The 55,639-nt window shown below is 66.9% G+C and carries 53 protein-coding genes (1 of these 53 cut by a window edge); 25 read left to right on the top strand and 28 right to left on the bottom strand.

What is annotated here, in order from left to right; all coding sequences use genetic code 11:
* The 6 genes from VK98_RS13795 to VK98_RS13770 all read right to left on the bottom strand — a co-directional run.
* Positions 1-801, bottom strand: the 5' portion of a protein-coding gene (locus VK98_RS13795; RefSeq protein ID WP_048414584.1) for a hydroxymethylglutaryl-CoA lyase. It extends 111 nt beyond the left edge of the window; the window shows 801 of its 912 coding nt (coding positions 1-801); its start codon is at positions 799-801; its stop codon lies off the left edge, out of view.
* Between the two features lie 12 nt (positions 802-813).
* Positions 814-1,326, bottom strand: a complete 513-nt coding sequence (locus VK98_RS13790) for a GyrI-like domain-containing protein (RefSeq protein ID WP_048414583.1) — start codon at positions 1,324-1,326, stop codon at positions 814-816.
* Between the two features lie 5 nt (positions 1,327-1,331).
* Positions 1,332-3,299: an acetyl/propionyl/methylcrotonyl-CoA carboxylase subunit alpha gene (locus VK98_RS13785; RefSeq protein ID WP_048414582.1), complete on the bottom strand. Its 1,968-nt coding sequence runs from the start codon at positions 3,297-3,299 to the stop codon at positions 1,332-1,334.
* 26 nt (positions 3,300-3,325) lie between these two features.
* Complete coding sequence (locus VK98_RS13780) at positions 3,326-4,111, bottom strand: enoyl-CoA hydratase/isomerase family protein (protein ID WP_048414581.1); 786 nt, start codon at positions 4,109-4,111, stop codon at positions 3,326-3,328.
* Positions 4,112-4,129: 18 nt separating this feature from the next.
* Positions 4,130-5,728: a carboxyl transferase domain-containing protein gene (locus VK98_RS13775; protein ID WP_043593844.1), complete on the bottom strand. Its 1,599-nt coding sequence runs from the start codon at positions 5,726-5,728 to the stop codon at positions 4,130-4,132.
* 132 nt (positions 5,729-5,860) lie between these two features.
* Positions 5,861-7,030 carry an isovaleryl-CoA dehydrogenase gene (locus VK98_RS13770; protein ID WP_048414580.1) on the bottom strand — a complete coding sequence of 390 codons (1,170 nt, stop codon included), beginning with the start codon at positions 7,028-7,030 and terminating at the stop codon, positions 5,861-5,863.
* Between the two features lie 141 nt (positions 7,031-7,171).
* Here VK98_RS13770 and VK98_RS13765 point away from each other — a divergent pair, with 141 nt between their 5' ends.
* Positions 7,172-7,621 carry a YaiI/YqxD family protein gene (locus VK98_RS13765; RefSeq protein WP_043593836.1) on the top strand — a complete coding sequence of 150 codons (450 nt, stop codon included), beginning with the start codon at positions 7,172-7,174 and terminating at the stop codon, positions 7,619-7,621.
* Positions 7,622-7,766: 145 nt separating this feature from the next.
* Here VK98_RS13765 and VK98_RS13760 read toward each other — a convergent pair whose 3' ends face one another.
* From VK98_RS13760 to VK98_RS13740, 5 genes are all read right to left on the bottom strand, one after another.
* Complete coding sequence (locus VK98_RS13760) at positions 7,767-8,291, bottom strand: hypothetical protein (protein ID WP_156187873.1); 525 nt, start codon at positions 8,289-8,291, stop codon at positions 7,767-7,769.
* Between the two features lie 580 nt (positions 8,292-8,871).
* Complete coding sequence (locus VK98_RS13755; protein ID WP_048414578.1) at positions 8,872-10,089, bottom strand: MFS transporter; 1,218 nt, start codon at positions 10,087-10,089, stop codon at positions 8,872-8,874.
* Positions 10,090-10,485: 396 nt separating this feature from the next.
* Positions 10,486-11,217: a LytTR family DNA-binding domain-containing protein gene (locus VK98_RS13750; protein WP_043634264.1), complete on the bottom strand. Its 732-nt coding sequence runs from the start codon at positions 11,215-11,217 to the stop codon at positions 10,486-10,488.
* Positions 11,211-12,881, bottom strand: coding sequence for a sensor histidine kinase (locus VK98_RS13745; RefSeq protein WP_048414577.1), 1,671 nt, complete (start codon positions 12,879-12,881; stop codon positions 11,211-11,213). Before VK98_RS13745 ends, VK98_RS13750 begins: the two co-directional genes overlap by 7 nt.
* Positions 12,882-12,985: 104 nt before the next feature.
* Entirely contained in the window at positions 12,986-13,498 is a 513-nt protein-coding gene (locus tag VK98_RS13740) for a MarR family winged helix-turn-helix transcriptional regulator (RefSeq protein ID WP_048414576.1), read from the bottom strand.
* A 129-nt stretch (positions 13,499-13,627) separates the two neighbouring features.
* Here VK98_RS13740 and VK98_RS13735 point away from each other — a divergent pair, with 129 nt between their 5' ends.
* Both VK98_RS13735 and VK98_RS13730 read left to right on the top strand, forming a co-directional pair.
* The gene (locus tag VK98_RS13735; protein ID WP_197083051.1) at positions 13,628-14,530 is read left to right on the top strand and encodes an EamA family transporter; all 903 of its coding nucleotides are present in this window, start codon (positions 13,628-13,630) and stop codon (positions 14,528-14,530) included.
* A gap of 46 nt (positions 14,531-14,576) precedes the next feature.
* The gene (locus VK98_RS13730; protein ID WP_048414574.1) at positions 14,577-15,194 is read left to right on the top strand and encodes a nitroreductase family protein; all 618 of its coding nucleotides are present in this window, start codon (positions 14,577-14,579) and stop codon (positions 15,192-15,194) included.
* 218 nt (positions 15,195-15,412) lie between these two features.
* Here the strand turns inward: VK98_RS13730 and VK98_RS13725 are convergent, their stop codons facing one another.
* The gene (locus tag VK98_RS13725; RefSeq protein WP_048414573.1) at positions 15,413-15,811 is read right to left on the bottom strand and encodes a MerR family DNA-binding transcriptional regulator; all 399 of its coding nucleotides are present in this window, start codon (positions 15,809-15,811) and stop codon (positions 15,413-15,415) included.
* A gap of 145 nt (positions 15,812-15,956) precedes the next feature.
* On the opposite strand from VK98_RS13725, the gene VK98_RS13720 reads away from it, so the two are divergent.
* Together VK98_RS13720 and VK98_RS24215 are read left to right on the top strand one after the other, a co-directional pair.
* Positions 15,957-17,645, top strand: coding sequence for an AMP-binding protein (locus tag VK98_RS13720; RefSeq protein ID WP_048414572.1), 1,689 nt, complete (start codon positions 15,957-15,959; stop codon positions 17,643-17,645).
* Positions 17,646-17,738: 93 nt separating this feature from the next.
* Entirely contained in the window at positions 17,739-18,410 is a 672-nt protein-coding gene (locus VK98_RS24215; RefSeq protein ID WP_048414571.1) for a UPF0149 family protein, read from the top strand.
* 88 nt (positions 18,411-18,498) lie between these two features.
* On the opposite strand, the gene VK98_RS13710 is transcribed toward VK98_RS24215, so the two are convergent.
* The 4 genes from VK98_RS13710 to VK98_RS13695 form a co-directional block, all read right to left on the bottom strand.
* Positions 18,499-18,921 (bottom strand): hypothetical protein, encoded by a 423-nt coding sequence (locus VK98_RS13710; RefSeq protein ID WP_156187871.1) that lies wholly within the window; start codon positions 18,919-18,921, stop codon positions 18,499-18,501.
* Positions 18,922-19,508: 587 nt separating this feature from the next.
* Positions 19,509-20,609: an N-ethylmaleimide reductase gene (gene nemA, locus VK98_RS13705; protein WP_048414569.1), complete on the bottom strand. Its 1,101-nt coding sequence runs from the start codon at positions 20,607-20,609 to the stop codon at positions 19,509-19,511.
* 43 nt (positions 20,610-20,652) lie between these two features.
* Positions 20,653-21,393, bottom strand: a complete 741-nt coding sequence (locus VK98_RS13700; protein WP_048414568.1) for an NADPH-dependent oxidoreductase — start codon at positions 21,391-21,393, stop codon at positions 20,653-20,655.
* Between the two features lie 90 nt (positions 21,394-21,483).
* Entirely contained in the window at positions 21,484-22,080 is a 597-nt protein-coding gene (locus VK98_RS13695; protein ID WP_048414567.1) for a TetR/AcrR family transcriptional regulator, read from the bottom strand.
* Between the two features lie 210 nt (positions 22,081-22,290).
* Here VK98_RS13695 and VK98_RS13690 point away from each other — a divergent pair, with 210 nt between their 5' ends.
* The 4 genes from VK98_RS13690 to VK98_RS13675 all read left to right on the top strand — a co-directional run bounded on the left by VK98_RS13690 (position 22,291) and on the right by VK98_RS13675 (position 25,174).
* On the top strand, positions 22,291-23,133 hold the full coding sequence (locus VK98_RS13690; protein WP_048414566.1) for a ChaN family lipoprotein: 843 nt from the start codon (positions 22,291-22,293) through the stop codon (positions 23,131-23,133).
* Positions 23,134-23,229: 96 nt separating this feature from the next.
* Complete coding sequence (gene exbB / locus VK98_RS13685; RefSeq protein ID WP_082159020.1) at positions 23,230-23,988, top strand: tonB-system energizer ExbB; 759 nt, start codon at positions 23,230-23,232, stop codon at positions 23,986-23,988.
* Positions 23,989-24,408, top strand: coding sequence for a TonB system transport protein ExbD (exbD, locus tag VK98_RS13680; protein WP_048414565.1), 420 nt, complete (start codon positions 23,989-23,991; stop codon positions 24,406-24,408). It begins immediately after the preceding gene.
* A 1-nt stretch (position 24,409) separates the two neighbouring features.
* A complete protein-coding gene (locus VK98_RS13675) occupies positions 24,410-25,174 on the top strand; it encodes an energy transducer TonB (protein WP_053077389.1) in 765 nt (254 codons plus the stop codon).
* Here VK98_RS13675 and VK98_RS24360 read toward each other — a convergent pair.
* On the bottom strand, positions 25,171-25,293 hold the full coding sequence (locus tag VK98_RS24360; protein ID WP_255360656.1) for a hypothetical protein: 123 nt from the start codon (positions 25,291-25,293) through the stop codon (positions 25,171-25,173). The genes VK98_RS13675 and VK98_RS24360 overlap by 4 nt on opposite strands.
* 17 nt (positions 25,294-25,310) lie before the next feature.
* On the opposite strand from VK98_RS24360, the gene VK98_RS13670 reads away from it, so the two are divergent.
* The 4 genes from VK98_RS13670 to VK98_RS13655 all read left to right on the top strand — a co-directional run bounded on the left by VK98_RS13670 (position 25,311) and on the right by VK98_RS13655 (position 31,654).
* Positions 25,311-27,440 (top strand): oligopeptidase B, encoded by a 2,130-nt coding sequence (locus tag VK98_RS13670; RefSeq protein ID WP_048414564.1) that lies wholly within the window; start codon positions 25,311-25,313, stop codon positions 27,438-27,440.
* Positions 27,441-27,605: 165 nt separating this feature from the next.
* Positions 27,606-29,861: a TonB-dependent receptor domain-containing protein gene (locus tag VK98_RS13665; protein ID WP_197083045.1), complete on the top strand. Its 2,256-nt coding sequence runs from the start codon at positions 27,606-27,608 to the stop codon at positions 29,859-29,861.
* A gap of 222 nt (positions 29,862-30,083) precedes the next feature.
* Entirely contained in the window at positions 30,084-30,932 is an 849-nt protein-coding gene (locus VK98_RS13660; RefSeq protein ID WP_082159012.1) for a 5'-nucleotidase, lipoprotein e(P4) family, read from the top strand.
* A 155-nt stretch (positions 30,933-31,087) separates the two neighbouring features.
* Positions 31,088-31,654 carry a MarR family winged helix-turn-helix transcriptional regulator gene (locus VK98_RS13655; protein WP_048414563.1) on the top strand — a complete coding sequence of 189 codons (567 nt, stop codon included), beginning with the start codon at positions 31,088-31,090 and terminating at the stop codon, positions 31,652-31,654.
* 10 nt (positions 31,655-31,664) lie between these two features.
* Here VK98_RS13655 and VK98_RS13650 read toward each other — a convergent pair whose 3' ends face one another.
* Entirely contained in the window at positions 31,665-32,144 is a 480-nt protein-coding gene (locus VK98_RS13650) for a VOC family protein (protein WP_048414562.1), read from the bottom strand.
* A 299-nt stretch (positions 32,145-32,443) separates the two neighbouring features.
* Between VK98_RS13650 and pgaA the strand changes: the two genes are divergently transcribed.
* The 4 genes from pgaA to pgaD all read left to right on the top strand — a co-directional run bounded on the left by pgaA (position 32,444) and on the right by pgaD (position 38,676).
* Complete coding sequence (gene pgaA / locus VK98_RS13645) at positions 32,444-34,876, top strand: poly-beta-1,6 N-acetyl-D-glucosamine export porin PgaA (protein WP_048414561.1); 2,433 nt, start codon at positions 32,444-32,446, stop codon at positions 34,874-34,876.
* On the top strand, positions 34,876-36,834 hold the full coding sequence (gene pgaB, locus VK98_RS13640; RefSeq protein WP_156187870.1) for a poly-beta-1,6-N-acetyl-D-glucosamine N-deacetylase PgaB: 1,959 nt from the start codon (positions 34,876-34,878) through the stop codon (positions 36,832-36,834). Before pgaA ends, pgaB begins: the two co-directional genes overlap by 1 nt.
* A 127-nt stretch (positions 36,835-36,961) precedes the next feature.
* A complete protein-coding gene (pgaC, locus tag VK98_RS13635) occupies positions 36,962-38,209 on the top strand; it encodes a poly-beta-1,6-N-acetyl-D-glucosamine synthase (protein ID WP_231589282.1) in 1,248 nt (415 codons plus the stop codon).
* The gene (gene pgaD / locus VK98_RS22850; protein WP_082159011.1) at positions 38,206-38,676 is read left to right on the top strand and encodes a poly-beta-1,6-N-acetyl-D-glucosamine biosynthesis protein PgaD; all 471 of its coding nucleotides are present in this window, start codon (positions 38,206-38,208) and stop codon (positions 38,674-38,676) included. Before pgaC ends, pgaD begins: the two co-directional genes overlap by 4 nt.
* Before the next feature lies 1 nt (position 38,677).
* Here the strand turns inward: pgaD and VK98_RS13625 are convergent, their stop codons facing one another.
* Positions 38,678-39,253, bottom strand: coding sequence for a YIP1 family protein (locus VK98_RS13625; RefSeq protein WP_048414560.1), 576 nt, complete (start codon positions 39,251-39,253; stop codon positions 38,678-38,680).
* 72 nt (positions 39,254-39,325) lie between these two features.
* On the opposite strand from VK98_RS13625, the gene VK98_RS13620 reads away from it, so the two are divergent.
* Positions 39,326-39,748, top strand: coding sequence for a MarR family winged helix-turn-helix transcriptional regulator (locus VK98_RS13620; protein ID WP_048414559.1), 423 nt, complete (start codon positions 39,326-39,328; stop codon positions 39,746-39,748).
* Between the two features lie 266 nt (positions 39,749-40,014).
* Here the strand turns inward: VK98_RS13620 and VK98_RS13615 are convergent, their stop codons facing one another.
* Together VK98_RS13615 and VK98_RS13610 are read right to left on the bottom strand one after the other, a co-directional pair.
* Positions 40,015-40,767, bottom strand: a complete 753-nt coding sequence (locus VK98_RS13615; RefSeq protein WP_082159009.1) for an ABC transporter substrate-binding protein — start codon at positions 40,765-40,767, stop codon at positions 40,015-40,017.
* A 79-nt stretch (positions 40,768-40,846) separates the two neighbouring features.
* Positions 40,847-41,452: a LysE family translocator gene (locus VK98_RS13610; RefSeq protein ID WP_048414558.1), complete on the bottom strand. Its 606-nt coding sequence runs from the start codon at positions 41,450-41,452 to the stop codon at positions 40,847-40,849.
* A 102-nt stretch (positions 41,453-41,554) separates the two neighbouring features.
* Here VK98_RS13610 and VK98_RS13605 point away from each other — a divergent pair, with 102 nt between their 5' ends.
* The gene (locus VK98_RS13605; RefSeq protein ID WP_048414557.1) at positions 41,555-42,505 is read left to right on the top strand and encodes a LysR family transcriptional regulator; all 951 of its coding nucleotides are present in this window, start codon (positions 41,555-41,557) and stop codon (positions 42,503-42,505) included.
* On the opposite strand, the gene VK98_RS13600 is transcribed toward VK98_RS13605, so the two are convergent.
* From VK98_RS13600 to rtcR, 4 genes are all read right to left on the bottom strand, one after another.
* Positions 42,427-42,831, bottom strand: coding sequence for a hemerythrin domain-containing protein (locus VK98_RS13600; protein ID WP_048414556.1), 405 nt, complete (start codon positions 42,829-42,831; stop codon positions 42,427-42,429). The genes VK98_RS13605 and VK98_RS13600 overlap by 79 nt on opposite strands.
* On the bottom strand, positions 42,828-43,925 hold the full coding sequence (locus VK98_RS13595) for a hypothetical protein (RefSeq protein ID WP_048414555.1): 1,098 nt from the start codon (positions 43,923-43,925) through the stop codon (positions 42,828-42,830). Before VK98_RS13595 ends, VK98_RS13600 begins: the two co-directional genes overlap by 4 nt.
* Positions 43,922-44,254, bottom strand: a complete 333-nt coding sequence (locus tag VK98_RS13590) for a metal-sulfur cluster assembly factor (RefSeq protein ID WP_048414554.1) — start codon at positions 44,252-44,254, stop codon at positions 43,922-43,924. The genes VK98_RS13595 and VK98_RS13590 overlap by 4 nt, the downstream gene beginning before the upstream one ends.
* Positions 44,255-44,405: 151 nt before the next feature.
* Positions 44,406-45,992, bottom strand: coding sequence for an RNA repair transcriptional activator RtcR (rtcR, locus tag VK98_RS13585; protein ID WP_048414553.1), 1,587 nt, complete (start codon positions 45,990-45,992; stop codon positions 44,406-44,408).
* Between the two features lie 86 nt (positions 45,993-46,078).
* Between rtcR and VK98_RS13580 the strand changes: the two genes are divergently transcribed.
* The 5 genes from VK98_RS13580 (at position 46,079) to VK98_RS24435 (ending at position 50,944) form a co-directional block, all read left to right on the top strand.
* Positions 46,079-46,408 carry a hypothetical protein gene (locus VK98_RS13580; protein WP_156187869.1) on the top strand — a complete coding sequence of 110 codons (330 nt, stop codon included), beginning with the start codon at positions 46,079-46,081 and terminating at the stop codon, positions 46,406-46,408.
* Positions 46,409-46,520: 112 nt separating this feature from the next.
* Positions 46,521-47,747, top strand: a complete 1,227-nt coding sequence (locus VK98_RS13575) for an RtcB family protein (protein WP_048414551.1) — start codon at positions 46,521-46,523, stop codon at positions 47,745-47,747.
* A gap of 141 nt (positions 47,748-47,888) precedes the next feature.
* Positions 47,889-48,710, top strand: a complete 822-nt coding sequence (locus VK98_RS13570; protein WP_048414550.1) for a nucleotidyltransferase domain-containing protein — start codon at positions 47,889-47,891, stop codon at positions 48,708-48,710.
* A 103-nt stretch (positions 48,711-48,813) separates the two neighbouring features.
* Positions 48,814-49,446 (top strand): lytic polysaccharide monooxygenase auxiliary activity family 9 protein, encoded by a 633-nt coding sequence (locus VK98_RS13565; protein ID WP_048414549.1) that lies wholly within the window; start codon positions 48,814-48,816, stop codon positions 49,444-49,446.
* A 67-nt stretch (positions 49,447-49,513) separates the two neighbouring features.
* On the top strand, positions 49,514-50,944 hold the full coding sequence (locus VK98_RS24435) for a glycosyl hydrolase family 18 protein (protein ID WP_048414548.1): 1,431 nt from the start codon (positions 49,514-49,516) through the stop codon (positions 50,942-50,944).
* A gap of 43 nt (positions 50,945-50,987) precedes the next feature.
* On the opposite strand, the gene VK98_RS13555 is transcribed toward VK98_RS24435, so the two are convergent.
* Both VK98_RS13555 and VK98_RS13550 read right to left on the bottom strand, forming a co-directional pair.
* Positions 50,988-52,022: a polyamine ABC transporter substrate-binding protein gene (locus tag VK98_RS13555; protein ID WP_048414547.1), complete on the bottom strand. Its 1,035-nt coding sequence runs from the start codon at positions 52,020-52,022 to the stop codon at positions 50,988-50,990.
* A 319-nt stretch (positions 52,023-52,341) separates the two neighbouring features.
* A complete protein-coding gene (locus tag VK98_RS13550) occupies positions 52,342-52,926 on the bottom strand; it encodes a cupin domain-containing protein (RefSeq protein ID WP_231589281.1) in 585 nt (194 codons plus the stop codon).
* A gap of 138 nt (positions 52,927-53,064) precedes the next feature.
* On the opposite strand from VK98_RS13550, the gene VK98_RS13545 reads away from it, so the two are divergent.
* Positions 53,065-55,020 carry an FAD-dependent oxidoreductase gene (locus tag VK98_RS13545; protein ID WP_048414546.1) on the top strand — a complete coding sequence of 652 codons (1,956 nt, stop codon included), beginning with the start codon at positions 53,065-53,067 and terminating at the stop codon, positions 55,018-55,020.
* A 38-nt stretch (positions 55,021-55,058) separates the two neighbouring features.
* Here the strand turns inward: VK98_RS13545 and VK98_RS22845 are convergent, their stop codons facing one another.
* Positions 55,059-55,442, bottom strand: coding sequence for a hypothetical protein (locus tag VK98_RS22845; RefSeq protein WP_053077387.1), 384 nt, complete (start codon positions 55,440-55,442; stop codon positions 55,059-55,061).
* Positions 55,443-55,639 lie beyond the last annotated feature (197 nt).

Below are 55,639 nucleotides of genomic sequence, written 5' to 3'. Positions count from 1 at the left end.
CAGGTCGACTCCAGTGCTATGGCCTTCGCCGTGCAGTAGGTAGACGACGTCCTCGGTGGCGACGTTGCCGGAAGCTCCCTGAGCATAAGGGCAGCCGCCCAGGCCGGCAACAGAAGAATCGAATGTCATCATTCCGGCGCGCAAACACGCATGAATATTGCTGATGGCCATGCCGTAAGTGTCATGGAAGTGGCCGGCAAGCTGCGTCATTGGCACAGTCTTGCTCACCGCCTCCAGCATCGCCAGCACGCTGGCCGGCGTGCCCACGCCTATGGTGTCGCCCAGCGAGATTTCGTAGCAGCCCAGGTCCAGCAGCCGCGCGGCTACCTCCGCCACCTTGGCCGGCGCGATGCGGCCCTCGTAGGGACAGCCCACCACGCAGGACACATAGCCGCGCACCGGCACGCCGGCCGCCTGCGCGCGCGCCGCCACCGGCGCGAAGCGTTGCAGGCTTTCGGCGATGCTGGCGTTGATGTTGCGCCGGCTGAAGCTTTCGCTGGCGGCGCCGAACACGGCGATTTCGCGCGCGCCGGCCGCCAGCGCCGCGTCCAGCCCCTGCTCATTGGGCACCAGCACCGGGTAGGCGACCGGCCCGGTCAGATCCAGCCCGGCCAGCATCTCGGCGCTGCCGGCCATCTGCGGCACCCATTTGGGCGAGACGAAGGCGCCGGCTTCTATGCTGCGCAGGCCGCTGGCGGCCAGGCGACGGATCAGCTCCAGCTTGACGGCGGTGGACAGCGCTTGTTTTTCGTTTTGCAGCCCGTCGCGCGGGCCCACTTCCACAATCTTCACATGCGGCACTTCGGCTCTCCGTTAGCGGCGGCGCGGTTGCACCGGGATGTAGATGTCCATCTGGCGCTGCGGCTGGTCCGGCGCGCAGCGGCCGTCGTAGCGCTCGAAGGTGCCCAGCGGCGCCTGCTCCCATTGCTTGGACGCCGGCAGCCAGTCTTGCATGATGTAGCGCCAGGCGGCCTGGATCGCCAGGCCGAACTCGGCGTCGCTGCCGGCCGGCTCGGTGGTGAACACCGCGCACTTGGCCGGCGGCGTGCGCCGCTGCGCGCAGCCGGGCGGCAGCGGCAAGGGCTGCGGGCATTCCATCCCTATCATATAGCCGAAGCGGCCGGTGTCCGGGTCGAAGTCGTGGATCAGCCCGTATTCGGCGGCGTCGGCGCGGCCCAGCGCCGCCAGCAGCGGCTGGCGTAGGGTGGCCGCGTATTCGCCCCAGAATTCGGGAATCTGGCGCAGATTGTCGCCGTTCTCCATCCGGGTGGCGATGCTGTAGCCGGCCAGGTTCAGGCCGGGGTGATTGATGATGATGGGGTCCATGGGTGTCACTCCGCTTCGAAGTCGACCAGTTCGTCGCCGTCGTTGACCTGCTCGCCGGTGCCGAAATAGAAAGCCTTGACCACGCCGTCCGCCGGCGCGGGGATGGTGTGCTCCATTTTCATCGCCTCCAGGATCAGCAGCGGCTCGCCCTTGCTGAGCTTGACGCCGGTGGCGGCCAGCAGGGCGACGATGCGGCCCGGCATCGGCGCTTTCAAATGGGTTTCGCCGTGCACTTCCTCCGCGGCCACCGCCAGCGGGTCCAGCCACTGAGCCTCCAGCCGCTGGCCGGCGGCGAACAGCACCCGTTGCTGGCCGCTGCGGGCGACCACGGCTTCCAGTTGTTTGTCGTCCAGCCGCGCGCGCAAGCTTGCGCCGTCCAGGCTGCCGGCGGCGGAGAATTGGCGGCCGGCGGCGGCGATCTCGAAGCCGTCGCCCAGATGGCGCAGCGTCACCGGGTAATCGTGGCCGGCGATGTGGAAGGCGAGGCTGCGGCTGAGCGCGCCGTTGAGCCGCCAGCCGGCGCTGGCCGGGTAGGCGCCGGGCGCGGCCAGCGCTTCGGCCAGGGCCAGCAGCGCCAGTTGTTCGGCTTCGGGCGCGGCCGGCGGCGGCAGCAGCGCGTCGTGGTGACGGGCGATCAGGCCGGTGTCCACCTGGCCGCCGGCGAAACTGGCGTGCTGCACGATGCGGCGCAGGAAGGGAATATTGGTGGTGACGCCGGCCACCTGATAGTCGGCCAGCGCCGCGTCCAGCCGTTGCAGCGCCTGGCGGCGGTCCTCGCCCCAGACAATCAGCTTGGCGATCATCGGGTCGTAGAAGGGCGAGATGCTGTCGCCGGCGACGACGCCGGTGTCGATGCGCACAAGGGCGGATTCCGCCGGCGCGCGCAGGTGGTAGAGGGTGCCGGTGGCGGGCAGAAAGCCCTTGTCCGGGTCTTCGGCGTAGATGCGCGCCTCGATGGCGTGGCCGCTGATGCTGAGCTGTTCCTGGGCCAGGGGCAGCGGCTGGCCGCTGGCGACGGCCAATTGCCAGGCCACCAGGTCCTGGCCGGTGATCATCTCGGTGACCGGGTGCTCCACTTGCAGCCGGGTATTCATTTCCATGAAGAAGAAGCGGCCGGGGCTGCCGTCGGCCAGCACTTCCATGATGAATTCCACCGTGCCGGCGCCGACATAGCCCACCGCGCGGGCGGCGGCGCAGGCGGCCGCGCCCATCGCTTCGCGGGTGGCCGGCGGCAAGTCCGGCGCCGGGGCTTCCTCCAGCACTTTCTGGTGGCGGCGCTGCACCGAGCAATCGCGCTCGAACAGGTACACGCATTGGCCGTGGCTGTCGGCGAACACCTGGATTTCCACATGGCGCGAGCGCGGCAGGTATTTCTCCACCAGCACCTTGTCGTCGCCAAAGCTGGCGCGCGCCTCGCGCTGGCAGGAGGCCAGCGCCGCCTCGAAGTCCGCGGAAGCTTCCACGATGCGCATGCCCTTGCCGCCGCCGCCGGCGCTGGCCTTGATCAGCACCGGGTAGCCGATGGCGTCGGCCTGGCCGCGCAGGAAATCCGGCTCCTGGCGCTCGCCGTGATAGCCGGGCACCAGCGGCACCTGGGCCCGCTCCATCAGCGCCTTGGCCGCGGATTTGCTGCCCATCGCGGCGATGGCGGAGGCGGGTGGGCCGATGAAGGCGATGCCGGCGGCCTCGCAGGCGGCGGCGAAGTCCTCGTTTTCGGACAGGAAGCCGTAGCCGGGGTGGATGGCTTGCGCGCCGCTGCGGCGGGCGATGTCCAGGATCAAGTCGCCGCGCAGATAGGAATCCGCCGCCGGGGCCGGCCCCAGTCGGTAGGCCTCGTCGGCCATTTTGACGAAGCGGGCGTTGGCGTCGGCGTCGGAGTGGACGGCGACGGTGGCGATGCCGAGCGCGCGCGCGGTCTTGATCACGCGGCAGGCGATTTCACCGCGGTTGGCGATCAGTATTTTATTGAACATGGTCCGTCCCTTGTTTCTTGTTCACGTCATGACCAGTTGGGCGGCCGTTTTTCGAAGAAGGCGGCCAGGCCCTCGCGCGCCTCGGCGCCGGCGCGCACGCTGGCGATCTGGCCGGCGGTGTCCTCCAGCAATTGATCGTCCCAGGGCGAGCCTTCGCGCAGCATGGCCAGCAAATCCTTGGCCGAGGACAGCGCCTGCGGCGCGCCCTGGGCCAGCGCCTCGGCGACCTCGGCCACGCGCGCGTCCAGCGCCTCGGCCGGCACCACCTCGTGCACCAGGCCGATGCGCAGCGCGGTGGCGGCGTCGATGCGCTCGGCGGACAGGAAATAGCGCCGCGCCTGACGCCAGCCTATCGCGTCGGCTACGTAAGGGCCGATGGTGGCCGGCACCAGGCCCAGCCTCACCTCGGTCAGGCCGAACTTGGCGGCCTCGGTGGCGATGGCCACGTCGCAGACCGCGGCCAGGCCGGTGCCGCCGGCCAGCGCCGCGCCGTGGATGCGGGCGATCACCGGCTTCTTGCTGCGGTAGACGCTCTTGAGCATGGCCGCCAGCCGTTGCGCGTCGGCCAGATTCTGCTCCTCGCTGTAACCGGCGGCGCGGCGCATCCAGTCCAGGTCCGCGCCGGCGGAAAAGCTTTTGCCGCGGCCGGCCAGCACGATGACGCGGCAGTCCGCCTGCAGCTGCAGATGGGTGAAGGCGGCGGTCAGCTCGGCGATCAGGGTTTCGTTCATCGCATTGTGGATGTCCGGCCGGTTCATCCAGATCGTCGCGGTCTTGCCGCTGTGTGCGATTTCAAGCGTGGTGTAGCTCATCGGTTTCGCCTTTATCCGTCACATCCGGAACACGCCGAAGCGCGTGCTTTCCACCGGGGCGGACAGGGCCGCCTCCAGCGCCAGGCTCAGCACCTCGCGGGTTTGCGCCGGGTCTATCACCCCGTCGTCCCACAGCCGCGCGCTGGCGTAATAGGGGTGGCCCTGGCGCTCGTACTGCTCGCGCACCGGCGCTTTCAGCGCCTCTTCCTGCTCGGCGCCGAAGGCGTCGCCCAGCTGTTCCTTCTTCACCTGGGCCAGCACGCCGGCCGCCTGTTCGCCGCCCATCACCGAGATGCGGCTATTCGGCCACATCCACAGGAAGCGCGGCGAATAGGCGCGGCCGCACATGCCGTAGTTGCCGGCGCCGAAGCTGCCGCCTATCAGCACGGTGAACTTGGGCACGCGGGCGCAAGCCACGGCGGTGACCAGCTTGGCGCCGTCCTTGGCGATGCCGCCGTTCTCGTACTTCTTGCCCACCATGAAGCCGGTGATGTTTTGCAGGAACAACAGCGGAATGCCGCGCTGGCAGCACAGTTCGACAAAGTGCGCGCCCTTGAGCGCGGACTCGGAAAACAGGATGCCGTTGTTGGCGATGACGCCGACGCGGTAGCCGTTGAGGCGGGCAAAGCCGGTAACCAGGGTGGCGCCGTAGTTTTGCTTGAATTCGTCGAACTCGGAATCGTCCACCAGCCGGGCGATGATCTCGCGCACGTCGAAGGGCTTTTTCGGGTCCGCCGGGATCACGCCGTAGATTTCCTCGGCGGCGTAGCGCGGCGGGCGCGGTTCGGCGCGGTCCAGCTCGCCCTGTTTGCGCCAGTTGAGGCTGGACACGATGCGGCGGGCGATGGACAGCGCGTGGGCGTCGTTTTGCGCCAGGTGGTCGGCCACGCCGGACACGCGGGCGTGTACGTCGCCGCCGCCCAGCTCCTCCGCGGTCACCACCTCGCCGGTGGCCGCCTTCACCAGCGGCGGGCCGCCCAGGAAGATGGTGCCTTGTTCCTTGACGATGACGGTTTCGTCGGACATCGCCGGCACATAAGCGCCGCCAGCGGTGCAGCTGCCCATCACCACCGCGATCTGCGGGATGCCGGCGGCGGACAGATTGGCCTGGTTGTAGAAGATGCGGCCGAAGTGCTCGCGGTCCGGGAACACCTCGTCCTGCAAGGGCAGGAAGGCGCCGCCGGAATCGACTAGATACACACAAGGAAGACGGTTGTCGCGCGCGATCTCTTGAGCGCGCAAATGCTTCTTCACCGTCATCGGGTAATAAGTGCCGCCCTTGACCGTGGCGTCGTTGGCGATGATCAGGCAATCCACGCCGGCGATGCGGCCGATGCCGCTGATCAGGCCGGCGCCGGGCGCGTCGTCGTCGTACATGCCGAAGGCCGCCAGCTGCGACAGCTCCAGGAAGGGCGCGCCGGGGTCCAGCAGCAGATCGATGCGCTCGCGCGGCAGCAGCTTGCCGCGGGCGGCGTGCTTGGCGCGCGCCTTGTCGCCGCCGCCCAGCGCCGCCTTGGCCACCTTGTCGCGCAGATCGGCCACCAGCGCGCGCATCTTGTCAGCGTTGGCCTGGAAGTCCGCCGCGCGCGGCGAGAGTTTGGATTCGAGGATGGGCATATCGTTTTACCTTGTCATTCGCCGTCGACGAAGCGTGCGGTCAAGTCTTGTTGGAGTGCGGCCGAGTGCGGCAGGAGAAAATGCCCGAGGCAAGGCTGCGCCACGCGGCATCAGGCATTTTCTCCGCCGGGACTACCGGGTTTCCGCCATCAGCTCGCGGCCTATCAACCAACGACGAATCTCGCTGGTGCCGGCGCCGATCTCGTACAGCTTGGCGTCGCGCAGCAGCCGGCCAGTCGCGTATTCATTGATGTAGCCGTTGCCGCCCAGGCACTGGATGGCGTCCAGCGCCATCTGGGTGGCGCCTTCCGCCGCGTACAGAATCGCGCCGGCGGCGTCCTTGCGGGTCTGGCGGCCGGTTTCGCCGCGGTCCAGCGCCTGGCCCACCGCGTAGACATAGGCGCGGCTGGCGGACAGCTTGACGTACATGTCCGCCAGCTTGCCCTGCATCAGCTGGAAATCGCCGATGGCCTGGCCAAACTGCTTGCGGTCGTTCAGATAGGGCACCGTGATGTCCATGCAGGCCTGCATGATGCCCAGCGGGCCGGCGGCCAGCACCGCGCGTTCGTAGTCCAGGCCGCTCATCAACACCTTGACGCCGTTGCCTTCGCCGCCCAGCACATTGGCGTCCGGCACGAAACAGTTGTCGAAGAACATGGGGTAGGTGTTGGAGCCGCGCATGCCCAGCTTGTCCAGCTTGCTGCCGTGGCTGAGGCCGGCGAAGCCGCGCTCCACGATGAAGGCGGTGATGCCCTTGGCGCCGGCGCTGACGTCGGTCTTGGCGTAAACCACCATCACGTCCGCGTCGCCGCCGTTGGTGATCCACATCTTGCTGCCGTTGAGCAGGTAGCCGCCGTCGGCCTTGTCGGCCTTCAGCTTCATGCTGACCACGTCGGAGCCGGCGTTGGGCTCGGACATCGCCAGCGCACCGACATGCTCGCCGGACACCAGCTTGGGCAGCAGCCGGCGTTTTTGCTCGTCGTTGCCGTTCTTGTGGATCTGGTTGACGCAGAGATTGGAGTGCGCGCCGTAGGACAGGCCCACCGAGGCGGAGGCGCGGCTGATTTCTTCCATCGCGATCATATGCGCCAGATAGCCCATCTGGGTGCCGCCGTACTGCTCGTCCACCGTCATGCCCAGCAGGCCCAGGTCGCCGAACTTGCGCCACAGATCGGCCGGGAACAGGTTGTCGCGGTCGATGTCGGCGGCGCGCGGGGCGATTTCGCCTTGGGCGAAGTCGCGCGCGGTTTCGCGCAACATGTCGTAGGTGTCGCCAAAGGCGAAGCGCAGGCTGCTGTACATGGTTTCTCTCCTCTGATGGGCGCGCGTGATTCGCGTGATATGCTCTATCATTACTTACGTTTACGTAAGCGTCAACATGGCAACGACGGAAACCGGCGTGAAACCGTTATCATGGCCGGGTTTGCATGCAGAGAACAGACAATGACGATATGGGTGGACGCGGACGCCTGTCCCAAGGTGATCCGCGAAACATTGTGCCGGGCGGCGCAGCGCACCGGCGTGGAGCTGGTGTTTGTCGCCAATCAGCTATTGACGGTGCCGAAAGCGCCCAATATCCGCGCCTTGCAAGTCCCCAAGGGTTTTGACGTGGCGGACAACGAGATTGTCCGCCGCATCGCGGCGAACGATCTCTTGATCACCGGCGACATTCCCTTGGCGTCCGAGGCCTTGGGTAAGGGCGCGCAGGCGCTGAACTGGCGCGGCGATGTGTATTCGCCGGACACCATCGCCGCGCAGTTGACGATGCGGGATTTCATGGACACGCTGCGCGCCAGCGGCGTGCAGACCGAAGGCCCGCCGCCCTTGAGCCAGGCGGACCGCCAGGCTTTTGCCCGCCAGCTGGATATCTGGCTGGCCAAGCGGCGGGGCTGAGGCGGCAGCGGTTATGGAGGAGAGGGGAGCCGCGTGGGTATCGCTGCGCTCCTCCCACCCTACCCATGACGAGCCACTGCGCGTAGGGTGGGAGGAGCCGTAGGCGATACCCACCAGCCGCTCCCGTTTCCAGCGCCAATAGGTTTTAGCCTTTCTTCTTTCTACGCGGCTTCCTCTGCAAGGTTTCCAACTCGTCCAGGCTGAGATGGAAGCGTTGCAGCGCCTCCACATGCTGCGCCAGGTCCACCTGTTGCGCCCCCAAGTTCAGCAGTATCTCCAGATAGTTGAAGAAGCTTTTGCACATGCTGCGGCGGTGGCTACGGTCGCGGAAATCCATATCGCTGGCGATGCGGAACAGCAGTCCGCGCGCCGAGTGCTGGCGGTTGAGCTTCAGCAACTGCGCCAGATGGGCGGCGTATTGGCGGCCCAAGGCGCAGGCTTCAAACTCATTCTTAGGCTCGGCCGGCTGCCAGTAATGCGGATAAGTGCGGCCAGCAATGCGGCGGATGAAGGGCAGGCTGAGGTCTTTGGCGTGGGGGCCGGCGAAGCGGTAGCGCGAGCGTGGACCTAGCGGCGGGAGTTGGGATACGGAGTCCAGACGGATGTCTTGGGTTTCAGTAGTGGACGAAGTGAGTTCGATGCCTTGCATCGGACGGACGAGCTTTATCATTTGCAGCCTCCTGATTGGTCTACCGGTGAATTACTGCTAAAGCTGACGCGCCCGTGAGGCGTCACTTGCCACGGGCTGCCAGAATAGGCAAAGCAATAACGACGGTTGCACTGTGGAAACAGCACATCCGCGGTAGGAGTCCAAGTCGGGAGACTAAGCCCGAGCGCCGCGATTGCTGCGGCGCGGGGGCTATTGTTGGGGAGGAGGGAAAGGGCGTCAAGCCGGAGAAGTCCGGCAAAGAAAATCATCGCCGGAATCCAGTTCAGTGCAGCGGGGTTCCGCGTGGGCATCGCTGCGCTCCACCCACCCTACCAAAGTCGAGCGGCAGCCCGTAGGGTGGGTGGAGCCGCAGGCGATACCCACCAGCAATCCCCTCCAGCGAGCATGTCAGGCATCCAACGCCCCCTCTCTGCGCGGCGGGGTTCGCGTGGGCATCGCTGCGCTCCACCCACCCTACCAAAAGGCGAGCGGTCGCGCGTAGGGGGGGGGAGCCGCAGGCGATACCCACCAGCGGCAGCCACTAAGCTCCCCAAACAACAACGCCCCCAAAGCGGGGGCGTTGCAGAGTGCGGCGAGGGAGTCAGGCCTTGCCCAGATGCGGCTCGGCTTCGAACTCCGCTTCCTTGCTGCTGCCCGGCTGACGTATGGTCAGCGAGAACAGCAGCGCGACGATCAACAGCGCCAGGATCAGGTGGAAGGTGGCCAGGAAGCCGCCGAACAGCGAAGCGACGATGGAGCCGACGATGCTGCCGATGCCGAAGCCCAGGTAGATCACGCCGTAGTTCTTGGTCAGATTGTTGAGGCCGAAGAAATCGCTGACCAGCGACGGGTAGACGGTGATGGTGCCGCCGAAGCTGAAGGCGACGCAGGCGATGGCCAGGAAGAACAGGGTGGCGTTCAGGGGCACGAACAACAAGGTCAGCATGCCGGCCAGCGCGGAGACTTGGGCGATGGTGATGACCCGGATGCGCGGCATCTTGTCGGAGAGGATGCCCAGCACCAGGCGGCCGGACAGATTGGCCACGGCGATCACCGCCACGGCGTTGGCGGCGGTCAGCGCCGGCAGGTGCACATAGCTTTCGCCGATGTCCTTGGCCACGCCGATCACGTACAGGCCGCTCATGCACACGGTCAGGAACATCAGCGCCAGCATCCAGTACTGCGGCTGGCGCATCGCCTCGGCCAGGGTGTAGTCATGGCTGGCGTTCTGTTGCGCGGCGGCTTGTTGCTGCGGCGCGTCGCGCATCAGCAGGCTGCCGGCCACCACCATGGCCATGGCGATCAGGCCCCACAGTTCAAAGGTGGTTTCCAGGCTGAAGCGGGCCAGCAGCGCCAGATTGATGTATTTGAAGCCCAGGCTGCCCAGGCCGTAAGCGCCGATGGCGCAGGCGGACACCAGGCCCTTGCGCTCCGGGAACCATTTGACGCAGTTGGACAGCGTCAGCAGGTAGCCGGCTCCGTCGGCCAGGCCCACCAGCACGCCGGCGCACAGATAGAGCATGATCAGGTTATTGGCTTGGGCGGTGAGGAAGAAGCCCAGGCCCAGCATCAGGCCGGCGCCCAGGGTGACGCGTTGCACGCCGAAGCGTTCCTGCAATTTGCCGGCCAGCGAGGAGGCCACCGCCAGCGCCAGGCTGAGCAGGCCAAAGGCGAAAGCCACTTGGCTGACCGGTTCCGACAGCTTGGCGGAGAGTTGGGCGTTGAACAGGCTCCAGGTGTAGACGGAGCCTAGGGCGAACTGGGTGAGGACGGTGCCGGCCAGGGTACGGTAGCGGATGGTGTTGCTTGAGGCGTTCATGGCGCTGCTCGCTTAAAGTCATTACTGTTGGTGCGACTATAAGCCTGTGCTTATGTAGGGGGCGCGGCGGCGGCATGAGATGCAGGCGCCGCGGAATGAAGTGCAGACGGCGGCGAACCAGTTGCAGGCCCTGAAAATGGCGCGCGTGAGTGGATGGCATTTCCATTGTCAAGCCGGCTTGCCAATGGAATGTCTGGCCTTAGAGCCTGTTCAAAATCTCGCGAGCCAGAGCGAGACAAGGCGAAAACGGCTGAGAAAGCGGAGTGGACATAGGGTACATGAGCATTTCGAAGCCGGTTTCAACGCCGTATCGCCGCAGCGCAGCAGATTATGAACAGGTTCTTATTCAGGAGCCGGCTGGCAGCCGGTTTGATGCGCCGCGCGGGCGACCAACGCTCAAAGATGCATCAACTGCCGGAAGGCCTTGATATTGCTGCGGCTGACCGGGATTTCCGCCTTCAGGTCATACAGCTTGATGATGTAGGTGCTGTTGAGCCAGGGCGCGATTTCGCGGATTTTGTGGATGTTGACGCAGTAGGAGCGGTGGCAGCGGAAGAAGCTGTCGGCCGGCAGGCGGGCGACGAATTCGCTGATGCTCATCGACATCACGTAGCGGTCGTGCGCGGTGTAGACCAGGGTGACTTTCTCGTCGGCCTCGGCGTAGTAGATCTGTTCGCAGGGGGTGACGATGATGCTGTCGCCCTTGACCAGATTGACGGTGCGGCTGGCGGCCGGGGCCTCGGCCGGCGCGGCGGCGGCCGCCGGCGGCGTCTGCGCTTCCAGCTTGGCCAGCAGATTGATGATGCGGGCTTCGTTGTAGGGCTTCAGGATGTAGTCGAAGGCCTCGACTTCAAACGCTTCCACCGCGAACTCCTTGTAAGCGGTGACGAAGACGATGCGCGGCGGCCGCGACGATTTGTGCAGGTTCTTGGCCAGCAGCAGGCCGTCTATCGACGGGATGTTGATGTCCAGAAACACCACGTCCACTTCGTGTTCCTGCAGGAATTTGAACGCTTCCAGCCCGTCTTCCACACTGGCGACGATGTCGATGCGGCTGTGCTCGCGGATCAGGTAGGCCAGTTCCTCGCGCGCCAGGTATTCGTCTTCCACGATCAGGGCTTTCAGCATGCCGGCTCCTCGGTGGCGGGCAGATCGAAACAAACGGCGGTGCCGGGCTCCAGCCGGGTTAGCCGCAAGCCCTCGCCGTACAGCAGCTTGAGCCGCTGGTTGACGTTGCTCAGGCCTATGCTGCGGCTGGACAGCGTGCCGGCGGCCACGCCGTCCAGCACTTCCTGGCTGACGCCGTAGCCGGTGTCGCGCACGCAGACATGCACCTTGCCGCCGTCGCGCTTGACCGCGATGCTGACCCGGCCCGGCTCCTTGCGCGGCTGGATGCCGTGCAGGATGGCGTTTTCCACCAGCGGCTGCAACAGCAGGCTGGGGATGCGCACGTGGACGTCGTCGATGTCGAACTCCACCGTCAGCTTGGCGCCGAAGCGCGCCTGTTCTATCGCCACGTAGTCGCGCACTTGCTGCAGTTCTTCCTGGATGTCGATCAGCCGGTCGCCCAGCGACAGGTTGTAGCGCAGGTAGTCCGCCAGGTTGGAGATCAGCTGGCGCGCCTGTTGCGGCTGGATGCGGATCAGCGAGGAGATGGCGTTCAGGGCGTTGAACAGGAAGTGCGGGTTGATCTTGCTTTGCAGCGCGCTGAATTCCGCCTTGCGCGCCATCTCTTCCAGCTGTTTGACCCGCGACACTTCCATCTGGGTGGAGATCAGCTGGGACAGGCCCACCGCCACTTCGCACAGCGGCGTGCTGATGCCGTGGCTCTTGCGGTAGAAGATTTTCAGGGTGCCGCTGACGCCGGCTTTTTCGCGCAGCGGGATGATGATCACCGAGTGGAAGTCCGCCAGGTGGTATTGCTGCAGATTGTTCTCGATGATGATCTGGTCGCCGGCGATGGCCTGGCGGGTGATGGCGCCGATGGCGGAGTGCTCGTCCATCTCGTAGTAGTCCTTGCCCAGGCCCACGTAAGCCAACACGTCCGAGGTGTTGGTGATGGCCACCGCGTCGGCGTCCAGCTGGTCCCGGATCACGGTGCAGACCTGGACCATGGCGTCGCGGTCCAGGTTCTGGAAATAGGGCAGGGTGCGGTTGGCGATGGTCAGCGCCAGCTTGGCCTGGCGCGCGGCCAGCAGTTCTTTTTCGTCGTTCAGGTCTTGCACCAGCTTGATGATCAGGCCGACGCAGACGGTGCCGACAATCATAGGGAAGGCGATGTGGCGGACGATGGGCACGCCCACCGCCGGCTCGGTCAAGAGCAGGATCAGGCCCATGGTCAGCCCTTCGCATAGCATGCCGGCCAGGATGCCGTACAGCCACAGCCGTCCTCTGCCGGCGCGGCAGTGGATCCAGGTGGCCAGCAGGCCGGCGCAGACGCTGGAAATCAGGCAGGGCAGCGAGGTGTAGCCGTTGATGTCGATCAGGTAGCGGTGCAGGCCGGAGACGATGCCGGCCGGTATGCCCACCCAGGGGCCGAACAGGATGCCGCCGGACAGGATGGCGATGATGCGCACATTGACCAGCGAGCCGTCCACCGGAATGCCGGTATAGGTGCTGAACACGGCGAACAGGCAGAACAGCAGCGACACCGCCGCCAGTTCGGCCGGGCTGTGGTCCTGTTTGCGCAGCAGGTGTTGAAACGGGCGGGTGCGGGTGAGGAAGAACAGCGCCATCAACATCAGCGCCGCCCGCTCGAACACCGCCAGCAGCATGGCTTGGTTTTCTATCATGGCGTCGGGAATGGGGCGGCCGCGCCCGGTCGGGCCGGCCTCAAGCCCTGATTTTAAGTCATGCGGCGGGCTTTGGCCGCAGGCGGGCGCAGATTAGGCGGGCGTCATGTCCTGGGCGGCTCCAACTCCGCCAGCAACTCCGCCAGCTTGCGGTCCAGCGTGTCCTGGCTGCGCTGGTTGAGGCCGGACAGGATGGCGTGCTCGTTGGCCACGTGGGCGGTGACGGCGCGGTCTATCAGCTCCAGCCCGCTTTCAGTCAAGCGCACCAGAGTGCTGCGCGCGTCCTCGGCGCAGGCGGGGCGATCTATCCAGCCCTTGCTTTCCAGTACTTTCAAGCGGTGGGTCATGGTGCCGGAGCTGATCATCAGCGAGGAGAACAGCGCGGTGGGCGCCAGGCTGTGCGGCGCGCCGGCGCGCCTGAGCGTGGCCAGCACGTCGAATTCCCAGCCGCTGAGGCCGAATTGCTCGAAAGTGGCGTCCAGCCTGTGCTGCAGCAGCACGGAGCAGCGGCGCAGCCGGCCGATCAGGCCCATCGGCGCCACGTCCAGGTCCGGCCGTTCCCGGTGCCATTGCGCCAGGATGGCGTCCACGGCGTCACCTGTATTCTGTTGCGTCATGCGCATTCCTTTATCTTGAATTCAAGATTTTATTTGTCTTGAATTCAAGGTAATGTTATCTTGAATTCAAGTCAGTTTTCGATGCGATTATAAGCGATTGCGAAAGGAATGCCCATGTCTGCGCGCCTGATGGCCTCCCGTTGGAGCGATGTGTTGTTGACCGCGATGGCCCCGGCGATCTGGGGCTCCACCTATATCGTCGCCACCCAGCTGCTGCCGCCGGACCGGCCGTTCACCGCCGCCTTGCTGCGGGTGCTGCCGGCCGGTTTGTTGTTGATCCTGGCCAGCCGCCACCTGCCGCGGCGCGGCGACTGGGGCCGCCTGCTGGTCTTGTCCGCCTTGAACATCGGCGTGTTCCAGGCGCTGTTGTTCGTGGCCGCCTACCGCTTGCCGGGCGGCCTGGCCGCGGTGTTGGGCGCCACCCAGCCGCTGTTGGTGATGGGCCTGGCCTGGGGGCTGGACGGCCGCCGCCCGGCGCGGGTGGCCGCCTGGGCCGGCGTGGCCGGGGTGGCCGGCATGGCGGCCTTGCTGCTGTCGCCGGGCGCGGTCTGGGACGGCGTGGGCATGTTGGCGGCGCTGGGCGGCGCGGCGGCGATGGCCAGCGGCACCTATCTGACCCGGCGCTGGCGGCCGGCCGCGCCGCTGGCCGCCTTGACCGGCTGGCAGCTGGGCCTGGGCGGGCTGATGCTGGCGCCGCTGGCCTGGGCGCTGGACCCGGCCTTGCCGGCTCTGGGCGCGGCGCAGTGGCTGGGCTACGGCTATCTCTGTTTGTTCGGCGCGCTGTTGGCCTATTTGCTGTGGTTCCGCGGGCTGAGCCGGCTGCCGCCGGTGGCGGTGTCCTCGCTGGGCTTGCTCAGCCCGCTGACCGCGGTGTTGCTGGGTTGGCTGCTGCTGGGGCAGGCGCTGGGGTTGTTGCAGCTGGCCGGCCTGGCCACGGTGCTGGCCAGCGTGTTGGCGGTGCAGCGCAGCATGGCCGCGCCGCCGGCTGCGGACAATCAGATCATGGCCGGCGCGGCGCGCGTCCGGTCTTGAGCGGTAATGAAATCAATCAGAAGAAATCACTCAAAGGAACCTGTTCATGAAGAGCGCTTTGCAAACCCTGTTGGAAAACCGCGTGTCGGCCAATCATTTCGATCCCGCCCACGTGTTGGCGGACGCGGAGATTGAGCAACTGCTGAACGCCGCCACCCGCGCGCCGTCGGCCTACCATTTGCAGAACTGGAAGTTCGTCGCGGTGCGCAGCGCCGAGGCCAAGCGCCGTTTGCAGGCGGCCAGCTACGGCCAGCAAAAAGTGGCGGACGCAGCGGTGACCTTTATCTGCTGCGGCACCTTGAACGCGCATCGCGGGCTGGAGGCGTCGCTGCGGCCGGCGGTGGAGGCCGGCATTCTGCCGCCTGAGGTCAGCGACAGTTGGCAGCGCGCGGCGGAGAACGCCCACCGGGACGACGCGCGCGCGCAGCGCGACGAGGCGATCCGTTCCGCGTCGTTGGCGACGATGGTCTTGCTGCTGGCGGCGGAGGAGCGCGGCCTGGCCAGCTGCGCGCTGGGCGGTTTCGACGCGGCCGCGGTGGCGCGGGAGTTTGGCCTGGCTGCGGACGAGTTGCCGGTAATGCTGGTGACGGTGGGGCGGGCGGCGGCCGGCAATTGGCCGCAGAAGCCGCGCCGGCCGGTGGCCGAGGTGATGGTGTTGGCTTGATGGTCTGCTTGATCGTGAACCGGCTCAATGTCCGCCGCATTCGCGCAGGCGGGGTTTTGAACCGGTTCGCCGCTATCGGAACGTGTTTACGATCTCGCGAGCTAAGGCGAGACAAGGCGAAAACGGCTGAGAAAGCGGAATGTACGCGTGGTACATGAGCATTTCGAAGTTGTTTTCAACGCCGTATCGCCGACGCGCAGCAGATCGTAAACAGGTTCTCAGGCGCTGCGCGCGGCCGGCGGCTGCGCCAGCACCGTGCGGCAGTGGCTTTCCAGGCGGGTGATTTCTTCCAGCACCGCGTCGATGTCGCGGCGTTGTTCTTCCAGCTGGCGGCGGCGTTCCAGCACCAGATCCAGCAATTTCTGCGACTGGCCGGCCTCGTCGTGGGCCTGTTCGTACAGGTCCAGGATTTCGCGGATGTCGGACAGCGACAGGCCGATGCGCTTGCCGCGCAGAATCAGCTTGAGCCGGGCGCGGTCGCGGCGGTTGAATACCCGCTGGCGGCCGTCGCGCTGTGGTTCTATCAGGCCCTGTTCCTCGTAGAAGCGGATGGTGCGCAGGGTGACGTCGAAATCGCGCGCCAGGTCGGAGATGCTGAAGAATTCGGGTTCGGTCATGGTGTGTTCCAGGGCAAGCGGCGATTGTAGCTTTTTTTTAACGCGTTCTCAGCCCTAGCATGATTTACGTTTACGTAATCGTCAACTTGTGGGATGAATGAAAAAAACAAGACCAATACGTACCGTCCACCAGGAGAGAGATGAGATGACCCTGCCCAGCTATGTCCATGGCGCCAGCCCGCAACCCTTGATCGGCCAGACCATAGGCCAGTTGTTCGACCAGACCTGTCGCGAGCACGCCCGCCGCGAGGCGCTGGTGGTGCGCCACCAGCAGATACGCTGGTGCTACGAGGAACTGCGCGAGCAGGTGGACCGGCTGGCCTGCGGCCTGATCCGGCTGGGGCTCAAGCCCGGCGACCGCATCGGCATCTGGTCGCAGAACAACGCCGAATGGGCGCTGACCCAGTTCGCCACCGCCAAGGCTGGCCTGATCATGGTCAACATCAATCCGGCTTATCGCCGCTCCGAGCTGGAATACGCGCTGAGCAAGGTGGGCTGCCGCGCGCTGATCCTGTCGCCCAGCTTCAAGAGCAGCGACTACCTGGCGATGGCGGCGGACCTGCTGCCGGAGCTGGCCGCCTGCGAGCCGGGCCGGCTCCGCTCCGCCGCCATGCCGCAGCTGGAGATGGTGATTCGCCTGGGGCAGCAGCGCACGCCGGGCATGCTCAATTTCGTCGACCTGATGGCCGCGCCGTCGGCGGAGGAGAAGGCGGGCCTGCAAGCGCTGGGAGAGGCGCTGCAGTTCGACGACGTGATCAATATCCAGTTCACCTCCGGCACCACCGGCAGCCCCAAGGGCGCCACGCTCACCCATCACAATATTCTGAACAACGCCTACTTCGCCGGCGCGGCGATGGCCTTCGGCCCGGACGACCGGCTGTGCATTCCGGTGCCGCTCTACCACTGCTTCGGCATGGTGCTGGGCACCTTGCTGTGCCTGAGCCACGGCGCGACCATGGTGTTTCCGGCGGAGAGCTTCGACGCGCAGGAGGTGCTGCGCGCGGTGCAGGAGGAGGGCTGCACCGGCCTGCACGGGGTGCCGACGATGTTCATCTCGGTGCTGGACCGGCCGGATTTTTCCGATTACGACGTGTCCACGCTGCGCACCGGCATCATGGCCGGCAGCCCTTGTCCAATCGAAGTGATGAAGCGGGTGACCAGTCAGCTCAATATGAGCCAGGTGACCATAGGCTACGGCATGACCGAGACCAGCCCGCTGAGCTTCCAGAGCGCCACCGACACGCCGCTGGACAAGCGCGTGGCCACGGTGGGGCGCATCCATCCGCATGTGGAGGTGAAGATAGTGGACGTGGAAGGGCGCATCGCGCCGCGCGGCCAGAGCGGCGAGTTGTGCACGCGCGGCTATTCGGTGATGCCCGGTTATTGGGGCGACCCGGCCAAGACCGCTGAGGCGATAGACGCCGCCGGCTGGATGCGCACCGGTGACTTGGCGGAGATGGACGCCGACGGCTACGTCAACATCGTCGGCCGGGTCAAGGACATGGTGATCCGCGGCGGCGAGAACATCTATCCGCGCGAGGTGGAAGAATTCCTCTATAGGCACCCCAAAATCCAGGAGGTACAGGTGATCGGGGTGCCGGACGAGCGTTTCGGCGAGGAGTTGTGCGCGTGGGTCCGGCTGCGTGACGGCGAAAGCGCCAGCGCCGACGATATCCGTGCTTTTTGCCAGGGGCAGATCGCGCATTACAAGATTCCGCGCTACATCGAATTCGTCGATAGTTTCCCGATGACCATCACCGGCAAGATCCAGAAGTTCGTGATGCGGGAGAAAATGAAGGAGAAGCTGAGTTTGGCGGAAGGCAACACCGCCTGACCCGACTCAAACAATGGGTGCAAAAGCCCCGGCTTGCCGGGGCTTTTTGGCTTACAATGCCGCCAGACCGATCTTTAAGCTGAGGAATCCACCATGACTACCGTATTCAACGACGCCGATTTGCTGCGTCTGGAAAACCTGCTGACCCCCTTGTCCGCCAGCGGCAGCACCATGCGCCCGGACGAGGTGCAGGGCTTTTTCGCCGCGCTGGCGTGCGGTCCGGACGCGGTGGACGCCGATTTCTGGCTGGAAGAAGTGCTGGGCGACGCGCCGGCCTTTGAGAACGCGGACGATGCTGCCGAGCTGAAAACCCTGCTGCAGAAGCTGTACGACGCCACCGCCGCCGCGCTGGCGAATGGCGAGGAACTGGACCTGATCCTGTACGCGGAAGACGACAGCGACAGCGACGAGCCGGATTACTGGCCGTGGGCCAACGCCTTCCTCTACGCGCTGGACGTGGTGGACACAGACTGGTTCGAAGTGGCCGACGAGGACGAGGGCTTCGAAAGCCTGATGATGCCGATGCTGGTGTTGGGCGGCGCTTTCGAGCAAGAGGACGGCGAAGATCTGCTGACCTTCAGCGACGAGGAAGTGGAAGGCTACAAGGAAGAAATGCTGGAAGCGCTGGCCGCGGTTCACACCTACTGGCGCGCCAAGGAACAGGCGCCCAGCACCGTGCGCCGCGACGGCGACAAAGTGGGCCGCAACGACGTCTGCCCGTGCGGCAGCGGCAAGAAGTACAAGGCCTGCTGCGGCCGCAACTGATTCCGGCGCCCGGCGCGGAACCCAAAAAAAGGAAGCCTTGCGGCTTCCTTTTTTTCATGGCGGCGCGCCGCGGCGCTTGCTGAAATTGTTAAGTACCGGGCGCGGCGACGGGCTTTAACGCGCGTTCGGCGGCCTCCCGGGCGTTGAGCCGGTCGATGTAGTCGAACACGTCCAGCAGCGAGGTGGTCAGCGCCAGCACTTGCTCAAGCAGGCTGAAGAAGCCTTCCCAATAGCCTTTGGCGGCGCTGTCGTCGCTGAAGTCTATGTCCGCGGCGATTTGGGCGAGCAGGTTTCGCAGCCCGTCGTCGGGATTGTCCTGCAGATACTTGATGAAATGTCCTGCGAATTCGCGGCCCAGCAAATGCGCGGCGTGTTGGTCGTCTATCGGCGGAACTTGCCAGCAATGGACGCCGCGCCGGTTGGTCGCGTTGGCTGCAAACGGCAATTCCGCGCGGGACGTCGGGTCCGGGTCTGGACGGTAATGGCGGCGGGATGGGGTTTTGATCGACATGATCACCTCCGTGTAGCGGTTTTTCATTGCCACCCCCACGGCCAAGCGGAGGTGGCAGACCGAACAGGGTTGGCCGACCGGACTACACGACTCCGGCACACCCGTTAAGGTGTCCCCACCCGGCCCGCCATTGTGAGCGCGCACGAGTGCAGCGATCCAAACGCAAGACTCAAGCGCTTGTTCGCAGTGTAGTTCGCCGGACGGCCAAGTCCGGTGCCGCGAGGAACGGCACGGCAGCGATTGTGCACAGCTGCCCGCTGCCCGGTCAAGGCGCAGGCCGGGCGTAAAAAGCCCGTCAATGCTCGCTTACGCGGCCGGTATCGGCTGAGGGCTGAAAATAGCCGGCCGGCAAGCCCGGATGGGTGCGGCAATGAAAAAGCGGCGCGCTCCCCGGGGAGGGGAGACGCGCCGCGAGCTTGAGGCTGGCTGTAGGCTTAGAACGTGTTTACGATCTCGCGAGCTAAGGCGAGACAAGGCGTTGCGGCTGAGAAAGCGGAATGTACTTGCGGTACATGAGCATTTCGAAGCGGGTTTCAACGCCCTTGTCCAACCATCCCGCCGACGCGCAGCAGCTCGTAAACAGGTTCTTAGGTGTTCATCGCCGGGTAGTCGGTGTAACCGCGCGCGTCGCCGCCGTAGAAGGTGGCCGGGTCCGGCGGGTTCAGCGGCGCGCCGCTTTGCAGGCGCTCGGCCAGGTCCGGATTGGCGATATAGCTGCGGCCGAAGGCGGCGGCGTCGATATAACCTTTGCGGATCAGGGTTTCGGCCTTGTCGGCGTCATAGGCACCGGCGCCTATGATCACGCCCGGGTAGCGCTGGCGCAGCGCCTGGCGGAAGCCCTCGTCCAGCACCGGGCCGCCGGCCCAGTCCGGTTCGGAAATGTGCAGGAAGGCCAGTTTGCGCTTGGCCAGTTCCTCGGCCAGGTAGAGCGCCATCTCCAATTGGTCGGTGTTGGAGATGCCGTTGAAGACGCCCAGCGGCGAGATGCGGATGCCCACGTGGTCGGCGTCCCATTCCGACACCACCGCGTCCACCACTTCCAGCAGGAAGCGCGCGCGGTTTTGCACGCTGCCGCCGTATTCGTCGGTGCGGACATTGGCTTGCGGCGACAGGAACTGGTCCAGCAGATAGCCGTGGGCGCCGTGGATTTCCACCAGGTCGAAGCCGGCGCGGCGCGCGTTGTCGGTGGCGCGGCGGTAGTCTTCCAGAATGTCGGCCAGCTCGGACACTTCCAGCGCGCGCGGGGTGTCGCACTGCTCGCGCACCAGGCTGCCGTCGGCGGCGCGGATATTGGTGCGGCTGTCGGCCTGGATCGCCGACGGCCCCACCGGCGCTTCGCCGTCCGGCTGTAGCGAGCGGTGGGAGATGCGGCCGGTGTGCCACAGCTGCAGCGCCGTCAGCCCGCCCTTGGCGTGGACCGCGGCGTTGACCTTGGTCCAGGCCTCCACCTGCGCCTCGCTGTAGATGCCCGGCGCGCCGGCGTAGCCCTTGGCGGTGGGGGAGATGTGGGTGCCTTCGGCCACGATCAGGCCGGCGCCGGCGCGCTGGGCGTAATAGGTTTCCGCCAGCGCGGTGGGCACGTCGCCCGGCTCGGTGTTGCGCAGCCGGGTCAGCGGCGCCATCGCCACGCGGTTTTTCAGGGTCACGGCGCCTACGCGCAGCGGGGTGAACAGTTTGTCGACTTGCATTGCGGTTTCCTTGGCTCTAAGCGGGAGAAAGTGGGAGGCGCGATCACAGATCGAAGCCGAAACCCTGTTTGCGCGCCACCGGCGCGACCTGCGGGAAATACACGTTGCGGTAGTACTGCGCGGTGTTGGCGGACCAGGGCTGGCCGTCGGCGCGCTGTATGCTTTTCCAGTAATCCATGATGGCGGCGTCGTACTGCGCGATCATCGCAGGCAGTTCCGCCGCCTGGTAGCGCTCGCGATGCACGAAGCTGGCGCGCGGCAGCCGCGGCTTGACCGCGCTGTCCTGATCGGCGTAGCCCAGCACCACGCCCACCAGCGGGAAGGTTAGCTCCGGCAGTTCCAGCAGCTCCACCATGGCTTGCGGATCGCGGCGGATGCCGCCAATGGGCACCACGCTGAGGCCGGCGGAACGAGCCGCGGTCATGAGGTTGCCCAGCGCGATGCCGGCGTCCACCGCGCCGACGGCGAAGGCTTCCACGCTATTGTGTATCACTTGCTCGGCGCCGGCCTTTTCCACGCCGATCCGGGTTTTGTAGAAGTCCGGAACAATGGCGACGAAGACCGGCGCCTGGGCGATCCACGGCTGGCCGCCGGCGATCTCCGCGATCTTGCGGCGGCGTTCCGCGTCCTGCACCACCACCAGCGTCACTTGCTGGCCGTTGATGGAGGTGGGGCCTTTCCAGGCGGCGTCCAGCACCGCGTCCAGCACTTCGGCGGGAATGGGCTTGTCCTGGTAGCTGCGCACGCTGCGGTGCTCTTGCATCAGTTCCAGCGTTGAATTCATGATTCAGACTCCTTGAAGTAGACCAGTCGTCTAGTTGTAATGTCAAAATAACCCGCTCCGGGGAGCGGGCGGGGGCGCGGCTTTTTAAGGCTAGGGCGCGCGCAGAATCTGTTGCGTGTGCGCCATCGCCGCCAGCAGCGGCGCGCGCGAATGCTGGGTCTTGAACAGCAGCGCGCTGCCCACCCACAGGCTGTACAGCGCGCTGGCGGTCTCGTCCGGCAGCAGGGCGGCGTCCAGCGAGCCTTCCTGCTGGCCGCGGCGGATGCAGGCGGCCAGATTGCGCACCACGAAGCCCATGCCTTCGGCCAGCGCCTCGCGCATCGGCTCGGACAGGTCGGACACCTCGGCCGCCAGCTTCACCGCCAGGCAACAGCGCTGCGGCTGATCGCAACGGTGGGTTTCCAGCCAGCCGTCGAAATAATGCAGCAGGCAATCGCGGGCGCTGCCGGCGTCCTTGGACAGAAAGTTAACCAGCCTGCCGTCGTATTTCTCGAAATAACGGCGCAGCAGTTCCACGCCATAACCTTCCTTGCTGCGGAAGTAATGGTAGAACGAACCCTTGGGCACGCCGGCCGCGCCGAGGATTTCCGCCAGGCCCACGGCGGAGAAGCTCTTGCCGAGGATGATGGCTTCGCCGGTGGCCAGCAGGTGTTCGCGAGTGTCTGAAAACTGGTTGGGGCGTGACATGGGCTGAAGTCTACTAGACCGGTCGTCTAGTTTCAAGAAATTTATCGCGCCTCGCGCGAAGCGTCGCGGCCGCGAAACTTCCGCGACGCGTCTGTAGGCTACGCGGCGGGCCAGCGGCAATGCCTTTAGCATGGCAAGTGTTGATAATAAGAATCAATTGCAACTAAAATGCCGGGTTTTACGCCAAGCGCCGCTGCGAGAGGAAGCCGTATGAAATCAATCTGGAAGCTGTTGGGCATCGTCCTGCTGAGCGGCTGCGCCGCCCTGTCGCAGGAGGCCGATCCGGCCGGCGATCCGCCCGGCCGCATCGTGGACCTGCGCAGCGGCGAAGCGCTGCAGCCGGCGCAATTGCTGCAAGGGCTGGCGCCGGCGCCGCGCTTGCTGGTGGGGGAAAAGCACGACAACCGCGAACACCACCGCATCGAGCGTTGGCTGGCGGCGGAGTTGGCGGCGCGCCGGCCGCAGGGCAGCGTACTGCTGGAAATGCTGACGCCGTCGCAGCAGGCCAAGGTGGAGCAGACCCAGGCCGGGCTGCGCGCCGGCCAGCCGCTGTCCGGCAAGGCGCTGGCGCAGGCGGTGGACTGGCAGCCGGGCTGGCCGTGGCCCTTGTACGGCGGCCTGGCCGAGCATTTGCTGCGCGCGCCTTACCCCTTGCTGGCGGCCAATCTGGACAAGAACGAGATGCAGGCGGTGTACCGCAGCCAGGTGCAGCTGCCGGGCAAGTTCTCCACGCGGCCAGAGGTGCGCGCCAAGCTGAGCGATCTGATCCGCGAGGAGCACGGCGGGCAGGTCAAGGCCGAGCACCTGGCCTCGATGCTGGCGGTGCAGCAGGCGCGCGACCGGCGCATGGCGGAACGGCTGCTGGCCGCGCCGGCGCCGGCCATGCTGATCGCCGGCGCCTATCACGCCGCCGCCGACATCGGCGTGCCGCTGCATGTGCGCGATGTGCAGCCGCAAGCGCCGCTGCAGGTGCTGATCCTGGCGGAAGAGGGCATGAAGCTGGACGCGCGCCAGGGCGATTACGCCTGGTTCGTCGCGCCGGCCCGGCACTGAGAGGGTTGCGTCAAAATTTGATAATGATTCTCATTACGTATAATATTTCCAACTCAAACAAATAAACCTTCGCTGGAATTTCCGATGATGAACACCATGAAACGAGCGGCTGCCGGCTGCGCGCTGGCAGGCGCGTGCTGGCCGCTGGCGGCGCTGGCGGAAGCCGGCGCGGCCATGCCGGCCGACCTGAGCGCGCTGGGCATGTACCGCGCCGCCGACCCGGTCGTGAAGACCGTGATCCTGGGCCTGCTGCTGGCGGCGCTGGCCTGCTGGGTGGTGCTGCTGGTCAAGGGCGCGGCGCTGTGGCGCGCCGACCGCGCCACCGGCCGCGCGCTCAGCCTGCTGGGCGAGGCCGCCACGCTGAGCGAGGCCCGCGCCGGCTGCGCCGCGCAGCCGGCGCACGAGCCGGCCCGCGGCTTGCTGGCCGAAGCCGACGCCGAGCTGCGCTTGTCCTCGCCCGGCGCGCCGCGCGACAGCGTGCAGGCGCGGGCGGGCTTCCGGCTGGAGCAATGGCAGGCGGAGCAGGGGCGGCGCTTGGCCGCCGGCATCGGCCTGCTGGCCACCATAGGCGCGGTGGCGCCCTTCGTCGGCCTGTTCGGCACGGTGTGGGGCATCATGAACAGCTTCGTCGGCATCGCCCGCAGCGGCAGCAGCTCCTTGGCCACCGTGGCCCCGGGCATCGCCGAGGCCTTGCTCGCCACCGCCGTCGGCCTGGTGGCCGCCATCCCCGCCGTGGTGATCTACAACCTGTTCAGCCGCGCGCTGGCCCGGCACAAAGGCCGCAGCCAGCAGGCGGCCGGCCTGGCGCTCTTGCTGCTTAGCCGAGAGCTGGACGTCCGCGCGGAGAGCGCTTGAATGGCCGGCGGTTTTCCCAGCAGCCAGGACGAGGGCCTGGCGGAGCTGTCCGACATCAACGTCACCCCCTTCATCGACGTGATGCTGGTGTTGCTGATCATCTTCATGGTGGTGGCGCCGCTGTCCACCGTGGACACCCGGATCGAACTGCCGGCCTCCAGCGCGCGCGAGCAGCCGCGGCCGGACAAGCCGCTCTACCTGTCGATGAATCAGGACCGCTCGCTGCAACTGGGCAAGCAGCCGGTGACGCTGGCGGAGCTGGCCGCGCGGCTGGACCGCGACAGCGGCGGCCGTCGCGACACCCCGCTGTTTTTCCAGGCAGACCGCCAGGCGCGCTACGAAGACGTGATGGCGGTGATGGACGCTTTGCGCGAGGCCGGCTATCTGAGCGTCGGCCTGGTCGCCCGTGAGGGCGGCTGAGATGGCCGTCGCCGCATGGGACCGTCCGCCGCTGCCGCTGGCCAGCTGGGGCAACGCCTGTCTGCTGACGCTGGGCGCGCCGCTGCTGGCGCTGCGCCTATACCTGTCCGTGGCCGAGCCGGTTCCGGCCCCGGCCGCGCCGGCCGCCGTGATGCGGGTGTGGGCCGCGGAGGTCAGCGCCGAGCCGTCCAGCCGTCCGCTGCCCACCGGCGCGCAGCAAAGCCTGGCCGCCGCCGCCAGCCGGCCCAAGGCCGAGCGCCGTCCGGAGCGGCTGCCCAAACTGGCCGAGGCGGAAGCGCCGCGGCTGTTGGCGGCGCGGCAAAGCCGGGAACAGCCCGCGGACAAGGCGGAGGCGCGGGACAGCGAGCAGGCCTCGCAATCCGCGCCGGCCGCCAGCAGCGCCGCACCGCGGGCCGACGCCGGGGAGGTCGCCGCCGCGCCGTTCAATAGCGAGGGCGCCGCGCGCGCGCTGAAGCAGAGCTGGGAGGGACGGGTGCAAAGCCATCTGGCGCGTTTCCGCCGCTATCCGGAAGACGCCAGCCGCCGCCGCCGCGACGGGGTGGTGAAGATGAGCTTCGTCGTCGACACCGACGGCCGGGTCTTGTCCAGCCAGCAATTGGCCGGCTCCGGCACCGCCTCGCTGGACCGCGAGGCCGCCGCCATGCTGCAGCGCGCCCAGCCTTTGCCGGCGCCGCCGGCGGATCTGCTCAAGGGCGGCCGCGTCAGCGTCAGCCTGCCGATGCGTTTCGAGCTGAGCGAGATTTAGCCGTCCTTCACCGCGCCGCCGCGCTTGCGGAACGGCGGTGAGAGGCGCGCGCATTCCGTTTCGTCGGCGCCGTAGCGCCTACCCGTCTGGTTTTCCGCGCCGGCTTTGGCCGCGCGCATTCTGAATCGAGGTTCGCATGAAGTTGCATCCCCATCTGTCCGCGGCGGCGCTGGCCGGCGTTTTGCTGGCGTTCGCGCCGGCCGCGTCCGCGGACGCGCCGCCGCAAGCCGAGCGCCGGCCGCAAAAGCTGGAAGCGCACGGCGACGTGCGCGTCGACGACTACGCCTGGCTGCGCGACGACAGCCGCAGCCGGCCCGAAGTGCTGGCCCATCTGCAGGCGGAAAACCGCTACGCCGAGGCCCAGCTGGCGGCCGCCGAGCCGCTGCGCCGCACGCTGCTGGCCGAGATGCGGGCGCGCGTCGGCGAGCGCGAAAGCTCGCTGCCCTTCGTCGACGGCGGCTGGCGCTATCGCGAAAGCTATGCGCCGGGCGGCCAGCAGCCGCGGCTGGAGCGCCAGCCCGCCGCCGGCGGCCGCTGGCAGCTGCTGCTGGACGGAGCCGAGCGCGCCGCCGGCCAGCGCTACTACCGCTTGGGCGCCTGGAGCGTGGCCGCCGGTCGGCCTATGCTGGCGGCGGCGGAAGACCTGGGCGCGCGCGGCGCGGCTAGGCTGTCGCTGCGCGATCTGTCCAGCGGCCGCTGGCTGCCGGAAACCCTGGAGCAGGCGTCCGGCAGCCTGCAATGGAGCGCCGACGGCGGCAGCCTGTTCTACGTCAAGCTGCACCCGCAAACCCTGCGTCCCTACCAGCTGTACCGCCACCAGCCTGGCCAGCCGCAGAGCCGGGACGCGCTGCTGTATCAAGAGGACGACGAGGCCTTCTCGCTGAACCTGTCCAACACCGCCTCGCGCCGCTATCTGCAATTGATCGCCAGCAGCGCGGACAGCTCGGAAACCTGGCTGCTGGACGCGCGCGCGCCGGACGCGCCGCCGCGGCGCTTCGCCGCGCGCCAGCCCGGCCGCGAATACTATCTGGATCACTACCGCGACCGTTTCTATCTGCGCTCCAACCACGCGGGCGGCCGCTTCGGCCTGTACCGCGCGGCGGCGCCGGGCGCGGACTGGGAGACGGTGCTGGCGCCGGACCCCAAGCGCGAACTGGACAGCTTCCAGCTGTTTCGCCGCTATCTGGTGGTCAAGGAGCGCGCCGACGGGCTGACCCGCATCCGTCGCATCGCCTGGCAGGGCGGCGGCGAGCGCAGCCTGAGCTTCCCGGACCCGAGCTACCGCGCCTGGCTGGCCTATAACCCGGACCCGGACAGCGGCCGCCTGCGCTACGGCTATTCCTCGATGAGCATGCCTACGTCCACCTATGAATGGGACATGGCCGGCGGCGGCAGCCGCCTGCTGCAGCGCAAGGCCGTCGCCGGCTATCGGGCGGGGGACTATCGCAGCGAGCGGGTCTGGCTGACGATGCGCGACGGCGCGCGCGCGCCGGTGTCGCTGGTCTACCGCAAATCCTTGTTCCGCAAGGGCGCCAGCCCCTTGCTGGCCTACGGCTACGGCGCTTACGGCACCAGCATGGACGCCGCCTTCGGCAGCCAGCAGCTCAGCCTGCTGGACCGCGGCTTCGTGTTCGCCATCGTCCATGTGCGCGGCGGCGGCGAACTGGGCGAAGACTGGCACCGCCAGGGCAAGCTGGCGCTCAAGACCAACAGCTTCAACGATTTCGTCGACGCCGGCCGCGGCCTGCTGCGCCTAGGCTACGCCGCGCCCGGCCGCTTGTACGCGATGGGCGGCAGCGCCGGCGGCCTGCTGGTGGCCGCGGCGATGAACCAGGCGCCGGAACTGTTCCGCGCGGTGGTGGCGCAAGTGCCCTTCGTCGACGTGCTCTCCACCATGCAGGACCCGAGCCTGCCGCTGACCACCAGCGAATACGGCGAGTGGGGCAATCCGGAGCAGGCCGACGCCTACCGCTGGATCAAGGCTTACAGCCCCTACGACAATGTCGGCGCGCGGCGCTATCCGCATCTGCTGGTCAGCGCCGGCCTGCACGACGGCCAGGTGCCGTACTGGGAGCCGGCCAAATGGGTGGCCAAGCTGCGCGAGCGGCAATGGCCGGGCCAGCGTCTGCTGCTGTTCACCGACATGACGGCCGGCCATCGCGGCCAGTCCGGCCGCCTGAACCGGCTGGAGGCGGCGGCGCGCGATTACGCCTTCCTGCTGACGGTGGACGCCGAACCGCCGGTCCAGCCCCAAGCGCCGCTGTGAACCTGATCTTGACGTCCGTCGCCGGCCGCGCCGGCGGCGGCCTGGAGTTTTTCCCGATGCCCATTCCGCCCCAAGCCCGGCCGTCCCACTCGCGGCTCTCCTGTTCCATGCCGTCCGTTTTCGCGCCTGACGCGGCGGACGGCGCCCACTGTGGAGAGTTTGCTTGTGAAAAAGAAAATGATGGTCCGGCTGGTCAGCGCCGCCCTGGCGGTGGCAGCCGCCCCGGCCGGCGCGGCGGAAAGCGTTGCCGGGCAGGGGAATGTTGAGTTCAAACCCTTGGTGGTGTCCGGAGACGCGCTGAGCGACGAGCAGCGCGCGCTGGAGAAACCCGGCGCGGTCAGCAGCCGCGGCGCGGACACCAAACTGCAATCGCTGGACAGCATCCTGCGCGGGATTCCCGGCACCTATACCCAGATCGATCCCGGTCAGGGCGCGGTCAGCGTCAATATCCGCGGCCTGAGCGGCCTGGGCCGGGTCAACACCATGGTAGACGGCGTCAGCCAGAACTATTACGGCTCGGCGCCGTCCTCCTTGAGCCACGGCGCAGCGCCGTCAAGCTCCTTCGGCGCGCTGATCGATCCCAATTTCATTGTCGGCGTGGACGTCAACCGCGGCACCGGCGGCGGCGCCAGCGGCGTCAACGCGCTGGCGGGCAGCGCAAACTTCCGCACCCTGGGCGTGGACGACGTGATCTTGGACGGCCAACAACAGGGCGCGCGCCTCAAATACAGCGTGGGCAGCAACGGCCTGGGCCGCAGCGGCATGGTTGCCGGCGCCGCGCGGACGGAGTTTGCGCCCGGCGTGCGCTTGGGCCTGCTGGGCGCGATCAGCAGCAGTTCGATAGGCGGCAACTACCGCAACGCTCAGGGCGTGGACAGCGAGGCTTTCGGTTTCGGCTACGATGAGCACTTCACCCAGAACCCGCAGTCGCAGATGTTCAAGGCCAATCTGCGCGTAGGCGATGTCCACGAGGCGGAACTGTCGGCGCGGCGCTACCGCAACAACTTCGTGCGCCGCGACATCCAGAGCGACGACTTCTACCTGAAGTACAACTACACCCCGCATTCGGAATGGCTGGACTTTTCCGTGCTGGCCAGCCACGGCCGCGGCCGCCAGGCCTACCAGCGCAACTCGCTGTTCAGCTTCTACAACAGCAGCACCGATAACATCGGCGACGCGCTGGAAGCGCGCAACAGCAGCCGCTTCAGCCTGGCCGGCGGCGACGCCACGCTGAGCGTAGGCGGCAAGTGGATGCGCAACCGCTTTACCCGCAATGTGAACAGCATGGTGCAAAACACCGACGGCAACCCGGACGCCAACCAGCAGGCGATAGAAAACAATATCTTCGCGCCGGCCGGCCGCCAGGAAATCCGCAGCCTGTTCACCGGCCTGGAGTTCCGCCGCGGCATTTACACACTGCAGGCCGACCTCAACTACAGCCGCTTCGCGCTCAGCGGCCACAAGCCGGCTTGCGATCCGCGGGTGGAATGCTTCCCGCAAGGCGCGGCCGACATCAAGCTGGAAGAAAGCGCGCTGAATCCCTCGCTCTTGCTGTCCGCCGAGATCAAGCCCTGGTTCCAGCCCTTCGCCAGCTATGCGCGCACCATGCGCGGGCCGAATCCGCAAGAGGCCTTCTTCGCCAATTCCGGGGGCCAGTCGATGAATCCCTTCCTGAAAAGCGAGCGCGCCGAAACCTACCAATTGGGCGTGACGTCGATGTTCCACGGCCTGCTGAGCGAGCGCGACACCCTGCGCACCAAGGCGCTGTTCTACCGCAGCCGCATCGCCGATTACATCTCCAGCCAGTCCTTCAATGTGTGCAAGGGCGGGCGTAAATGCACAGATGACGAGTATTGGACCAACGCCTCCGACGACTACATGGACGGCATGACCATCTACACCAATTCGCTGACCCCGGTGCGCACCCGCGGTTTCGAGCTGGAAGCGGACTACGACGCCGGTTTCGCCTACGCGCGGCTGTCCTATAGCCGCGAGCACACCAGCCAGCCGACCTCCTTCGCCAGCGGCATGTTCTCCGTGGGCAATGTCAGTGAACTGCCGGACGAGTACTACACGCTGGACCTGGGCAGCCGCTGGCTGGACCGCAAGCTGGAAGTGGGCGCGCTGTTCAAGCGCGACGGCGCCAACCGCCGGCTGTCGCCGGACCAGTTGCAGGACCCTGACACCAGCGCCTACCTCAAGGAGGAGCGGAAGGCCAATCCGGTGATCATCGATCTTTACGCCAGCTATCGCGTCAACAAGCAATGGCTGATCCGCGCCGGCGTGCGCAACCTGACCAACCGCAGCTATTCCGAGCCGCTGAACACCTTGAATTCGCTTCCGTCGCAGTCGTCGGACATTTCGCCCAACAGCACGGCGCGCGGCCGCAGTTATATGCTGGCCGCCGAGCTGCGCTTTTAAGAACCCGTATACGATCTGCTGCGCGTCGGCGATACGGCGTTGAAACCCGCTTCGAAATGCTCATGTACCACTCGTACATTCCGCTTTCTCAGCCGCAACGCCTTGTCTCGCTCTGGCTCGCGAGATCATAAACAGGTTCAAAGCCAGGTCGTCTCAAGGTAGATTGTTCAGGTTCCGGCATGACCGGAACCTGGACAAGACCAAACGACAAAGGAGATCTCCATGAACAAGCTCAGTCGCGCCGCCATCGCCGCTTTGTGCGCGCTCAGCGTAGGACACGGCGCGCAGGCCGCCGAGGCGGAAAACCGCAACGGCCCGTCCGGCAACGGCGGCAATAATCTGCTGATCGCCGCGGCGGCCTGGAAACAGACCGCGGCGGAATACCGCGCGCTCTACCATCAGGCCTTCAATCTGGCGCGGATGCGGCTGGACCAGGCCTTGGCCGCGCGCAAGCCCGGCGACAAGCCGCTGGCGGTGATCACCGACATCGACGACACCGTGCTCAACGCCGTCAATTACTGGGGCTATCTGATCCAGCAGAACCGGGATTTCTTCGACGACGCGATCTGGGACAAATGGATTCCGGAGAACAAGCTGACCGCGACGCCCGGCTCGCTGGACTTCTTCAACTACGCCAAAGCGCAGGGCGTGGAAGTGTTCTACGTCAGCAGCCGAGATCAGGGCGACAAGACCTATGAGTACGCGCTGGGCAATCTGCGCGCCGCCGGCTTTCCCTTCGTCGACGAAAAGCACGTGACCATTCTGCGCGACAGCTCCAACAAGGAGCCGCGGCAGAAGGAGATCGCCGCCCAGTACGAGGTGGTGGCGATGCTGGGAGACAATCTCAATGACTTTCAGCGCAAATACTACGTCAAGGACGTGGACGAGCGCGCGCGGCTGATGGAGGAAGACCGCGACTTGTTCGGCCGCAAATTCATCCTGATGCCCAATCCCACCGACGGCCACTGGATGCGCGCCATCTTCGGCGACTCCGAACCGCCGGCCACGGACCGCAATCGCGAGACCTTCAAGAAGGCGGCCAGCAAGTCCGCCTGGCAGCCGGCGCCTTGAGAACGTGTTTACGATCTAGCGAGCCTGGGCCCTGCGGGCGTTTGCTTCGCGCCGGGCCCGCCACTATGATAGCCGCGGGAGCGCCGCGCGCTGCCCTCGTTTCCGCGGTAGGCGAAGCCTGCCGCGGGTTTGACTCCTCATCTTGCCTTGAAGCCATGTCTGCCGACGCCACCGCCACCGTTTCCCCGTCCGATGCATCCGCCGCCGAGCGCGCGCTGGAGCCGGCCATCGCCCCTCACTTGCAATTGCTGGCGCATAGCGCCGGCGAGGAGGTGAGCCGGACCCACGCCAAGCTCGGCCTGCTGCTGTTGTGGTTGAGCGACGACGTGCTGGGCGCGGTGAACGCGGATTTGCAGGCGCTGGACGTGACCGAGAGCAAGCTGAACGTGTTGATGCTGTTTTCGCTGCAAGAGCAGGGCTGGTGGCGGAACGGGCCGTTGACCCCGTCGGCGATCGCCGACTATCTGGGCGTGACCCGCTCCACCGTCACCGGCCAGCTGGACTGGCTGGAACGGCGCGGCCTGCTGCAACGACAACTGCGCGACGAAGACCGCCGCAGCCTGGGGCTGAGCCTGACCGAGGCCGGCCGGGAACTGCTGTGGCAAGCGCTGCCGGGCTTCTGGCGCGCCTGCCAGCGCCTGACCGAGGCGCTGGACGAAAGCGAGTGCGCGGCGCTTTGGGCCTTGCTCGCCAAGGTGTGGAGTCGACTGAAAGCGGACTGAAGCCGCCTTCTCAGCGCGGCGCGCTGGGCTGGGCGCCGGTCGCCGCCAGCGCGTCGGCGCGGGCGCGATCGCTGGCTTTGCAGCGGCAATGGCCGATCTGATGCAGTTCTATCAGGTGGCCGGCCGGGTCGCGCAGGAACAACTGCGTCAATTCCGGCGCGGCGACGTTGGCCTGCCGCCAGTGGGCGATGCCTTGCCGCAGCAATTCCGCCTCCGCCTGGGCGATGTCCCGCACCGCCAGCGCCACGTGATTGTCCACCGGGTCCTGATCCGCGCCCTGCGCGTACGGCGACACGCCGTCGTTGCCCAGCAGGTGAATCTGGCAGTCGTTGCCCAGGTCCAGGAAAAATCCGGGCACTCCGGGGATGTGCCAGCGGCCGGCGTCGGCGTTCAGGCCCAGCACGTCGCGGTAAAACGCGCCCATGGCCTCAACCAGATTCAGCGGCATGCGCAGGCCATGATGGTGCAATTCCAATACTTCGATAGCCATTAATTTGCTTCCTTAAAGTTGGGGGTGACGATAGAGGCGGCCGCCTGTCGCTATATAGTACGTTATACGTACTATACGTCAAGCGTATTTTTATTTGGGATAAACGCAAGCGTCAGCCAAGCCAACAAGCCGCGCGTCAGCGGCTATATTGGCTTCATGCAATAAGGGTAGGTTTCCATGTGAATTGTTTTAAACAAGAAATTTAAATAGAAAAAAAGCTTGCTATCTAATTAAGTGAAATCTAGTATTCGTTTAATGACTTGTAACTTGATGTTGATAGGGACCACGACGGGTCAAGCATGACGCGAAATCTATTCACCAGCCTGGCGGCTGGTTTCTTGTTGGCCGGCGGCGCGGCGGGCGCGGAGACGCCGGTCTGGAAACAGCCGGAGTACGCGGCGGCCATCGTCCAGGCCAGGGCGGGGCAGACCGCGCCGGCGCTGGCGCTGCTGGAGCGGGAGCGCGCGCGCGGTCCGCTGCCGGCGCCCTTGTTGGACGATTATCTGACCCTGCTGTACTGGAGCGGGCGCGGCGCGGAAGCGCTGCGGCTGCTGCCCGGGCACGAGGCCGACATGTCGGCGGACACGCTGGCGCGGCTGGCGCGCGCGGCGCGCGACCAACGCGACGCGGCGGAGGCGGCGCGCATCTATCGCGTGTTGCTGGCGCGCCAGCCCGCGGCCGGCTATCGCGCCGGCCTGGCCATGGCCCAGGCCGAAGCCGGACAGGCCGCCGCCGCGCTGGCCGTCTTGGACGCCGCGCCGCCCGGCGCGCCGGCCGACGAACTGGAGCTGACCCGCGCGCGCGCCTATGTGCTGCTGCAAAGCGGAGACCTGACCCAGGCGCTGGATTATCTGATCCGCGCGCGGACGCGCTTTCCCGGTGACCCGGAACTGGAGCGCAGCTATCTGGGCTGCCTGCTGCGCCTGGGCGCGCCGTGGCAGGCCAGCCAGGCCGCCGGCGCGTCCGCCGCGGATTCCCGGCTGGTCTTGCAGATCGATTTCGACCGCGCGGCGACTTTGAGCCGTTGGGGACGCATTCAGGAAAGCCAGGACAGCGGGCCGGGCCGGCACGCGCAAACCGACGCGGCGCTGAAGCTCAACCAGGACATCGCGGCGCGGCCGGAAGCCGCGCGGCCGCCGTTCGCCGCGCTGGCGGCGGACGACCGCGTGCAAATGCTGCAACAACGCGGCCTGTCCGCGCAGGCCATCGCCCTGGACCGGCAGCGCACCGGCCAGGCGTGGTCGCCGTACGCCCGCGCGGCCTTGGCCGACGCCTATCTCAATCAGCGCCAGCCGCTACGCGCCGAGGCGCTGTACCGCTCGGCGCTGCGCGACGCGCCGCAGGCGGACGAGGCCTTGGATTGGCGCATCGGCCTGGTCTACGCCCTGCTGGAGTCCGGCCAGCACGCGGCCTGCCGCCGGGAACTGGCCGCCTTGCAAGCCGCCACGCCCCGGCAGAAGACCGACCGCGCCAGCGGCCGACGCGTGTTCAATCCGGCATTTCAGCGCGTGGCCTTGCTGGACGCGATGGTCACCGCTTATCAGGAGGACAGCCGCGGCGGCTGGGAGAAGATGGAGGCTCTGCTGGACGAGGCGTCGTTCAATCCCGAATTGCGCCAGAACCAGGGCAGCCTGGCGCTGATGCGCGGCTGGCCGCGGCTGGCGCGCGGCGTGTTCACCCGGCTGGGCGTGGACGAGCCGGACCAGCCGGAAGCGGCGGCCGCCGGCCTGGCCGGCGCCGCGCTGGACCTGCAGGAGCTGGACGAGGCGGACCGCCAACTGCGGCGGCTGAACGAACTGGACGTGGACAACGCCGGCGTGCGCCAGTTGCGGGAACGCGCCCGGCTGGAACGGCGGCCGGAGCTGGTGCTGGAGGGGAAGAAGGACCTGAGCGGCGGCCAGGGCGCGGGCGAACAGAACGCCTGGGAGAGCTCGGCGCGGCTGTATTCCTCGCCGTTCGGCCACTGGCGCTTGTTCGGCCTGCACCAATTGCAACGCGCCAGCTATGTGAACGAGACGGCCTCGGCCCGTTACGAGGCGCTGGGCATGGGCGCGGAATGGCGCGGCGAGCAGGGGCGCGGCGAATTCGGCCTGACCGGCCAGATAGACGGCGGACGGCGCGGCGGCGCTTTCGCCGGCTACGACTGGACGCCGGACGACTATTGGACGCTGGGCGCGCGCTTCGAACTGAACAGCGCCGAAGCGCCGTTGAAAGGCCGGCTGGACGATGTGCGCGGCAACCGCGCGCAGCTGAGCCTGCAGTACCGCGCCGACGATTACCGCAGCTACGCCTTGCAAGCCGAGGCGCTGTCCCTGTCCGACGGCAATCTGCGCCGCGCGGTGTCCGCCAACTGGGACCAGCGCTGGGTCAGCGGCCCGCGCTACAAGCTCAACACCATCCTGACGCTGGCGGCCAGCGCCAACGACGCGGTGCCGTCCGCCCGCTACTTCAACCCGCGCGCCGACGGCGAAGCCTCGGTGACGGCGATGCAGGAGTGGAAGCTGTGGGGCGAGTACGAAACCACCTGGCACCAGCGCCTGGGGCTGACGCTGGGCAGCTACACCCAACGCGACTTCGGCGCCGGCGGCGTGTGGGGCCTGCTGCTGGAACAGGAGTGGCGTTGGGGCAGCCGCGGCAGCCTGCGCTACGGCTTCACCCGGGTGCGCCATCCCTATGACGGCAAGGCGGAAACCGGCAACAAGGTTTATCTCAATCTGGATTGGCGCTTCTGATGAAAATGAAACAATGGCTGGCGGCCCTGATGACGGCCTGCCTGTTGTGGAGCGGCTGGGCGCAAGCGGCGGCCGGGCGCTTGGTGATCCTGTGCTATCACGAGGTGGACAAGACCGACAGCGGCGCCTCGGACCCGTTCGCGGTGGACGCCCGCGCGCTGGTGAAGCAGATGGAATGGATGCGGGGCCAGGGTTACCGCTTCGTCAGCCTGCAGCAGGTGCTGGACGACCGCGCCGGCGGCAAGCCCTTGCCGGACAAGGCGGTGCTGCTGACTTTCGACGACGGCTACCGCAGCGTGTACACCAATGTCTATCCGGTGCTGAAGCTGTTCCAGGCGCCGGCGCTGATCGCGGTGGTGGGCAGCTGGCTGGAAGCGCCCGAGGGCAGCCGGGTCAGCTACGGCGACGGCGTGGCCGGGCGGAGCAAATTCCTGAGCTGGGAGCAGATCCGCGAAATGCGGGCCAGCGGCCTGGTGGAAGTGGCCAGCCACAGCTACGCCTCCCATCAGGGCGTGCTGGCCAACCCCCAGGGCAATCTGGAGCCGGCGCTGACCGCCCGCGCCTACCGCGCCGGCGGCTATGAAAGCGAGCCGGCCTACCTGGCGCGCATCCGCGACGATTTGCGCCGCAACAGCGCGCTGCTCAAGGCGCGGCTGGGCGTGGCGCCCAGGGCGATGGTATGGCCCTACGGCAGCTACTCGCCGCAAGCGGCGCGGGTGGCGGCGCAGGAGGGCATGCCGGTGACCATGGGGCTGGGCGCGGGCATCAACGGCCGCGACACCCCGCTGGCCTCGCTGCGCCGGGTGCTGCTGGACGCCAATATGGACCTGGCCGATCTGGCCTATCAATTCAAGCAGCTGAACGGCTGGCCGGACGGCGTACGGCCGGAACCCAGCCGCATCATGCACGTTGACCTGGACTACATCTACGATCCGGACCCCAAGCGCCAGGACGAAAACCTGGGCCGCTTGCTGGACCGGGTCAAGGCCATGGGCGCGAGCACCGTTTATCTGCAGGCCTTCGCCGATCCCGACGGCGACGGCGTGGCGCAGGCGCTGTATTTCCCCAACCGCCACCTGCCGATGCGGGCCGACCTGTTCAACCGCGCCGCCTGGCAATTGCAGACCCGGGCCAACGTCAGGGTCTACGCCTGGATGCCGCTGTTGGGCTTCGCGCTGCCGGCCGGCCATCCGCTGGCCGGCGAACGGGTGCTGGCGGAGCAGGGCGGCGGCGCCCAGGCCAAGGTCCAGGGCTATGCGCGGCTGACTCCGTATTCGCCGCCGGTGCGCCAGCTGATCCGCGAGATTTACGAAGACCTGGCGCGCGGCTCGCGCTTCAGCGGCCTGTTGTTCCACGACGACGCCACCCTGTCCGACTTCGAAGACGCCGGCCCGGCGGCGCGGCTGGCGCGGCAAGGGCAGGGCCTGGCCGCCAACGTGGCCGAAGTGCGCGCCGATCCGGCGCAGATGGCGCGCTGGACGCGCGACAAAACCGCCTTGCTGGACGACTTCAGCATGGAGCTGGCGGCCGTGGTGCGCCAATACCAGCCGGACTTGCGCACCGCGCGCAACCTCTACGCCGAGGTGGTGCTCAACCCGGATTCGGAAACCTGGTTCGCCCAGTCCTTCGACAGCGCGCTGAACCACTACGACCGGGTGGCGGTGATGGCGATGCCGTATATGGAAAACGCGGCCGACCCCAAGGCCTGGATGCGGCGGCTGTTCGACAAGGTGGCGGCCAAGCCGGGCGCGCTGGAAAAAACCGTGTTCGAACTGCAGGCGGTCGATTGGCGCAGCCGCAAGCCGATTCCCACCGCGGAACTGGCGGCCACGGTGCGCGAGCTCAACACCCTGGGCGCGCGGCATATCGCCTACTACCCGGACGACCTGTTCCACGACCAGCCCAGGCTGAAGGCGTTCAAGCGGGTGTTTTCGCTGACCGCGCATCCGGAAGAATGAAGGCCGGCGGCGGCGGTCAAGCGCCCGCGACAGGGCGCGCCGCGGCCGGAGGCGAGGTCCGTCGGCGAGGCGGCGGGACCGATAGACGATTGATGATCCATCGCATCAAGGGGCGAGGAGACGTGTTGTGAACCTGGCATTGATACTGCTGCTGGCATATGCCTTTTTTTATCCGTTGTTCATGGCGTATTTGTGGATGGTGGGGGCGGTGCATTACTACCTCCACTACGAAAGAAAAGACCCGCCGCTGAACCAGCCGCCGACGCTGGACTATCCGCCGCTGAGCGTGGTGGTGCCCTGCTACAACGAAGAAGACAATGTGCGCGAAACCCTGGCCTACGCGCTGGCGCTGGACTACCCGGATTTCGAAGTGATCGCGGTCAACGACGGCAGCCGGGACGCCACCGGCGCCATCCTGGACGAACTGGCCGCCGCGCATCCGCGGCTGCGCGTGGTGCACCAGGCCACCAACCAGGGCAAGGCGGTGGGGCTCAACACCGCGCTGGCGCTGGCGCGCCACGAATACCTGCTGTGCATAGACGGCGACGCGCTGCTGGACCCGTACGCGGGCAAATGGCTGATGCGCCATTTCCTGACCTCGCCGCGCGTGGGCGCGGTCACCGGCAACCCGCGCATCCGCAACCGCACCACCTTGCTGGGGCGGCTGCAGGTGGGCGAATTCACCGCCATCATCGGCCTGATCAAGCGCGCGCAGCGCACTTATGGCAGATTGTTCACCGTGTCCGGCGTGATCACCGCCTTCCGCAAGACCGCGGTTTACCAGGCGGGCTACTGGAGCGAGGACATGCTGACCGAGGACATCGACATCAGCTGGAAACTCCAGCTCAAGCACTGGAACGTGCGTTTCGAACCGCGCGCGCTGGTGTGGATCTTGATGCCGGAAACCCTGCGCGGCCTGTGGAAGCAGCGGCTGCGCTGGGCCAAGGGCGGCACCCAGGCGCTGATGCGCAACGCCTGGGTGCTGCGCACCTGGCGGCACCGCCACATGTGGCCGGTGTACTCCGAATACTTCCTCAGCGTGGTCTGGTCCTACACCATGGCCGGCATCATCGTGTATTGGTTGCTGAGCCTGGTGTTGGGAGACTGGCTGCCCCAGGTGGGCACGCCGCTGATCCCGCGCTGGCACGGCATGGTGCTGGGCGGCACCTGCATGCTGCAGTTCATGATCAGCAAGATGATGGACAGCCAGTACGACGCCAAGCTGGGCAAGAACTACTACTGGATGGTCTGGTATCCGCTGGTTTACTGGCTGCTGAACGTCTGCACCACCATCGTGGCTTTCCCGCAGGCGGTGTTCCGCAAAAAGGGCAAGCGCGCGCGCTGGGTCAGCCCGGACCGGGGGGTGAGGGCATGAGCCGGTTGGGAGACGGCCTGATCATCCAGGCCTCGCACAATATGAGCGCCTTGCAGCGGCTGCTGTCCTGGCTGATGACCCTGGCGTGCTGGCTGGCGTGGTTCTATCTGTGGCTGCCGGCCCTGGCTTACGTCGGCTACCTGATCTGGGGCCGGGACGTGCTGCCGGCGGCGCTCCGCGCCGAGGACGCGCCGGAACACCTGGGCAGGCTGCGCGACTACGGCTTGGAGATCGCGCTGATCGGGCTATGCCTGCTGCTGTGGTCGCGGATCAATTACTGGCGCTTCGCCGGCAAGCAGAAGCGCAGCCCCATCCCCAACGTCACGTTGGAGAAACTGGCGGAAGACCTGGGCGTGTCGCCGGACGAGCTGCGCGACGGCCAGGCCGCCAAGGTGGCGGTGGTGCACCACTGCGGCGAGGGCGGCATCGCCCGCATCGAAACCGTGACGCGGCTGCCGCCCGGCTGAGTCACCAGCCGCCGAACAAGGGCAGCAGCGCCAGAGCCAGCAACAGCGCCCAGGCGGCCGCGCCGGCGCACAGCGCGCTATAGGCGAAGTGCTGCGACTCAACCTCTTCCTCCAATCCCAGGATGGCCGGCAGCCCGTGGTAGAGCAGGGCGAAGGACGCGGCCAGGCCCAGCAGCGCGCCCAGCAGATTGAAGGCCGGGTCCGGCGCCAGCAAGGCCAGGCTGGACAGCCACAGCGGCACCGCCGCGCCGGCGGCCAGCAGGAAGCACTGATCGAAGCCCGCGGTCAGCTTGCGGCCGGCGGCCAGCGCCTGCAGCGTCCAGGCCATCAGCGGCACGGTGGCCAGTTCGGCGACGAAGAACAGCGCGGCGGCGGCCAGCCAGCGTTCAAGGCCGGCGGCGGGCGCGTAAAGCTGGCCGTGGGCCAGGCCGGCGTAGCAGATCATCAGCGCCGGCAGCAGCGAGAACGGCAGCACCAGCTTCAGCATCAGGCGGCGCGGCGACGGCGCTTGCGCGCGCAGTTCGTCCCAGCCGCCGTGGCTGGAAAACAGCATCTTCGGATAATGGCTCAGTTTCATGGCAACACTCCTTGGGCGGGACGGGCGACGGCATACTCTCAATATGTATCATGATGTGATATAAATTCAAGCATGAATCCCTTTCCAGACCCCCCCATCCTGAGCAAGGCGGATTTTGAGCGCCTGTCCGAATTCCGCCATCAATTGCGCGTGTTCCTGCGCTTCAGCGAAGACGCCTGCCGCGGCCACGGCCTGACCCCGCTGCAATACCAGCTGCTCTTGCACGTGCAAGGTTATCCGGGCCGCGACTGGGCGACGGTGGGCGAGCTGGCCGAGCGGCTGCAGTCCCACCACCACGGAGTGGTGGCGCTGGCCAGCCGCTGCGAGGAGCTGGGCCTGGTGCAGCGCCGGCCCGGCCGCGAGGACCGGCGGCAGGTGGAAATCCATCTGACCGAGGCCGGGCGCAATCAGGCGCAGGCGCTGGCCGCCTTGCACCGCGACGAAATCCGGCTGCTGCGCGACAAGCTGGCGCCGCCGGGCTTCGACCCGACTTAGATCCGGCTTAGACCCGCTAACAAAACCCCTGATCCTGCATTGCGCCTCCTTGTCGTACTACGAGTACTGTCCTGCGTCGGCGCGCCTTGGCCCAGGTTCTCTGCGAGGTTTTGTTCGCGGCGCTTAGAACCGGTTTACGATCTCGCGAGCAATGGCGAGACAAGGCGAAAACGGCTGAAAAAGCGGAGTGTACACACGGTACATGAGCATTTTGAAGCCGCTTTCAACGCCGTATCGCCGACGCGTAGCAGATCGTAAACAGGTTCTTAATCGCCCAGATAGCGCCGGCGCAGCCGCCGCAGCCGTCCGTCCGCGGCGACGCGGTCCAAGGCCTGCTGCAAACGCTGGACGCGCTGCGGCGGCGTGGCCGGATTGAGGGCGAACCAGTACTGGCCGCCGCCGTCCAGCAAATAAGCCGGCGCCGCCGTGCGCGGCGGCAGCTTCAGCTTGCCCAGATGCCAGCGCATCGCCCAATCCAGCATCGCCACCAGATCGACGCGGTCCAGCAGCAGCTTGTTCAGATTGGCCGCGTCGTCCTGGCCGGCGTCCAGCCCGTCGCGACGCGGGTCCAGCTCCGCCAGCCGGTTGAAGGCGGCGGAGCCGGCCAGCGCGCCCACCCGATAGCGCCGCGCGTCGGCCGCGCCGCTCAGGCGGATGTCGCGGCGGGCGGACAGCCGGTACAGAAAGACGCGGCGCGGTCCTATCGGTCCCACCCACTGGAACTGCGCTTCCCGCTCCGGCGTGCGCACCATGGCGAACAACAGCGCGTCCGGCGTTTTCCGCACCGTGGCGTAAGCGCGCAGCCAGGGCCGCACCTCGATCTTTAGACTGAGCCCGGCTTCCGCCGCGACCAGGCGCAAGGCCTCGGCGGCATAGCCCTTGACCTTGTCGTTTTCCACATAGCTGAGCGGCGGCAAATCCTCGGTATAGGCCTTGATGTCGGCCGCCGCCGCCGTCAGCGTCCAGCACGCGCCCAGCGCCGCCAGCAGCGGGCGGATGATTGTCCCCGGAATGACCATTTTTGTCCGTTATGCGTGATGGCTCACAGCATGGCAGTTTGCCAGACAAAAGGGCGGGTTTGATGACAAATGGGCGGTTTCAGCGCAGCGCCAACGCGGCGCCCAGTCCGATCAAGGCGCAGCCTATGCCGCGGTTCAGGCCGCGCTGCCAGCGCAGCATGCCGGCGTGCAGCCGCGGCTGGGTGAACAGCACGGCCACCAGCGCGAACCAGGCCAGGTGGGCGGCGGAAATGAATAGGCCGTAGCCCGCGCGCAGCGCCGGCGGCGTGTCCGCGTTCACCGCCTGGCTGAACAGGCTGAGCACGAACAGCGAGGTCTTTGGGTTGAGCGCATTGCACAGCAGACCGGCGCGCAACGCGGCCCAGGCGCTCTGCCGGCCGCCGTGTTCCGCGGGGCCGGCGGCCAGCGGCGGCTGGATGAAGGTGCGGTAGCCGATGTACAGCAAGTAGCCTGCGCCCAGCAGCTTGAAGCCGGCCAGCAGCCACGGCGTGCGGCTGAGCAGCAGGCTGAGGCCCAGCAACGCGCACAGCACGTGGAACTGCACCCCCAGCGCGATGCCGCAGGCGCCCAGCACCCCGTGGCCGCGTCCGTATTGCAGGCTGTTGCGGGTGATGACGGCGAAATCGGCGCCGGGGCTGATCACGGCGAGCAGGGTGAGCAGGGCAACGGTCAGAAATTCATTCATCGCGACAAGACTTTCATGGTGGAAACCCGGCTGATTGTCGCGGACTTGGCGCGCGGCCAAAATCGATTTATTGTCGGTGCATTGCGTGAGGAAAAATCACAGATGAGCTATCGCATTCCCGCCTTGAACGCGGTGCGCGTGTTCGAGGCCGCCGCGCGCCACGGCAGCTTCGTCAAGGCCGCCGCCGAGCTGTGCGTGACTCACGGCGCGGTCAGCCGCCAGGTCAGGCAATTGGAGGAGGGTTTGGGCGTGGCCTTGTTCGAGCGGCGCAACCGGGCGGTATTCCTGACGGCCGCCGGGGAAAGCTTTCGCCACAGCTGCGCCGAAGCGCTGCGCGTGCTGGAGCAGGGGGCGGCCCGGGCGCGGCGGCAGGCGGACGCGCCGCTGCGGCTGTCTTGCGAGCCCACCATCATGATGCGTTGGCTGATTCCGCGGCTGCCGGCGTTTCAGGCCGATCATCCCGACATCGAGCTCCTGCTGTCCGCCGCCGGCGGGAAAGTTGATTTTTCCTCACAGAGAATAGACCTGGCGCTGCGCCGCGACGACAGCGGCTGGGGCCTGGGCGACCACGCGGCGGAAGTGGCGCGCGAATGCGTGGGGCCGGTGTGCGCGCCGGCGCGGCTGAGCGCGGCCGGCGGCGATTGGCGCGGCCTGCCGCTGCTGCACGCGGATAGCAGGCCGGAGGCCTGGAGCCGTTGGCTGGCGGCGCAAGGCGAGAGCGCGAGCGCCGAGGCGGGCCGTTTCGAACACTTCTATCTCAGCCTGCAGGCGGCCGAGGCCGGGTTGGGACTGGCCATCGCCTCCGTCTACATGGCGGCGGACGCCTTGGCGCTGGGCCAGCTGACGGCGCCGGAGGGCTTCCGCGCCGACGGTTCCAGCTATGTGCTGCTGTCGCCGCGCCCCTTCGACGGCGACGCGCGCCGGCAGGCGGTGTTGGAGTGGTTGCGCCGGCAGATGGCGCGGGACCTGGCTAGTCAGCCCGAGGCTGGCTGGGCAGCCGCCAGGTCGGACTGCAAGCATTCGAACAACTCGCGCTCCTCAAAGCGCACGTGAGCCTCCATCAATTCGGCGAAGCGCGCCAGCGTCGTCGCGTCCGGGGTCGCCAATTCCGCGATCAGCGCGCGCAGCCGGCGGTGCTCGTCCAGCGCGCGAGCGGCCAGCGCTGCGTGTTCGGTGCGCGCCAGCCGTGGGAATAGCGTGCTTTCTTCTTCCGCGAAATGCCGTTCCAGCGCGTCGGCGCTCCAGACGCGCAGCTCGGCGGCCAGGCTGGCCTGGCGTTCCGGCTCGCCGCTGGCGGCGGCCAAGCGCGCCTGACGCGCCATTTTCAGCGCCTGGTGATGTTCGCGGGACAATTCCAGCAAGGCGGGGTGTCGTTTCATGAAGAGGAGTCCGGAGAGTGGGAAGGCGCGCGGCCGCGGCGCAGGCTGCTCAGCAGCAGGACGAGGAAACACAGCAGCGTCAGCGCATTGAGCAGGCCGGCCGCGCGCCGCCAGGCGAAAGCGCCGTCCAGCATGCCGTACAGCCGCAGCAGCAAGGACAGGTGCAGCGCCGCCAGCGGCGCGTAGAAGGCGGGACGGTAAGGCAGCTTCAGCCGCGTCAGCGCCGGGATGATGATGGGCGCGTGGCCGAACACCATGGAAAACACAAAGCCCAGGCCCATCGCGTGCAAGGCCGCGTCGCGCCAGGGATGACCGGGCAGCAGCGCGCCGGTCAGGCCCAAGACGCCGGCGATGGCCAGCCAGCCGTAACCGCAGAGCAGGGCGACGGCGATGTAGCGGGTCAGCCCGCGCTGGCGCGCGTTGCGCCGGGCGATGTCGTGGCGCAGCAGCCAGACGGCCAGCGCCAGCAAGGCCGCCGCGTACAGCCGCAGGCCGATGTCCGGCCGCCACAGGCTCAAGGCGGCGCCGCCGCCCAGCGCCAGGGCCGCCAGCGCGAAGCCGCGCCGGGCCGAAGGCTGCAGCGGCAGCAAGCGGGTCAGCTCCAGCCGTTCGCCGGCAATGGTCAGAATCAGGAAGGCCAGCCACCAGGGAATGGCCGGCTGCACATCCCCGCCCAGCCGCCAGGCCAGGTTGCCGATCAGCCAACACAGCGCGGCGGTGGCCAGGGTCAGGGTGAAGGCGGCGGCATGACGTCGCAGCACCTGGACGCCGCCGGCCAGCAAGACGACGGAGGCCAGCGTCTGCAGCCACTGCGCCGCCAACGGCGGCAGGCCGGCGATCAGACTCAGGCCGGACAGGCCGGCTGCCGCCGGCGCCAGCAAGGCCCAGCGGCGGTTCAAGGCCACCGCCCGCTCCAAGCTGATCACGCCGCCGAAGAAGGCGCCTATCATCAGCGCGCCGTGCCAGCCGGCCAGCGACGCTGTCGCGGCCGGCACCGCCCAGCCCAGGCGCGCCAGGCCGGCCAACGCGCCGCAGAGCAGGGCCAGCGCGGCCAGGCCCAGCCAGGGCAGCCGCCACGCCTGCGCCGGACTCATGCCTGCCAGCCGAAATGACGACGGCTGTCCTCGCTCATCCGTTCCGGCGACCAGGCCGGCTCCCAGACCAGATCGACGTGGATGCGGCGCTGCGGCGGCAGGCCGTGGGTGAGCGCGAATTCCACTTCGTCCAGAATCATTTCGCCCATCGGACAGGCGGGCGAGGTCATGGTCATCTCGATCAACAGCCGCTCCGGCTGCGGGTCGATGCGGTAGACCAGGCCCAGATCGATGATGTTGACGCCGATTTCCGGGTCTATGACCTGGCGCAGCAGGCCGCGCGCCAAGTCCACTTCCTGCTGCTGTTCGGGGGAGAGGGGGTCCGGCATGGAGGTCGCCTTTTAAGGTATATATTTTTTACACCTTATGGATGCTACGCCGGCGGAGGCGGCCGGGCAATAGGCCGTTCAGCTTAGCGCGGCTGACAGTGCCGGTTTCACGTCTGAGGCAAGGCGGCGTCAGGCGTTTTGTTGGCCGCTCTTAATCGCAACGCCGCACCCGCTCCCAATCCAGGCCGAAGCGCGCCAGGTATTTGCGCAGCCGGTCCGCGTCGTTGGGCTGGGCCTTGAGCTGGCGCGAGGCGGCGAACAGCCGGCGGCCGGCCTCGGACAGAGAGGCCGAGTCGCGGCAGACGCGCAGCACGCCCTCCAGCTGCATGCGGTCGAACAAGTCCAGCTGAGCCAGCCGCTCCGGGTCCAGCGCCGCCAGCGCCTCTTCCGACGCCTGCTCTTGCCAGCCGTGGCGCAGCCGCGCGATCTCTTCGCTGACGCCTTCCTCGTCGATGCGGCCGGCGTCGGCCAGCGTGGCCATCCGCGTGACCGAGGCGGACAGCTCGCGGAAGTTGCCCTGCCAGCGCGCCTGCGGCGAGGCGGCGAAGGCGAGGTAGGCGCGACGCGCCTCGGCGTTGAAGCGGGCGCGCTGGCCGTGCTGCTCGGCGTGGCGCGCCAGCTCGAACTCCAGATTGGGCTCGATGTCCTCGCGGCGCTCGGCCAGGCCGGGCAGGTCGAAGCTCCACAGATTGATGCGCGCGTACAAGTCCTCGCGGAAACGGCCGGCGCGCACCCATTGGCGCAAGTCCCGCACCGTGCCGCAGATCAGCTGGAAATTGCTGTGCACCTCGCAATCGCCGCCAAAGGGGAAGAAGCGTTTTTCTTCTATGGCCTTGAGCAGCATCGCCTGCTCGTCCAGGCCCAGCTCGCCTATCTCGTCCAGGAATAGCATGCCGCCGTCCGCGCTGCGCAACAGGCCGAAGCGTTCGGCGTGCGCGCCGGTGAACGCGCCCTTCACATGGCCGAACAGGGCCGACATCGCGCTGTCGCCGCGCAAGGTGGCGCAATTGACCTCGACAAAGCGGCCGTCCAGCCGGTGGCGCGTCTTTTTCAGCTGATACAGCCGGCGCGCCAGCTGGCTTTTGCCGGCGCCGGTGGGGCCGCTGAGCAGGATGGGAGCGTCGGAGCGCACCGCTACCCGCTCGATCTGCTCGATCATGCGGTTGAAGCGCGGGTTGCGGGTGGCGATGCCGGACTTGAGAAAGGACACGGTGTCGTCGCTCTCCTGGCGGAAACGTTGCGCGATCTGGTCGTAGCGCGACAGATCCAGGTCGATGAGGCTGACCTCGCCGGCCAGGCGCTGGCCCTGGCGCGCCGGCGAGCTTTGCAGCAGCCGCGCCGGCAGGTGGCGGGATTCGGTGAGCAGAAACCAGCAAATCTGCGCCACGTGGGTGCCGGTGGTGATGTGGACCAGGTAATCCTCGCGTTCGGTGTCGAAAGCGTAGCGCGCGGCGAAGTCGTGCAGCGCCGCGTACATCTCCTCGAAATCCCATGGGTCTTGCAGATTGACCGGATGCAGCCGGACCTCGGTGCCCGGCGACACCGCGGCGATGTCCTGCGCCGTCAGCTGCGCCAGCCGCGAATGATGGTTGTCGTGCAGCAGTTCCAGCCGCCGCAGCGGCATCTCGGGCTGGGCGCAAATGCCCACCGAGGGCCGCCATTTCTTCCAGCGCTCGGCGCCGTGGCCGCGCCGGTCCAGCACCGTGCCCAGGAAACCAATCGCCACTCTGTTGCGCATATCTTATCTATTTGGATAATTGAATAGATTATTTTATCAAAAAAGACTTGTCTGTGTTTTTGCGAAAACCGGCGGATCGGCGTTGAATGGAAGGTTTGTTATTGTTTAATCAATGGCTTGATCATTTTATTTCGAGCGGTCATGAAGCTGGCACGATTCTGGCAATAAGCGGAACGGGCGCGGAGGCGCAAGCCTGTCCGCGCCTTGGGGCGATGCGCGCCGACGGCGCGCCAAGAGCCTGTTCACGATCCAGCGAGCAAGAGCGGGGCAAGGCGAAGCAGCGGAAGAAGCGGAATGTGCAGTGGCTGTCCGAGCATTCCGACGCCGTTGACAACGCCCTGGTCCAAGCCGCCATGGCGCAGCAGATCGAGCGCAGGTTCTTAAGAGGGGCTAACAATAGTCAGTTTCACGTCTGAGGCAAGGCGCGCCGACGCAGGCAGTACTTGGGTACGGCAAGTCGGCGCAACGCAGCATCAGGTGTTTTGTTCGCCGCTCAAAAAACCGATATGCACAAAGAAAGACAAGAATATGACCGTGAATCCCTATCAAACCCTGCTGGCGGCCAACGGCGCGCCCATCAAGATGTGGACGCAAGGCGTCCCGGTGGAAGACGCCGCGCGCGAGCAACTGCTGCAAACCGCGCAGCTGCCCTTCATCTTCCGGCACTTGGCGGTGATGCCGGACGTGCACCTGGGCAAGGGCTCCACCATAGGCAGCGTGATCCCCACCGTGGGCGCCGTCGTTCCGGCGGCGGTGGGCGTGGACATCGGCTGCGGCATGATGGCGGCGCGCACCACCTTGAGCGCCGCGGACCTGCCGGACCAGCTGGGCGGCCTGCGCGGCGCGATCGAAGCCGCGGTGCCGCACGGCCGCAGCCCCTCCCGTTCCGGGCGCGACAAAGGCGCTTGGCAGCAGCCGCCGGCCGGCGTGGACGCCGCCTGGGCGCGGCTGCTGCCGGGCTTCGACGCCATCACGGCCAAATATCCCAAACTGGCGAAAACCAATAACCGCCTCCACCTGGGCACGCTGGGCACCGGCAATCACTTCGTCGAGGTGTGTCTGGACGAAGCGGACCGCGTCTGGTTCATGCTGCACTCCGGTTCGCGCGGCGTGGGCAACGCCATCGGCAATCTGTTCATCGAACTGGCCCAGGCGGATATGCGGCGGCACATCGCCAATCTGCCGCACCGCGAACTGGCTTATTTCGAAGAAGGCAGCCGCCATTTCGACGACTACGTGGAAGCGGTGGGCTGGGCGCAGGACTATGCGCGCCAAAACCGCCAACTGATGATGCGCCAGGCGGTGGACGCCGCGCGCGGCGTGATCGCCAAGCCCTTCGACGCCGAAGTGGAGGCGGTGAACTGCCACCACAACTACGTGCAGCGCGAAACCCACTTCGGCCGCGAGGTGCTGGTGACGCGCAAGGGCGCGGTGGCCGCGCACAAAGGCCAGCTGGGCATCATTCCCGGCTCCATGGGCGCCAAGAGCTTCATCGTGCGTGGTCTGGGCAATGAAGAAGCCTTCTGTTCCTGCAGCCACGGCGCCGGCCGCGCGATGAGCCGCTCCGAAGCCAAGCGCCGCTTTGACATAGACGATCAGCGCCGCGCCACCGCCCATGTGGAATGCCGCAAGGACGCGGAGGTGATCGACGAAATCCCGATGGCCTACAAAGACATCGACGCGGTGATGGCGGCGCAATCCAGCCTGGTGGAAGTGGTGCATACCTTGCGTCAGGTGGTGTGCGTGAAAGGATGAGGACTGGTTCGCCATCCGGCGCGCGCGGTTTTTAATGTCCTTTGCTAGCCGTTTGGCCGGCGCGCGGCGGACATTGAGCCGGTTCTAATGCAAGGCGTCGGCTGGGCGGGAGGCTCCGCCGACGGCCTGGAGACAAAGACAATGCGAGAATTTTTATTTCAACACCCGCTGGAAGACGCGATGCGCGAGCGGGTGCGGCGCGAACTGGACGCGCTGGAACGGCGGCACCGGGTGCGGGTGCTCTACGCCTGCGAATCTGGCAGCCGCGCCTGGGGCTTTCCGTCGCCGGACAGCGATTACGACGTGCGCTTCATCTACGTGCACGAGCCGGAATGGTATCTGCGCGTGATGCCGCAGCGCGACGTGATCGAACTGCCGATCAACGATGAGCTGGACATCAGCGGCTGGGAGTTGCGCAAGGCGCTGCGCCTGCTGCAAGGCTCCAACCCCACGCTGTGCGAATGGCTGCAATCGCCGCTGGTGTACCGGGCGGACCCGCAGGCCTTGCGCCTGCTGCGCGGCTTGGCGCCGGATTTCCGCTCGGACCTCAAGTGCCGCTGGCATTACCTGGCGATGGCGCGCAAGAACTTCAACGCCCATCTGCAAGGCGACAGCGTGTGCCTGAAAAAATACCTGTACGTGCTGAGGGCCTTGCTGGCGGTGCGCTGGCTGGACGCCGGACGCGGCATGCCGCCGACGCGCTTCGCCCAGCTGGCCGGCGTGGTGGACGACGCCGGACTGGCCGCCGAGATCAACCAACTGCTGGCGGTGAAGATAGCCTGCGGCGAGTCGATGCGCGGACCGCGCCGCCCGCGCATCCACGCCTTCATCGAACAGCAGCTGGCGGCGGCGGAACCGGCGCCGGCGTTGCCCACGCCCTGTGGCGACAACGCGCGTCTGGACCAGGCGCTGTGGCGGCTGGCCAGGCCGCTAGACCATGAACTGGGATTGGTGTCCAGCTGAAAGGACAGCATTGCGCATTCCATCGGGATAATAAGATGTTGGCGGCAGGCGGTCCGGCTCGCGCCGGTCGCCGCCGTTCTGACATCAACCCGGGGGTATCCTGATGAGCTACACCAATGTCGAATCCAGGCCTGGCCAGCAGCCACGCCATGGCCAAGTGTTCCAGCCGGAGTCGCGCGGCCAGTTCTGCGTGGACGGCGTCAACGCCCAATGCCCGCTGCTGAGCTGGCAGGTCAACGGCCTGGAAGGCGGCAAATTCTTCCCCGCCGTCGCGGGCGGCCTGCGCGACCCGCTGGCGCCGGACGACGTGGCCAATGTGGCGCCGCCGGCGGACGGCAAAATCGCCAGCGCCGGCCAGGCCTTCGCCGCGGTGCTGGACGAGCAGAGCGCCGAGCGTTGGCACAAGCACCCGGTCAAATCCGGCCAGACGCAGGAATTCCACTGGAGCTACCACGCGATCCACCTGACCCGGCGCTGGAACTACTTCATCACCAAGGCCGGCTGGAACCCCAACCAGCCGCTGAGCCGCGCCCAGTTCGAATCCGAGCCCTTCCACAAAGTGGAGCTGACCGCCCAGCCGTACTGGTCCCACGGTGCCGAACTGATGCCGCCGGAGCCCACTATCCACAATGTCAGGCTGCCGGAGCGCCAGGGCTACCACGTGGTGCTGGCGGTGTGGGAAGTGGCCGACACCGGCAACGCCTTCTACCAAGTGATCGACTTCGACTTCAGCTGATCGACGCGCTTCGCGCCACGCGCGGCGGCCTGGGCCGCCGCCGTCGCCTCCATGAAAGGAAGGGCAGATGAATCAATTCGCCAAGCCGGAACGGCGCGCGTTGAGCGACGACGCCGCGTTGATGCCGGAGATTGCGGGCAACTTCTTGATGGGTTTCTGGCACAACTGGCCGTCGGAGCCGGGCAACGGCTACCAGCGCGGCCAGTCCGCGGACCTGCCGCTGGCGGAAACCCCGGCCGACTACAACATCGTGGCGGTGGCCTTCATGAAGGGCGCCGGCATTCCCACCTTCAAACCCTACAATCTGAGCGATCAGGCCTTCCGCGAACAAGTGGGCGAACTCAACCGTCAGGGGCGGGCGGTACTGATCTCGCTGGGCGGCGCGGACGCCCACATCGAGCTGCATGCCGGGCAAGAGCAGGCGCTGGCCGACGAAATCATCCGCCTGGCGGAGACCTACGGCTTCGACGGCCTGGACATCGACCTGGAGCAAAGCGCCATCGCCGCCGCCGACAACAGCACGGTGATTCCGGCCGCGCTCAAGCGGGTCAAGGACCACTACGCAGCCGAGGGCCGCCACTTCATCATCAGCATGGCGCCGGAGTTTCCCTATCTGAAAGTGGGCGACAAATACGCGCCTTACCTCGCCGCGCTGGACGGCTATTACGACTTCATCGCCCCGCAGTACTACAACCAGGGCGGCGACGGCGTCTGGGTGGACGAGCTGAACGCCTGGCTGTCCCAGGACAACCAGGAGCAAAAGGAAGACTTCCTCTATTACCTGACCGACAGCCTGATCAACGGCACCCGCGGCTACCTGAGCATCCCGGCGGACAAGTTCGCCATCGGCCTGCCGGCCAACAACGACGCCGCCGCCACCGGCTACGCGGCGGACCCCGGCGCGGTGTACCGCGCCTTCAGTCGCTTGGCTGCGGACGGCAACCCCATTCGCGGCTTGATGACCTGGTCCGTCAACTGGGACGCCGGGCGCGACGCCGGCGGCCGGCCCTATGACTGGGGTTTTGTCCGCGACTACGCCGAACTGATCCACGGCGACAGCGGCGGCGGCCGCCCCGGCGCGCCGCAAAACCTCAAGGCGGACAGCCGCAGCGACACCGCCATCAGCCTGAGCTGGGAAGCTTCCCAGGGCGGCGAGCAGCCGGTGACGCATTACCAGCTGCACCGCGACGGCCAGCCGGCGGGCCAGACCGGCGCGCTCAACTATCTGGACAGCGGCCTGCAGCCCGGCACCGCCTACCGCTACTTCGTCACCGCGCTGGACGCCGCCGGCCAGGCCTCCGGCCCCAGCAACAGCGTGACCGTCAGCACCAGCGGCGGCGAGCCGGAGCCGGAGTATCCGGAGTGGCTGAACGAGCACGACTACCAAGTGGACGACGGCGTCAGCTATCAGGGCGGCCATTACCGCTGCCTGCAAGCCCACCGCTCCAACCCCGGCTGGACGCCGGACGTGGCCTTCACCCTGTGGCGGCCGGCGTGAGCTGAGCGCGGCGGCGGGCCTTGCAGGGGCCGGCCGCCGCTTTTTATTGCCGCTTGGCCGCCCAACTGGAGAAGCGCTGCTCCAGCGCCTCGCCGTGGTCGGTCCAGAACGCGGCGTCCATCGCCAGCGCGCTGGCCATATTGGCCGGGTGGCTGGGCAGCTCCGCCTGGACCGCGGCCGGCAGCAGGCCCAGCGCCTTGCGGTTGCTGGGGCCGTAAGGCATCTGCTCCGAATACAGCTTTTGCGGCTCCGGCCGGCTGGCGAAGGCGATGAACTTCAGCGCCTCGTCCTTATTGGGCGAACCCTTGGGAATGGCCCAGTAACTGAACTCGCTGATGTTGTTGCGCCACACCATGCGCAGCTTGCGGCCCTCGCGCCGCGCCAGGCTGATGCGGCCGTTGTAGGACGAACTCATCGTCACGTCGCCGGACAACAGATACTGCGGCGGCTGGGCGCCGCTTTCCCACCACTGGATATGGGGCTTGAGCTGGTCCAGCTTGCGAAAGGCGCGGTCCACCCCGGCCGGCGTGGACAAGGTCTTGTAGACCTCGGCCGGCGGCACGCCGTCCGCCATCAACGCAATCTCCAGCGTGTAGGGCGCGCCGCGGCGCAAGGCCCGCTTGCCGGGGAAACGCTTCACGTCCCAGAAATCCTGCCAGCTCTGCGGCGCGGTTTTCAGCTTGTCCTCGTTGTAGGCCAGCACCATGGAGGCCAGGAACATGCCGATGGCGCAGGGCTGGACCGCGCCGGGCACGAAGTCCGCCTTGTCGCCTATCCGCCGGTAATCCAGCTTCTCCAGCAAACCCTCCTCACAGCCGCGGCCCTGCGCCGCGGCGTCCACCTCCACCGCGTCCCAGCGCACGCGGCCGGTGGCCGCCATCGCCTTGATCTTGGCGAACTCGCCGTTCCAGGCGTCTGCGACGATGCGCACGCCGTTTTGGCGCTGATAAGGCGCGTAATAAGCGCGCGACTGCGCCGCCTGGTTCTCGCCGCCGTAGGACACCACCACCAACTCGCTGGCGGAGGCGACGCCGCCGGCCAACAGGCAGGCGGCGATGCTCAGATGCGTCAATTTCATGATCTCTCTCCTCTGGATGCTGCGTGGCCGGCTTATCCTTGCCGGTCCGGACAGTCTAGGAAGCGATCAAAAAACTGTAAAATTTATTTTGATTTTATTAAAAAACTGTTGCGGAGTCGGATGGCTTTGCTGCGCGCGGCGCCGGCGAGGCAGGGCGAGACAAGCAAAAAGCCGCTGGGGCAGCGGCTTTATTTGGAACAGGTTCTTGAGCCGCTAACAAAGCCGCGCAGCGTGCCTGAGCCAAGGCGCGCCGACGCAGGCCGTACCCGTAGTACGACAAGGAGGCGCAACGCAGGGTCGGGGGTTTTGTTAGCGGCTCTTAGTAGCTGGGCGGGGTAATCACCCAGACCACAACGGTCTCCTCGCTACCCGGATTGCGGTAGCGGTGCGGTTCGCTGCTGGAATAGGCGAAGCTGTCGCCCTGTTCCAGGTGAAACTGGCGCTCGCCGACGAACAGCTCCAGCGAACCCTTGAGCACGAAGCCGGCTTCCTCGCCGTTGTGGCTGTAACCCTCGTCGCAGCTGGCGCCGGGCGGGATCAGACAGTGGATCATCTCCAGCTGGCGCTGGTTTCGGGGCGTCAGCAAGTGGTCGACGAAACCGTTCTTATAATCCAGCCGCGGCCGTTGCTCGCGGCGCACGATATAGTCCTTCTCGTCCGCGGCCTGCTCGGCGGCGTCGTTGAAAAACCATTGCACCGTCACCCCCAGGCTGCGGGCGATATTGACCAGCGCGTTGATGGACGGCTGGGCCAGCTCGCGCTCGATCAGGCTGATGTGGCCCACCGACAAGCCGCTGGTTTCGGCCAGCCGGCTCAGCGTCAGGCCCTGGCGCTTGCGCAGCTGGCGGATGCGGGCGCCCAGCTGCAGCGGGGCTTCGACGGCGGATGTTGCGTTTTTGCTCACGATGAAATCCTGTGCGGCGGCGCTTGGCCGCGGTTCATGCTTGAATTTTATTAAAAAAATTTGCAATAAATTTTAATTTAAGCAAAATCAAAAAGCCACAGCGATGGCGTCCGCCAAACCCGATCAAAGGTCCACGCGATGAGCACCTTGTTCCCCCTGCTGTTCTCCCCGCTGCGCATCGGCCCGGCGTTGTTGAAGAATCGTATCATGTCCACTGGACACGACACCGTGTTGCCGGAGGACGGCCGGGTCAGCCCGGCGCTGGTGGCCTACCACCGGGCGCGAGCGCGCGGCGGCGTCGGCCTGATCGTGCTGCAAGTCTCCGGCGTCCACGAAACCGCGCGCTACACCTCCCACGCCCTGATGGCCACCGACGACAGCTGCGTGCCCGGCTACCGGCAACTGGCCGAGGCGGTGCACGCCGAAGGCTGCAAGCTGTTCGCCCAGCTGTTCCACCCCGGCCGCGAAATCATGGAAAGCGCCGACGGCCTGCTCAGCGTGGCCTACGCGCCGTCGGCGACGCCCAGCGAGCGCTTCCACGTGCAGCCGCGCGCGCTGAGCCGCGAAATGATAGACGAAATCATCGCCGGCTACGGCGCGGCGGCGCGGCGGCTGCGCGCCGCCGGCGTGGACGGCGCCGAGATCGTCGCCAGCCACGGCTATTTGCCGGCGCAATTCCTCAACCCGCAAGTCAACCGCCGCCAAGACGGCTACGGCGGCGACGATGCCGGCCGGCTGCGCTTCCTGCGCGAAGCGGTGGCCGCCGCCCGCGCCGGCGGCGGGCCGGGCTTCGTGGTGGGCCTGCGCATCTCCGCCGGCGAGGAAGAAGGCGAGGGCATGGACGCCGAACTGGCGCTGGCGGCCACACTGGCGCTGGAGAACGAATTGGACTACGTCAGCCTGGTGGCCGGCAGCTCCGCCACCCTGGGCGCCGCCATCCACATCGCGCCGCCGATGGCGCTGCCGGCCGCCTATCTGGCGGCGCAGGCGGCGCGCTTCAAGCGCGCGCTGAGCATCCCGGTGCTCTTGGCCGGGCGCATCAACCAGCCGCAGGAGGCCGAACAACTGCTGGCCGGCGGCCAGGCCGACGGCTGCGGCATGACCCGCGCGCTGATTTGCGACCCGGAACTGCCGGTCAAGGCCGAACAGGGCCGGCATGACGACATCCGCGCCTGCATAGGCTGCAACCAGGCCTGTATCGGCCGTTTCCACCGCGGCCTGCCCATCTCCTGCATCCAACACCCGCAAAGCGGCCGCGAACTGGAATACGGCGAACTGCGGCCGGCCGCCGCGCCGCGGCGGGTGCTGGTGGCCGGCGGCGGCCCGGCCGGCATGAAGGCGGCGGTGATCGCGGCGCAACGCGGCCACCAGGTCAGCCTGTACGAGGCCGGCCCGCAACTGGGCGGCCAGGCGCTGCTGGCGCAACAGCTGCCCGGCCGCGCCGAATTCGGCGGCCTGATCACCAATCTGGAACGGGAGTTGCAACTGGCCGGCGTGGAAGTGAAGCGCAACGCCAGGGTGGACCGCGAACTGGTGCGGCGGCTGGCCCCGGACGCGGTGGTGGTGGCCACCGGCGCGCGGCCGCGCTGGCCGGCGCTGGAAGGCGGCGGCGCCATGCAAGTGCTGGACGCCTGGCAAATATTGCGCGGCGAAGCGGTGCGGGGCGGCAATGTGCTGGTGGCGGACTGGCGTTGCGACTGGACCGGCCCCGGCATCGCGCTGCGGCTGGCCGCCGCCGGCCACCAGGTGAGGCTGGCGGTCAACGGCACCCATGCCGGCGAAGCGTTGCAAATGTATGTGCGCGACCACCTGGCCGGCCAATTGCAGCGCGCCGGCGTGACGGTGACGCCGTACGCGCGGCTGTACGGCCACGACGACGACAGCGTGTACCTGCTGCACACCGCCAGCGAGGAAGCGATGGTGGAAAGCGAAGTGGACTGCCTGGTGCTGTGTCAGGGGCACCAGGCCGAGGATGGCTTATTGGAAGAGTTGAGCGGTTGCGGCGCCGAGCTGCACGCGATAGGCGATTGCCTGGCGCCGCGCACCGCGGAAGAAGCCGTCTATGAAGGCATGCGGCTGGGCTGGCGCTTGTAGCCGCCGGCCCGGCGGCCGTCAGCCGACGATGTGCGCCGTCAGAACCTGTTCAAAGTCTCGCGAGCAAGGGCGAGACAAGGCGAAAACAAGCGAAAAAGCGGAATGTACTTGTGGTACATGAGCATTTTGAGCTTGTTTTTAACGCCGTATCGCTGAAGCGCAGCAGACTTTGAACAGGTTCTCAGGCCGCTGGCGTCGGCGGCTACCTGTTCGCCCAAAGTATGGCCGTCCGGGTAATCGCCGCCGTTCTGGCGGCGGAAGGGGATGGGAGGTTCGTCGAACACCCCAAGCAGCCTCCGCCGCCAGGCGTCCTTGGCCGCGTCCAGTTCTGCGCCGGCAAGGCGGTTGGCGTTGTAGACCGTATGGGTGGGCAACACCGCCATGCCGGGGTAGAACAGGCAGCCGTGTGTCACCGGAAACAACAGTTGTTCCAGCGGTTGTCCTCATTGCGGTAGCCATAGGCGAAGCCGTAAAAACCTGTTTACGATCTTGCGAGCTAAGGCGAGACAAGGCGAAAACGGCTGAAGAAGCGGAATGTACATACGGTACATGAGCATTCTGAAGACGTTTTCAACGCGGTATCGCCAACGCGCAGCTGATCGTAAACAGGTTTTAAGGC

The organism is Chromobacterium sp. LK11, assembly GCF_001043705.1.
Classification (GTDB): domain Bacteria; phylum Pseudomonadota; class Gammaproteobacteria; order Burkholderiales; family Chromobacteriaceae; genus Chromobacterium; species Chromobacterium alkanivorans.
The sequence above is the reverse complement of the archived record's forward strand: the minus strand, read 5'-3'. Positions and strand labels throughout refer to the sequence as shown.

Bases quoted from the DNA above. Each gene is read 5' to 3' on its own strand.
- pgaA (WP_048414561.1), top strand. From the start codon at position 32,444: ATGACGCGAAATCTATTCACCAGCCTGGCGGCTGGTTTCTTGTTGGCC.
- VK98_RS13745 (WP_048414577.1), bottom strand. From the start codon at position 12,881: ATGATAGAAAACCAAGCCATGCTGCTGGCGGTGTTCGAGCGGGCGGCG.
- exbB (WP_082159020.1), top strand. From the start codon at position 23,230: ATGAAACGAGCGGCTGCCGGCTGCGCGCTGGCAGGCGCGTGCTGGCCG.
- VK98_RS24360 (WP_255360656.1), bottom strand. From the start codon at position 25,293: ATGCGCGCGGCCAAAGCCGGCGCGGAAAACCAGACGGGTAGGCGCTAC.
- VK98_RS13790 (WP_048414583.1), bottom strand. From the start codon at position 1,326: ATGGACCCCATCATCATCAATCACCCCGGCCTGAACCTGGCCGGCTAC.
- VK98_RS13565 (WP_048414549.1), top strand. From the start codon at position 48,814: ATGAGCTACACCAATGTCGAATCCAGGCCTGGCCAGCAGCCACGCCAT.
- VK98_RS13615 (WP_082159009.1), bottom strand. From the start codon at position 40,767: ATGGTCATTCCGGGGACAATCATCCGCCCGCTGCTGGCGGCGCTGGGC.
- VK98_RS13735 (WP_197083051.1), top strand. From the start codon at position 13,628: ATGGCCTCCCGTTGGAGCGATGTGTTGTTGACCGCGATGGCCCCGGCG.
- VK98_RS13545 (WP_048414546.1), top strand. From the start codon at position 53,065: ATGAGCACCTTGTTCCCCCTGCTGTTCTCCCCGCTGCGCATCGGCCCG.
- VK98_RS13755 (WP_048414578.1), bottom strand. From the start codon at position 10,089: ATGAACGCCTCAAGCAACACCATCCGCTACCGTACCCTGGCCGGCACC.
- VK98_RS13670 (WP_048414564.1), top strand. From the start codon at position 25,311: ATGAAGTTGCATCCCCATCTGTCCGCGGCGGCGCTGGCCGGCGTTTTG.
- VK98_RS13580 (WP_156187869.1), top strand. From the start codon at position 46,079: ATGGAAGGTTTGTTATTGTTTAATCAATGGCTTGATCATTTTATTTCG.
- VK98_RS13660 (WP_082159012.1), top strand. From the start codon at position 30,084: ATGAACAAGCTCAGTCGCGCCGCCATCGCCGCTTTGTGCGCGCTCAGC.
- VK98_RS13730 (WP_048414574.1), top strand. From the start codon at position 14,577: ATGAAGAGCGCTTTGCAAACCCTGTTGGAAAACCGCGTGTCGGCCAAT.
- VK98_RS13570 (WP_048414550.1), top strand. From the start codon at position 47,889: ATGCGAGAATTTTTATTTCAACACCCGCTGGAAGACGCGATGCGCGAG.
- VK98_RS13555 (WP_048414547.1), bottom strand. From the start codon at position 52,022: ATGAAATTGACGCATCTGAGCATCGCCGCCTGCCTGTTGGCCGGCGGC.
- VK98_RS13775 (WP_043593844.1), bottom strand. From the start codon at position 5,728: ATGCCCATCCTCGAATCCAAACTCTCGCCGCGCGCGGCGGACTTCCAG.
- VK98_RS13590 (WP_048414554.1), bottom strand. From the start codon at position 44,254: ATGCCGGACCCCCTCTCCCCCGAACAGCAGCAGGAAGTGGACTTGGCG.
- VK98_RS13785 (WP_048414582.1), bottom strand. From the start codon at position 3,299: ATGTTCAATAAAATACTGATCGCCAACCGCGGTGAAATCGCCTGCCGC.
- VK98_RS13610 (WP_048414558.1), bottom strand. From the start codon at position 41,452: ATGAATGAATTTCTGACCGTTGCCCTGCTCACCCTGCTCGCCGTGATC.
- VK98_RS13575 (WP_048414551.1), top strand. From the start codon at position 46,521: ATGACCGTGAATCCCTATCAAACCCTGCTGGCGGCCAACGGCGCGCCC.
- VK98_RS13720 (WP_048414572.1), top strand. From the start codon at position 15,957: ATGACCCTGCCCAGCTATGTCCATGGCGCCAGCCCGCAACCCTTGATC.
- VK98_RS13605 (WP_048414557.1), top strand. From the start codon at position 41,555: ATGAGCTATCGCATTCCCGCCTTGAACGCGGTGCGCGTGTTCGAGGCC.
- VK98_RS13650 (WP_048414562.1), bottom strand. From the start codon at position 32,144: ATGGCTATCGAAGTATTGGAATTGCACCATCATGGCCTGCGCATGCCG.
- VK98_RS13675 (WP_053077389.1), top strand. From the start codon at position 24,410: ATGGCCGTCGCCGCATGGGACCGTCCGCCGCTGCCGCTGGCCAGCTGG.
- VK98_RS24215 (WP_048414571.1), top strand. From the start codon at position 17,739: ATGACTACCGTATTCAACGACGCCGATTTGCTGCGTCTGGAAAACCTG.
- pgaB (WP_156187870.1), top strand. From the start codon at position 34,876: ATGAAAATGAAACAATGGCTGGCGGCCCTGATGACGGCCTGCCTGTTG.
- VK98_RS13780 (WP_048414581.1), bottom strand. From the start codon at position 4,111: ATGAGCTACACCACGCTTGAAATCGCACACAGCGGCAAGACCGCGACG.
- VK98_RS13625 (WP_048414560.1), bottom strand. From the start codon at position 39,253: ATGAAACTGAGCCATTATCCGAAGATGCTGTTTTCCAGCCACGGCGGC.
- VK98_RS13690 (WP_048414566.1), top strand. From the start codon at position 22,291: ATGAAATCAATCTGGAAGCTGTTGGGCATCGTCCTGCTGAGCGGCTGC.
- pgaD (WP_082159011.1), top strand. From the start codon at position 38,206: ATGAGCCGGTTGGGAGACGGCCTGATCATCCAGGCCTCGCACAATATG.
- VK98_RS13725 (WP_048414573.1), bottom strand. From the start codon at position 15,811: ATGACCGAACCCGAATTCTTCAGCATCTCCGACCTGGCGCGCGATTTC.
- VK98_RS13600 (WP_048414556.1), bottom strand. From the start codon at position 42,831: ATGAAACGACACCCCGCCTTGCTGGAATTGTCCCGCGAACATCACCAG.
- VK98_RS13765 (WP_043593836.1), top strand. From the start codon at position 7,172: ATGACGATATGGGTGGACGCGGACGCCTGTCCCAAGGTGATCCGCGAA.
- VK98_RS13760 (WP_156187873.1), bottom strand. From the start codon at position 8,291: ATGATAAAGCTCGTCCGTCCGATGCAAGGCATCGAACTCACTTCGTCC.
- exbD (WP_048414565.1), top strand. From the start codon at position 23,989: ATGGCCGGCGGTTTTCCCAGCAGCCAGGACGAGGGCCTGGCGGAGCTG.
- VK98_RS13595 (WP_048414555.1), bottom strand. From the start codon at position 43,925: ATGAGTCCGGCGCAGGCGTGGCGGCTGCCCTGGCTGGGCCTGGCCGCG.
- VK98_RS13700 (WP_048414568.1), bottom strand. From the start codon at position 21,393: ATGAATTCAACGCTGGAACTGATGCAAGAGCACCGCAGCGTGCGCAGC.
- VK98_RS13710 (WP_156187871.1), bottom strand. From the start codon at position 18,921: ATGTCGATCAAAACCCCATCCCGCCGCCATTACCGTCCAGACCCGGAC.
- VK98_RS24435 (WP_048414548.1), top strand. From the start codon at position 49,514: ATGAATCAATTCGCCAAGCCGGAACGGCGCGCGTTGAGCGACGACGCC.
- VK98_RS13695 (WP_048414567.1), bottom strand. From the start codon at position 22,080: ATGTCACGCCCCAACCAGTTTTCAGACACTCGCGAACACCTGCTGGCC.
- rtcR (WP_048414553.1), bottom strand. From the start codon at position 45,992: ATGCGCAACAGAGTGGCGATTGGTTTCCTGGGCACGGTGCTGGACCGG.
- VK98_RS13740 (WP_048414576.1), bottom strand. From the start codon at position 13,498: ATGACGCAACAGAATACAGGTGACGCCGTGGACGCCATCCTGGCGCAA.
- VK98_RS13750 (WP_043634264.1), bottom strand. From the start codon at position 11,217: ATGCTGAAAGCCCTGATCGTGGAAGACGAATACCTGGCGCGCGAGGAA.
- VK98_RS13620 (WP_048414559.1), top strand. From the start codon at position 39,326: ATGAATCCCTTTCCAGACCCCCCCATCCTGAGCAAGGCGGATTTTGAG.
- VK98_RS13770 (WP_048414580.1), bottom strand. From the start codon at position 7,030: ATGTACAGCAGCCTGCGCTTCGCCTTTGGCGACACCTACGACATGTTG.
- VK98_RS13655 (WP_048414563.1), top strand. From the start codon at position 31,088: ATGTCTGCCGACGCCACCGCCACCGTTTCCCCGTCCGATGCATCCGCC.
- nemA (WP_048414569.1), bottom strand. From the start codon at position 20,609: ATGCAAGTCGACAAACTGTTCACCCCGCTGCGCGTAGGCGCCGTGACC.